Below are 46,386 nucleotides of genomic sequence, written 5' to 3'. Positions count from 1 at the left end.
TACATTCCGAACCCGGAAGCTAAGCCTCACAGCGCCGATGGTACTGCAGGGGGGACCCTGTGGGAGAGTAGGACGCCGCCGAACAATCATTCACAAATAGGCCCCATCCGGGAACGGATGGGGCCTATTTGCATTTCTGCTGCGGCCCCACACGCACGCCGCCCGCCGACGCGCCCGGGGAACCGGGGAAGCGTCAACGGGCGGCGGGCAGGGGCGTTCTCAGCGTTCTCGGTGGTGCTATGCGGAGAGCCGCGTCAGCGCGTCCTCGACGGTCAGCTCCTCGCGTTCCCCGGTGCGCCGGTCCTTGACCTCGACGACGCCCTCGCCGGCCCGTCGGCCGACCACCAGCACCGTCGGCACGCCGAGCAGCTCGGAGTCGGTGAACTTGACCCCGGGGGAGACCCCGGCGCGGTCGTCGACGATGACCCGCACCCCGGCCGCCGCCAGCTTCTCGGCGAGTTCCAGCGCCAGCTCCGTCTGGACGGCCTTGCCGGCCGCCACGACGTGGACGTCCGCAGGCGCGACCTCGCGGGGCCAGCAGAGGCCCTGCTCGTCGGCGGTCTGCTCGGCCAGCGCGGCGACGGCGCGCGAGACGCCGATGCCGTACGAGCCCATGGTGACCCGGACCGGCTTACCCTCCGGGCCTAGGACGTCGAGCTCGAAGGCGTCGGCGTACTTGCGGCCCAGCTGGAAGATGTGGCCGATCTCGATCGCCCGGTCCAGCCGCAGGCCGGTGCCGCAGCGCGGGCAGGGGTCGCCCGGCTCGACGACGACCACGTCGAGATACTGCTCGACCTCGAAGTCGCGGCCGCAGACCACGTTGCGGGCGTGCGTGTCCTGCTTGTTGGCGCCGGTGATCCAGGCCGTTCCCGGGGCGATCCGCGGGTCCGCGAGGTAGCGCACCCCGGTCAGCCCCTGCGGCCCGACGTAGCCGCGGACCAGGTCGGGCCGGCCGGCGAAGTCCTCGGCGGTGACGAGCTCGACCTCGGCCGGGGCGAGGTGTTCGGCGAGCTTGCCGAGGTCCAGCTCGCGGTTGCCGGGGATGCCGACGGCCGTGATCTCGCCGTCGACCTTGACCAGCAGGTTCTTCAGCGTCGCGGACGCCGGGACGCCGAGGTGCGCGGCCAGCGACTCGATGGTCGGGGTGTCGGGGGTGGGGATCTCCTCCAGCGGGGGGTGCGCGGCCCCCTCGACCGCGGGTGCGACCGTGGTGACGGCCTCGGTGTTGGCCGCGAAGTCGCACGCGGGGCAGTCCGCGAAGGTGTCCTCGCCGGCCGCGGCGGGGGCGAGGAACTCCTCGGAGGCCGAGCCGCCCATCGCGCCGGAGACGGCGGAGACGACCCTGAAGTCGAAGCCCAGCCGCGTGAAGATCCTGATGTAGGCCTCGCGGTGCAGCCGGTAGGCCTCGCCCAGTCCCTCGTCGGTGACGTCGAAGGAGTACGAGTCCTTCATCTGGAACTCGCGGCCGCGCAGCACACCGGAGCGGGGCCGGGCCTCGTCGCGGTACTTGGTCTGGATCTGGTAGAGGATCACCGGCAGGTCCTTGTAGGACGTGCACTGGTCCTTGACGACCTGGGTGAAGATCTCCTCGTGCGTGGGCCCGAGTACGTAGGCCGCGCCCTTGCGGTCCTTGAGCTGGAAGAGCAGGTCGCCGTACTCGTCGGCGCGGCCGGTCGTCTCGTAGTTCTCGCGCGGGAGCAGCGCGGGCAGCAGGACCTCCTGGCCGCCGATCGCGTCCATCTCCTCGCGGACGATCCGGGAGACGTTCTCCAGGACCCGCTTGCCGAGCGGCAGCCAGATCCACACGCCGGCGGCGGAGCGGCGGACGTACCCGGCCCGGACCAGCAGCTTGTGGCTGGTCGTTTCGGCGTCGGCCGGGTCGTCCCGCAGTGTCTTGAGCATCAACTGGGACATACGCAGGACCATTTGGCTCTCCCCGGAGGTTCGTGAACGCTTCCGCGAGCCTATCCAGCCTTGTGACGCCTGCCGCAGGAGCACCGCCGGCCCCCGGGCCGCACGCGTTGCCGGCGCACCCGGCATGGCCGCCGCCGGTGGCTGGCTGTGGCCGCCCCGGACCCGCCCGACGGGCGGCCCGGGGCGGCGGCGGACGGCCGGAAACGGCGGTGTGGCGGGGGAAGCCCATGCTCAGCGGGGGTCCGCCCGCCGGGCCGGAGGGACCGGAAGGTAGCATGAGGGCACCCTCCTAGCTCGAAAGATGGACTTGTGACTGTCAACGACGACGTGTTCACGGACTGGAAGAACCGCGAGGAGATCGCGGAGTCGATGATTCCGATCATCGGCCGACTGCACCGGGAGAGGGACGTCACAGTCCTGGTTCACAGCCGCTCCCTGGTGAACAAGTCGGTGGTCAGCATCCTGAAGACCCACCGGTTCGCCCGCCAGATAGCCGGGGAGGAGCTCTCGGTCACCGAGACGCTGCCGTTCCTTCAGGCGCTCACCACGCTGGACCTCGGTCCCTCGCAGATCGACATCGGCATGCTCGCCGCCACCTACGGTGCCGACGACCACGGCCTGTCGGTGGAGGAGTTCACCGCCCGCGCGGTGGCCGGTGCGACGGGTGCCAACAAGATCGAGCGCTCCGGCTCGCGTGACGTCGTGCTCTACGGCTTCGGCCGCATCGGCCGTCTCGTCGCCCGCCTGCTGATCGAGAAGGCCTCCGACAACGGCCTGCGGCTGCGGGCCATCGTCGTCCGCCAGGGCGGCGACCAGGACATCGTGAAGCGCGCCTCGCTGCTGCGCCGCGACTCCATCCACGGGCAGTTCCAGGGCACCATCACCGTTGACGAGGCGAACAGCACGATCATCGCCAACGGCAACGCGATCAAGGTCATCTACGCCAACGACCCGTCCGAGGTCGACTACACGGCGTACGGGATCAACGACGCCATCCTGATCGACAACACCGGGAAGTGGCGCGACCGCGAGGGTCTGTCGAAGCACCTCCGCCCCGGCGTCGACAAGGTCGTCCTGACCGCCCCGGGCAAGGGCGACGTCCCGAACATCGTGCACGGCGTCAACCACGACACGATCAAGCCGGACGAGCAGATCCTGTCCTGCGCCTCGTGCACCACCAACGCGATCGTCCCGCCGCTGAAGGCGATGGACGACCAGTACGGTGTGCTGCGCGGCCACGTGGAGACCGTCCACTCGTTCACCAACGACCAGAACCTGCTGGACAACTACCACAAGGCCGACCGCCGCGGCCGCTCGGCACCGCTCAACATGGTGATCACCGAGACGGGGGCCGCCTCGGCCGTCGCCAAGGCGCTGCCGGACCTCAAAGCGAAGATCACCGGCAGCTCGATCCGCGTGCCGGTGCCGGACGTCTCGATCGCCATCCTCAACCTGCAGCTGGCCCGCGAGACCACGCGCGAGGACGTCCTCGAGTACCTCCGCGACATCTCGCTGACCTCGCCGCTGAAGCGCCAGATCGACTTCACCACCGCGCCCGACGCGGTGTCGAACGACTTCATCGGTTCGCGCCACGCCTCGATCGTCGACGCCGGCGCCACCAAGGTCGAGGGCGACAACGCGATCCTCTACCTGTGGTACGACAACGAGTTCGGCTACTCCTGCCAGGTCATCCGGGTCGTCCAGCACGTCTCCGGCGTCGAGTACCCGACCTTCCCCGCCCCGGCGGTCTGATCCCGGGGTTTCGATCCCGGTCCTGATCCCGCGCAGGCCCGAAGGCCGCTCCCGCTTCCGGCGGGGGCGGCCTTCCTGCATGGCGCGGGTGCCGGCCCGGCCGTTGCGCCGGGCCCGCCCCGGAGGCGAGGGCCACCCTTGCTATTGACGGTGGCATGCCAGTGTCGGGAGGATGCCGGGGTCGTCCGTCCGGGCCGAGGAGAGGGACACCGATGGCTGTTCGTCCGCTGATTCGCCGAGCCGGCCGCCTGCTGGGGGCGGCCGTGCTCGCCCTCACCGGGGCGCTGGCCGCCGCCGGACCCGCGCAGGCCGACTTCGGGAGCGACTATCACGACCCGGTCAGCGCGGCCAAGCCGCTCACCAGACCGGACACCCGCTCCTGCACGGTCGAGGTGATGCACGACCAGCCGTTCCGGGACGGGTACGGCAATCCGCCGGACACGCCGTACAGCGCCACCGTGGCGCCGCCCGCCGGGTGTGCGGGGCCGTGGTCGGCCGTGGTCATGGACCTGCACGGGCAGGTGGCGGGGCGGCAGTTCGACCGGCTGTTCAGCGTGCGGGTCGGCGGGGTGCAGGTGCTGCTCTCGTCCACGCCCGAACCGTCCAAGGACGGGATCGAGTGGGCGGTCGAGCGGGACGTCACCCGGTATGCGCCGCTGCTCGCGGGAGGGGCGCAGCCGTTCTCCTTCGACCTGGCCAATGTCACCGACGGCACGTACACCGGCGTGTTCCGGATCTCGGCGAGCTTCACCTTCTACACCACCTCCGCGCGGTGGCCCGCAGCCCGCACCGCCGACCGGATACTGACCACCGGGGCGTTCGGGCTCACCCAGGCCGCCCCGACGGCGGCTCGCGAGCTCACCTTCCCGCAGAACCTGGAGCGGCTGACCGCCGAGGTGTACGCGCGGGGCGGGGGAGCCTGCGAGGAGTTCGCGTACGCCTCCGCGCCGGACGAGTTCGCGCGTGCCAACCCGGGGAGCGGGGCCTGCGGCAAGGGACCGTTCCGTGAACTGCGGCTCAGCATCGACGGACGGACGGCCGGTGCGGTCTGGCCGTACCCGGTGATCTACACCGGCGGGTGGGACCCGCTGCTCTGGCGGCCCACACCCGGCATCTTCGCGTTCGACCTGCCGGCCTACCGCCTCGACCTCACCCCGTACGTCGGCCTGCTCCTGGACGGCCGCCCGCACAGCGTCGGCATCACCGTCAACGCGGCCGAGGCCCAGGCCAACGACCTCTGGAGCGGCCAGGTCAACCTCTTCGCCGAGACCGACCACGGCGCCGCCCGCACCTCCGGGCAGCTCACCGAGTACCGGGTGGCCCCCGAGGCGTCGGCCGGGACGGTCCTCGCGGACCACGGCGGCGGCAGCGGGGACTGGGCCGTGACGGCGGACCGGCACGACCTGGCGCGCGGCTGGGTGCAGACCTCGCACGGGCGCATCACCACCGAGGTCCGCGACGACCTCGCGTTCCGCTCGGCCCAGCAACTGCGCGACAGCGGCAACGACCTGACCTTGCACAACCGCACCGACCTCACCCGGACCACCGCCACCTGGGGCGCCGGCCCGCACCGCACCACCACCGTCCACGAGGGCGAGCCGCTGGACGTCACCTACAAGGTCACCCACGACGCGGCCGGCAACAGCGACCAGCGGACGGCCATGGAGCTCGGCTACCACCGCGAGGCCACCACCGCCGTCGGAGCCCGGACCACCGAGCGCTCCACCGTCGACCACACGCTGCGCCCGACCGCCCACCGGCACGACGGCGACACCACCGTCCGCACCGGCGGCTCGGCGGAGGACTACCGCAGCACCGGGCCGGACGGGCCGTACCACCGCAGCATCACCACGCTGGACGGGTGGCCGGTGGGGTAGCCCCGGGGAGGGGGACGGGGCGGTTCGGGTGAACGGGGGCGGTGTGTCCGGGACGACGGCGGGCGTGGCGGCGACAGCCGGTGTGTCGTGGCAGTCGGACCGAACGGCACCACCCAACGCCTCGGAAGGGGACACCATGACCCGGTCGAAGACCAGGGCCGCACAGAGCGTCGAAGAGGTCATCGAGCGGATGCGGGCGATCGAGGCCCGGCTGGACCCGCGGGACGGCGTCGCCTGCTTCAACCGGATGTACCTGCGGGTCACCGAACTGGTCGGTGAGCGACTGGTGGCCGGCTACTTCCAGGACCAGGCGTTCATCGAGCGGCTGGACGTGGTCTTCGCCAACCTCTACTTCGACGCGGTGGACGCGGCCGAGGCGGGCCGCCCGGTGAACGCCTCCTGGCAGCCGCTCTTCGAGGCGAGGGACAACCGGGTGGTCTGGCCGATCCAGTTCGGCTTCGCCGGGATGAACGCCCATATCAACCACGACCTCCCGCTCGCCGTGGTGGCCACCTGCATCGAACGCCGCACCACCCCGGACACCCCGCCCGTGCACGCCGACTACCTCAAGGTGAACGAGCTGCTCACCCAGGTCGAGGCGGAGGTCCGGGCCTCCTTCGAGGCGCAGATCGTCAAGGTCACCACCGGAGCCGTCGAACCGCTGAAGCACATCGTCGCCAGCTTCTCCGTCGCCCGCGCCCGCGACGCGGCCTGGGCCACCACCCAGACCCTCTGGCACCAGCGCAACCTGCGACCGCTCTACGACGCCACCCTCACCACCGTCACCGCGGGCGTCGCCCTGGCCGGCCGGATGCTCCTCACCCCCGTGCTGCCCCCGGTCGACCAGCCCGACGACGCCGCCTGACGGGCTCCCTCCTCTCTCCTGGCCCGCCCGCCGGGGTCAGGCGGTCGGCCCAGTCCGGCGGGCGGCGGCGGGGCGGGCCGGTTGGACTGGTGGGCGACCGCCCCGCCGCAAGGCCCCCGAGAGGGAAGGCCCCCTGCAAGGCCCCCGAAAGGCCCCGCCGATGTCCCAGCCGGTGTCCGCCCCGCCCCGCCGCTACGACGACCTGCGCGCGCTGGTCCTCAACTGCACGCTCAAGCGCTCACCCGAACGCAGCCACACCCAGGGCCTGATCGATGTCAGTACCGGCATCATGCAGCACCAGGGCGTCCAGGTCGACGTGCTCCGCGCGGTCGACCACGACATCGCCACCGGCGTCTGGCCCGACATGACCGAGCACGGCTGGGAGACCGACGACTGGCCGATCCTCTACAGCCAGGTGATGGCCGCCGACATCCTCGTCCTCGCCGGCCCGATCTGGCTCGGCGACAACTCCTCCGTGATGAAGACGGTGATCGAGCGTCTGTACGCCTGCTCGTCGGTCCTCAACGCCCAAGGCCAGTACGCCTACTACGGCAGGGTCGGCGGCTGCCTGATCACCGGCAACGAGGACGGCGCCAAGCACTGCGCGATGAACGTCCTCTACAGCCTCCAGCACCTGGGCTACACCATCCCGCCGCAGGCCGACGCCGGCTGGGTCGGCGAGGCCGGCCCCGGACCGTCCTACCTGGACGAGGGCTCCGGCGGGCCGGAGAACGACTTCACCAACCGCAACGCGACCTTCATGACCTGGAACCTGCTCCACCTCGCCGGCCTCCTCAAGGACGCCGGCGGCATCCCCGCCCACGGCAACCAGCGCTCCGAGTGGGACGCGGGCTGCCGCTTCGACTTCGAGAACCCCGAACACCGGTGAACCGCAACGGGAATCACCGTCGAAGCGGGGTCAGCGCCCCCGGAGAGGGCGTCGGCTTCCTCGGGGGGCGATGACCTGACCGCTGTCCCGCACGAGGTACTTCCCGGGGCCGGAAACGAGCCGAACCTCGACCTCCAGCCCCACACGTGATGAGGCGCCCCGCCCGGGAGTCGGGTACTGCCGGGGGGCGAGGTGGGTCAGCTGGTGGTGGCCGGGGCGGTGAACTGCTCGCGGGGCCCGAAGTCCGTGTAGGTCACGGTGATGACGGACGTGACGGTCGTGGAGCCGCGGGGGACCTTCATGGACTGGTTCTGTGCCAGGATGCGGCCGGCCCGGTCGATCCAGACGTCGTAGTCCTTCCCGCTGACGCCCTGATCGGACATCTTCTGGAACTCCTTGGGGTCGATGGCCTTGATCTGGTCGACCGTCAGGCGAGCGCCGAGGTGGTACGCCGCGACCCCGTTCTTCTGCTCCATGCCCTTGCGGGCGCCGGGGCCGGCCTCAACGAGCGCCTTGGCGTATAGGGTGCCGGTGTCCTGGGGCGAGGAAGCGTCGCTGCTGCTCAGGCTCCAGGCGCTGCCCGCCTTGGTCTTGTCACGCACGAAGGTGCCCTTGCCGGTGGCGAGCGACTCCATCCAGAGCGTCGGCTCGTCGCCGTCGCCGAGCATCATCTTCGTCTCGGTCCGGGCCTCATAGGTGGGAGTGTTCACGTTGACCCGGCCGGTCGCGGTGATCACGGACCCCTGGCCGTCGGCCGTCGCGGTCGTCTTCATGGCCAGCGTCGCGGAGTACGGTGTCCGGTCGGACTGGGCCAGTGCCACCGCGGGATCGAACGCTCCGGAGGCGTCGACCGGGGCGCCCGTGGCACCCGCGGTCGCAGTCGGCGTGGTGGTCGCGGCGGGGCTGGGCGTTGGCTCCGACGCGGTCGCGGTCGGCGGCGCACTCGCGCTCACGGTGGCACCGGTCGTCGCCGAGGTACCGCCGGCCGGCGGGGCGGACTGTGCGTCGCCGTCGTTGCAGGCAGCCACGGCGGACAGGGCGAGCAGCGCGGCAGCGGTGGTCAGGGTGGTGCGGCGGATCGTCACAGAGGTCTCCGGTCAGGTGGATGAACAGGAGAACACTTTCACGAAAAAGCCCCATCTTTCGACGACGCTTCTGATCGGCCCGCCGCGGTGGAGCCCGTTGCCCTGGCCGGCGCCGGGGACTACGGAGACTCCCTCTACGGCCGGGTGCTGGACGGGTCGGGCAGCGTCGGCGACGACGAGATCGACGCCCTGGACACCTGGGCGCAGGCGCTGAACGGGATCTCCATCCCGATGATGCTGGCCACCGCCGTGGTGTTCATCGTGTGGTTCTACCGCGTCCGAGAGAACGCGGATCTGCTGGTACCGAACGGACACCGCCTCGGGCGCGGCTGGGCCATCGGGTCCTGGTTCACCCCGGTCGGCCTCCTCTGGTTCCCCTGGCAGGTGATGGCGGACTGCTGGCAGGCGAGCGCCCCGCTCGGCGCCGACGGGCGGCGGCGCGCGCTGTCGCAGAAGGTGCTGGTCCCTGTGGTGGTCCACCTGGATCGGCTCGCTGGTAGTCGGCCGGATTGCCGGCTCCATGACGAGGTCCGTCGACATGTCGATGTACAACGGCTTGAACAACCTGCGCGGCGCCGCTCTGGCGGAGGCGGCCGGCTCGACGCTGCGGTTGGTGGCGGCCGTCGCGGCGATCGTGGTCGTCCACCGGCTGACGGCGATGCAGCAGCGCCGCTGGGCCGTTGAGGCAGCACCGCCCCGACGAAGGCCTCGGCCGTTCACGGGGCGGTCTCACCTCCAAGATCCACCTTGACGGCGGGGGGCCGACCGCTGTCCGTACTGATCAGGAACTCAGTCGGCGTGCCTCAAGGAGGTAGGTGAAGGAGTCGTGGCGCTTGGCCGGGGCCGTGAATCCGGCCACAGCTCCGGAGAAGGCGATGAGCGATCCCACAAGGTCGGTCTGGCGCAGAGTCCACAAGGCGCCCGCGCCGCCCAGGGCCAGCGAGGCCAACGGGCGGCCCCACGCCCACCGGTGTCGGCGGAGGGTGGCGGCAAGCTCGGTGATCTCCTCGGAGCGGTCGCGCAACAGCCGCTCGCGCTCAGCAGGGTGATCGAAGTCTTCGAGCATCCTGACGAACTTCCGCAGCTCACGGGCGTAGGCCCGGTATTCGCTGCCGTGCTCGCGGCGGAAGTCGAGGATCTCGTCGAGCGGTACCGGTGAGAGGTCGAGGCCGATGTCCGTCAGGTCGCGGTGCAGGGTGAACGCGGCGGTGGTATCGCCGGGCCTGGGTATGTCACCGACCAGGTGGAGGCGGTGGTCGGTGATGCGTCGCTGCGCGGCGAGGCCCAGGCCCATGAGGATGGCGGCGTGTGCCGCGGGCGGCATCTCGATCATGTCCGGACCCAGATCGGGGCGGCGACGGATCACCGCACCAGTCTCCAGCATCTCGTCCACGAGCGCGGCCCTCAAATCCCCGGGGCCGCAGTGGGGATCGGTGAGAAAGCTCGGTACCCCGAGTTCGTACAGAAGCTCTGCTCTCAACTCGGGTTCGTCCTCGGGGAGAACGAGGGAGGGTGGAAGACTCCGATTTGCGCTCTCCTGGATTCGGCGAGCGTTCTCCGCGTCCAGCCAGGTGTCGGGCTCCAGGTTGTGCAGCAGCCCGGCGGCGCGCAGCGGGCCGGCCAGCTGTTCCTCGCGGGCCACCACCGTCTCGAAGTGGTTGTCGGGCAGCAACAGGGCGAAGCCGTCGAAGTAGAGCAGCAGGCTCTTCATCCGCCCCACGGAGGCGGCGTCCCAAATCCAGCCAGGGTAGTAGTGCGCCAGCTCCAGCGGCGCGCCGTCAGTGCTCATCCGACCAGTCTGGCAGCGGACCGTGCCTGTGTGGGGGGCGATCGACGAGATCGCGCTGGGGCCCGGCTCTACCGGCTTGCTGGATCCTTCGTGATCCGACCACCGTGCATCGTTCGCCCCGGCGCAGGGCGGGAATTAGACCGGACCACGCTCCGCAGCCAGGACACCGCACCGAACGTCCACGAGAGCGAGCACGCAGCACGACCATGTCCACTCCCTGGGCGGTGGCGGAGGTGCCGTCCGTGGTGGGGAAGCTGCCGACCGCGACCCAGCCGCCGGGCAGGACGGTCAACCCAGCGGTGAGGCCGACCACGCCCGGACACGGACGCCCGGGGCCGGCTGCCGGGGCGCAACAGCGGCCACCGCCCCACGAACGGGACGACGGCCGCAACACCCCGGCGAGCGAGGCGGCTACGCGCAGAGCGCGAACATCTCGTTCACCGCCACCTTCTCAGGCGCGGTCATGCGTCCTCGGCTGCCTGGACGAGGTGTTCGCCGCTGCGGTCGGCCAACTCGCATTCCCCCAAGGGCATCGAGCGCACCAACGAACGCCTTGAGAGGTGTGCGGCGGGGCCACCGGAGCGGGTCCCGGCCAATCCATACCGTCCGCCGACCGGGACGTCGCGCGGCAGACGCATGTCCGTGTTCAGCACGATCCGGTAGGGGCCCGCCTGCTGCTACGGCTGCCACCCGTCCGGTCAGCGGCGGTCGTTCAGCGGTTCACCGCGCGCATTCCGTCCTCGTCGTAGCGCTCGCCCTCCACCTTGGGCAACTCGGCCTCGATGCGGGCCAGGTCCTCATCGGTCAACTCGACGTCGACCGCGCCCGCGTTCTGCTCCAGGTAGGTGCGGCGCTTGGTGCCCGGGATCGGCACGAGGTCCTCGCCACGGGCCAGTACCCAGGCGATCGCCAGTTGGGCCGGGGTGACGTGCTTCTCCGCGGCGATCTCCTTCACCTTGTCGGCGAGCCGGAGGTTGGCCGCCAGATTGGCCTCGGCGAAGCGCGGGTTGGTGCGGCGGAAGTCGTCCTTGTCGAGCTCGTCCGGGGAGCTGAAGCGGCCCGCGAGGAAGCCGCGGCCGAGCGGGGAGTACGGCACGAAGCCGATTCCGAGCTCCCGGCACGTGGGGAGCACCTCGGCCTCCACGTCCCGTGTCCAGAGCGAGTACTCGCTCTGGACGGCGGTGACCGGGTGGACGGCGTGGGCACGTCGGATGGTCTCGCCGCTCGCCTCGCTCAGCCCGATGTACCGCACCTTTCCCTCGGCGACCAGTTCGCCGAGCGCGCCGACGGTCTCCTCGATGGGCACGGTCGGGTCGACCCGGTGCTGGTAGTACAGATCGATGCGGTCGGTGCGGAGCCGCGCGAGTGAACCGTGGACGGAACTGCGGACGTGCTCGGCCGAGCCGTCCTGGCGGCCCACGGTCGACATGTCGCCCGGAACGGCGCTGTCCATGCGGTAGTTGAACTTCGTGGCGATCACGTACTCGTCACGGTGCCCCCGGATGGCCTCGCCGACCAGGGACTCGTTGGTGAGCGGTCCGTAGACCTGCGCCGTGTCGAGGAAGGTGATGCCGAGGGCCAGGGCGCGCCGGATGGTCGCGACGCCCTCGTCCTGGTCGGCCGTGCCGTAGAAGGCGGACATCCCCATGCAGCCGAGGCCGATGGCCGACACCTGGAGGTCCCGCAGACTGCGCTGTTGCATGTGTCGTGCCAGCCCTTCGTCTCGTTCTTCCCGTGGCCCGACGCCTTCCGACGCCCCGGTCCGGGCGACCGCTCGGCCTCGTCTCCTCGGAGTGGACCTTACGGCGCCGAGGTCTTCCGGAGGCGGACCGGCACGGCCGGGTACAGGACGCCCGTGCGAGGCATTGCCCTACCGGCGAGCCGGCTTACGGCCTGGACCGGACCGGACCGGACCGGCCGGGACCGGCCGCCGGGCCGCATGCCCGGCCGGTCTGCCGGGGGCGACCGGCGGCGCTGTGCGCCGCCCTTGAGTAAGTGAAGAAGGCTTTCGACATCACGGCGACACGATGCTGACCGTCAGAAGTGCGACGTGGCCGACGCCCGAGCCAGACGACGCGAGCCTGTCCGTCTACAGGCTCGGCCGGTGGTCAGCCCATTTCCGGAGGGGCGGCGAGGGTTCGGAGGAGGTACCCGGTGTCCCGGCCGCAGTTCACGGGGTTGCGCGCAGGGCGTGTTGAAGGCTTGCAATGAACCGGTGGAGCACGGCGGGGTGTCCGGCGGCGCGGGAAGGGTTGAGCTCGCAGATCGAGAGTGCTCGGAAGCGCGGGTCCCGGCAGGCGGTGTCCAGTGCCTCGGAGAGGGCGTCGAGTGTGGGGCCGCTGTTGCGGCCGTCCGTGCTTTCGGCGAGCGGCGCGTCGGTGAAGTCCAGGACGTCGACGTCGAGGTGCACGGCCAGGGGACCGGACGGGAGCGTACTGAGGGCCCGTGTCACCTCGGCTCCCGGCGTGGTGGCGAGATCGATGTGCGAGCCCCATCGCAGGCCCAAGCCTCTTGCCTGCTCGCGTTCCCAGGAGGTGGCGGCCTCGGGGTCGATGCCGAGGAGGTGGAGCCGGTCCGGGGCGAGCAGCGGGCGGTGGGCGAAGGCGGCCGCCAGCGGCTCCGCGGCTCCGGGCAGGTCCAGTCCGTGGGCGAGCCCCATCCAGTCGAGGGCGCCCTCGTGGGTGCTCGCGGGTGTGTTGAGGTCGAAGTGCCGGTCGATGTAGAGCAGGCCGGCGTCCGGGTCGCGTTCCGTGAGAGCTGCCATCACGCCCAGTGCGACGGTGCAGTTGCCGCCGATAACCAGAACGTCCGAGTCCTCCTCCAACGCTCCGGCGACTTGGTCGGCGACCGCTCTGACGGCTTGGACCACTGCCGCGAGGTTCTGGGCCCGCGGGTGCTGCGGGTCGGGGGCCCACACGTGCAGCGGCCCGTCTCCTGCATCCCGTACCCGGCGGCCCGCCGCCCTCAGGCGATCGATCAGGCCCAGCTCGCGCAACACGCTTGGTGCGGCCTCCTGGCCGGGTGCGTAGCTGCCCGCACTGGTCGGCGCGCCCACCACAACGAGATCTCGTCGCATCCACCCATCATCGCCGTCCGCCCGGACGGGCGCGAGCGGGCTGCGCCTGCGAGTCACCGGGGGAGTGACGATGCCGCACGGAGAAGACGCGGGCCGGCCCCCCGGTGGTGAGCTGCGGCTCGACGCGAGCAGGTCAAGCGACGTCTCGCGCCCATCGGCTTTGGCCCCGGTCAGCGTGGACGCGACCGGTAGGCCGTGCAGAGTGCAGACCAGTCGCCGGGCGATCGCCCACCCCGCCAACGGCGCTGGCTGGACGCGGAACCGTGGGTCGTGCCGTTCCCCGGTGCCGGGACGTGGGTGGGCGTCGGAGTGGCAGGCACGAAACGGCTGGGAGAAGAGTTCGGTACCCCCGCCGCATCCGTGACCGGATCGCAGTTCTCGGCTACAGGATGACAAGCAGCTTGGTGCCCGTAACCAACTTCCGGTTGACGGACGTCGATTGGACGAACACGGTGTACGACGGGTTGTCGCCCGGCTTCACCGTGGCCTCCGACTGCGGCAGGCCGAGGAGCTGGCGGGCCGCCGGGCCCGAGAACACCCTGCCGGTCATCCGGCCGGTGGCCGGGTCCTTCTCCGCCACGGCGAGCTGCTTGTTGCCCTGGATCTTCTCCCGCTTGGACAACTCGTAGAAGGCGCAGCCGGTCTTGTACTGGTGCCCGGCGCTGGTGACGAAGTCGCGGATCGGCGTCTGCTGGTCGACCGGGATCAGGATGTACTTGCCGGTGTCCAGGGCATCGAGGTTGGCCTTCACCTCGGCGGTGTTCAAGTCCTGGCCCATGGTGAAGAGGTTCTTGGTACCGCGCACGCCCTGCTCGCGGCCCCGCAGGAAGCTCGTGGCAGCCGACTTGACGGTGCCGATGGCCTCCTCGACGCCCTTGCTGGAGTCCGCGTCCCAGATCGCGATGTTGCCTGCCGGGAAGCCGTATTCCTGAGCGGTGCGCTTGGCGAGGGAGTTCGGGACCAGGATCGCCGAAGTCCAGTGGTCAGGAAGGTTGTCCATGGCAGTCTGGATGCGGCCCAGCCACTTGCCCAGGACGGCGCTGCCCCGGCTGCCGCCCATGCGGGTGTGCATCTGGCCGGTCTCCGAGAAACCCGAGGCGTTCTCCTCGCCGTCGGTGACGACGACCTGAAGGAAGGAGTGCTCCCCGTACCCCTCCCAGATGTTCTTCAGGTCGTCGATGGACTTCACGGCCGCCTCGATCAGCGCCGTCGCACCGTTGTTGACCTGGTAAAGGCCCCGCAGGGACGGCAGGTGCTTGACGTCCATGTCCCAGACGAGGTTCTGCACCTCGTGATCGAAAGCGTAGAGGCTGATGCGGGTCTCGTGGCCGAGCCGGTCGGACTCCTCCTGGAGGCCCTTCACGAACTCGTCCACCACACGGACGAGCTGCGCCTCGTGCTTGCGCATCGAGCCGGAGTTGTCGACCACGAGCGAGACGTGGTTGACCTTGTGCTTGATCCTGTTCGCAGCCATGGTTCTACCCCTTTTCCAACGCTCTTTCGACGCTCTTCCGGCGTCCCCTCCAACGTTGCTTCCACAGTAGGAGGGGGCACTGACAATGCGGAACGTCCGGAGCGTGGTGCTTGCGGGGGCCGGGTACTAACGTTCTGCCGAGTTGTCGCTGTGATGGGGGGACGTCGCACATGCGCCTGCTGTTTTGGTCAACGGCCTTTACTTGTACTGGTGTTGCGGTCGCGCTGGCTCTGTGGGCGGTCCTCGGGGACGCCGCCGGGGCCGAGCGTGCGAGTGCCGTCGTAGGGGCGATCGTCGGCCTCGCCGGGCTCATCGCCTCGGTGTACGCCCTGCGGGGGAGCGGGCAGGACGGGGGTGGCGCCGTCCGAGCCGGTGGACGCGGTGCGGTCGCTGCCGGGGGGAGTGTGACCGGCAACGCGATCGGCGCCGACAGCAGGGTCACGGGGACGGTCCGGGCCCCGCGCGGCCTGTCCGGGCCGGGGCGGGCCGTGTCCGCCGAGGGCGAGGGGGCGGTGGCCGCCGGGGGTGATGTCGCAGGGAACGCGCTGGGCGAGGGCGGCGAGGTGGCCGGCTGATGCCCGGGTCGCGCTTCCGGCGGCGCGGGCCGCACGACCCGGCCGAACCCGAGCGGTCGGCCGAGCACGTGGCGGTGCAGGGCGGCGGGGTCGGCGCCGGCTCCGACGTCGCCGGCAACGCCATCGGCCCGCGCAGCTCGGTGACGAACAACTTCAACTACTACGGGACGGGGGATCCCGACCCCCGCGCCGGAGCCCCGGTGCCGGCGGGCACGGCCCCGCCGGTGGCTGCGGCCCCTGACGAGCGCCGCTACCAGGTGTTCGTGAGCTCGACCAGCCTTGACCTGAAACTGCACCGCGAGGCCGTCATCGACGAGCTCGTCAAGGAGGGGTACATCCCCTCTGGCATGGAACTGTTCGACGCGCGGTCGGAGGGCGCCTGGGAGGTCGTCGAGCGGGTGATCAACGACTGCGACTACCTCGTCCTCATCCTCGGAGCGCGGTACGGGGACGTCAACGGGGACACCGTCAGCTTCACGGAGCGGGAGTACGACTACGCCCGCTCGCTGGGCAAGCCCATCCTGGTGTTCGTCCACGCCGATCCCGTCGAGCTGCACACGGACAGCTGGCAGCCGACGCCGGGCGAGGCGGAGCGGCTCGCCGTCTTCCGGGAGAAGGTGCGGAGCGAGCGGCTCTGGAGGTCCTGGCGCACCACCGCCGACCTGCGCAACGACGTCACCAGGTCGCTGCGGCTGGCGGTCAGGCACAATCCCCAGCCCGGCTGGGTCAAGGGCAACTCGACCGCCCACACCTTCTCCGCCGAGTGGCAGAACCTGGTGGCCCCGGGAACGCAGATCGGTGTGGCCCGGATCAGCGTGGACGGGCAGGCCGGCAACGCCCTGAGTGAGAACCTGGGGAAGGCCTCGTCGATCGGGATCATGTCCACCAGCGGAAAGCGGCTGATCGAGATCCAGACGCCCTACCTGACGAAGGCACTCGCGGCCGGGGCCCGGATCCGCGTCCTGGTGCCGACGCCCGACGGGCAGTTCCTTGCCGACGTCGACGAGTCCGAGTCGCTGTGGGACCAGCGCTCGCCGATCGCGGCCGAGGTGCGCGAGGTGGAATCGCGGCTGCGGGCGATCGTCCGTGAGGCCCGGGCACGCAGCACGATCGCCGGATCGGTCGAGATCGGGTTCTTCACCACGCACCTGCGGTCCACGATGATTCTGTGCGACCGGACCTGGGGATGGGTCACGCTGACCCTGCCGCCGGCGAGGGCCCCGGAGACCCCGTCCCTGGAACTCCGCGGGACTCGGGAGTTCAGTCTGATCGACGCCTGCTGGAAGCACTTCGACCGGACCTGGGCCATCGTCGAGGAGCGCGGCGAACTGAAGACGATCTCGTGAGGCGATCTGCGATGGACTTGCGCGACACGGCGGCCCTCTCCTCTGCCGCGACGGAACGCTGGCGCGACCGGTACTCTGCGGCCCAGGACTTCATGCGGGCGCGGCGCCACCTGCCACGTGTGCTGATCGAGGTGGCGGCCCAGCACCCGCTGGTCGACGGTGCCACGCCCGGCGAGGAGTTCGCGGCCCGGCTGCGGCGCGGCCACGAGCTCTTCCAGGGGTACCTGGAGGCCGGACGCCCGGTGGAGATCTACGTGCCCGGCAGTCGCCACCGGCACCTCGGGGTGGAGGACGAGAACAGCCTCAGCCGGGCCGGCGGGGACTTCCTGGAGAAGCTCGGCGTGCCGCCCTCGGCGGTCCACGGCGACGACCTCAACGAGCGGTACAAGGGCGACGCCGGCGTCTACGGCTCGGCGGACGAGTGCTTCGTCGCCGCCTCGTACTTCAGGGACGGTGGCTTCGGCACGCTCGTCTCGGTCTGCTCGCCGGCCCAGATGATGCGCAAGACCCTGCACTACCTGCAGTTCGGGGTCTACCCGCTGAACCACACGGCGCCGACGCCGGAGGGCTTCCACGACTTCCTCTACGAGCTCCTGGTCGCGGTGCCCGAGGTCATGGGCACCGACGACACGCTCCAGGACCCGGGCTCGGGCGGGGCCGAGCGCCTGCGGGCCGACCGCCGCCCCTCAGCGGGCTGACGTCCGTCGATGCGGGCCGACGTGCGTCGATGCGGGCCGACGTGCGTCGATGCGGAGTGGGCGGACCTCACCGGGGTGGGGTCCGCCCGCTTCGGGGTGAGGGGGCGGGAGGGCCAGGGCGCCGCTGCGGCTCAGCGCAGTCCGGCGAAGAGGTCGTTCTCGGGCAGGGCCGCCCCGGTGGTGTCGTCGACCCGTACGAAGGTCTCGACACCCATCAGCTGCGTGAACCTCTCCTTGCCCATCTTCAGGAAGAAGATGTTCTCGCTCTGACTGGCGTGTGCGGCCAGCGCATCGAACTTCTGGCCGCCGAACTCGGTGGTGTCCACCCAGGTGGTGATCTCCTCGTCGGGAAGTCCGATCTCGGGCATGGCGTCGGCCTCCGCCGGATCCGGCTCCTCCCAGTCCGCGCCGAACTCGCGCATGACCTCGCCGAATCGCTTCATCGTCGAATGCGGTGCCGTCGTCCAGTACACCTTCGGCGTCATCCCGGTCAGCGCCAGCGCCGCCGTCGTGATCCGGTTCGCCTGGATGTGGTCGGGGTGGCCGTAGAACCCGTTCTCGTCGTAGGTCACGACCACGTCGGGCCGGTACCGCAGCAGCAGTTCGGCGAGGCGGGCGGCCGCCTCGTCCACCGGCGTCCGCCAGAACGACCCGGGCGCGTCGTTGGCCGGCCAGCCCATCATCCCGGAGTCGGCGTACGCGAGCAGTTCGAGATGACCGACCTTCAGGACCTCACAGCTCGCTTCGAGTTCCCGGCGACGCATCGCGGCGACGGCCGCCGGGTCGTGCCCGGGCTCGCCCGGCTTGACGCCTCCCGGACCGTCACCGCAAGCACCGTCGGTACACGTGACGAGGACCGTGCGAACGCCCTCCGCCGCGTACCGCGCGAGCACACCCCCCGTTCCGGTGGCTTCGTCGTCGGGGTGGGCGTGCACCGCCATCAGCGTCAAGGGTCGGTCAGCCATCAGAACCAGCCTCCGGTGTGTCGAGTGTTCGGCCCAGTCTGCCTCGGCCGGCAGGACCCGTTCGAGGCGGGTGCCGTCGTCGACCGCTGACCGGCGGGTGACGGTTCCCGGGCCGAGGCCGCACCGGGCCCGCGGCCGGCCCTCGGCCGGAAGGCGGCGGGCCTCACCGGGCGATCCCCTCGCGCGGTGCCGCATGACGGGTGCGGGCGATCCCGGGGTAGCGGACCGTGCAGAGGACCGGGAGGGCGAACACGGCGACGGTGAGCAGGGTGCGGGCGTCGCCCGCGTCCGGCCGGTAGCGGCGGAGCAGGGCGCCGCCGGTGCACGGGTGCCCGTTCGGGCGGGAGGCTCCGGGGCCGGTGCTCAACGGCCCGGGTCCGGCGGCTGTTCGTCCAGGAGCCGGTGGAGCAGCCCGTCCAGGTCGAGGTGGTGCCGTTCCGTGCCGAACGGCACCATGCGCCCGGTGGCGGCGAGGAAGGTTCTGACCGGTGCGGCCTTCGCCCGGAGGACGACCGTGCCGTTCACGCCGCCGAGCGCGATGAAGAGGGTCTCCGAACCGGCGCCCGTGCCCGGGTAGACGGACACGTCGCCGATGCCGGCCCAGGCGTCCACGCCGTCGGCCAGGAGGTCGCGGGCGAACATCCAGGTGATCGGTTCGTCGAGGTCGGTGTGGTTGTCCAGGTACACCGCGTACGGCTCGGCGGCGTCGTAGCGCAGGCAGGCGGCGACCGGGACGGTGAGGCCGGGGCAGACGACGGCCTGGAGCTCCAGCGGCATGGCGCAGAGCCCGGCGGGTGTGCGCTGGGAGGGGACGCGCGGGGTCTCCGGGCAGGTCACGCCTCCTCCCCGGGGTGCGGGGTGGTGGTGCCGCGCCCGGGGCGGAAGAGCTGCGGGGGTTCGGTCAGGTGGCACCACTCCTGGTCGGGGCGGCCGGGCACCATCCGTCCGGCGTTGCGCCAGAGCAGGGCGAGGTGGGCGAAGATCGGGGATTCGCGCAGGACCGTTTCATGCAGAAACGTTTCGTCGAGGGCGCTGCCGCTCGCCCGGAAGTCTGAGCTCATACCGGGAACAACGAGCGGAGCCAGCTGCGGCAACACCCCTGCGGCCGGAGGCGGGCCCGACGCGCGGACGGCGGGCCCGCCCTCGGTCAGCAGGGACCGTCGAAGTCCCAGTCGTTCTGCGCCACGCTGGAGCACGACCCGGAGAGCCCCGGATCGACCGGGCCCGGGCACTGGCGGTCCCGGTTGACCGACCAGTACGTGTACCGGGCCAGCTTGTGCGCGAGCGCGAAGTCGAGCACGGTCTGGAAGTCCGCGGTCCCGCCGGACCCCCACGCCCGGAGCGGTCGTCAGCCCCCGCCGCCCGCCGCGCGGACGGCCGCCAGCAGGCCGCTCACCGCCGGGGACCACGGCCGCCCGCCCGGCCCGGTGAGCGTCAGGGTCCGGTGGACGGCCGGGCGGATCGGGACGAGGACGCAGTCGGCCGGCAACATCGGCTGTGCCAGGGCGGGCATCACCGAGACCCCGACGCCCGCGTGCACCATGCCGATCAGGGTGTTGAGGTCGCGGATCCGGTGCCGGGGCGCGAACCGGACGCCGGCCCGCCGGTAGGCCTCGCGGATGTGGCGCTCGCAGCCGCCCTCGGAGAGCAGGAAGTCGTCGTCCTCCAGCTCGGCCACGTCGACGGCCGCCTCCCCGGCCAGCGGGTGGTCACGGCGGAGCAGCGCGTGCATCGAGTCCGCGCCGAGTGCCACCGCCCCGGGCGGCACCGGATCGGCGTCCACCAGTACGGCGGCGTCCACGGTGCCCGCCTCCAGCCAGACGGCCAGCTCGTCGTCCTCGCCCTCGAAGACCCGGACGGTCAGCCGGGGGTGCGCCGCCCGCCAGTCCTGGAGGAGTGCCGGCAGCAGCCCTTGGCAGACGGTGGTCGGCGCGGCCAGCCGGACGGTGCCGGTGAGGCCGCCCGAGTGGCGGGTGGCGATGGTGCGGACGGCCGCCGCGGAGGCCACCGCCGTCCGGGCGTGCGGGAGGATCTGCTCGCCCAGCGGGGTCGGCCGGGCCGGGGCGGTGCGGTGCAGGACGGGCGCGCCGAGGGTGCGCTCCAGCGCGGCCACCGCGTGCGAGACGGCGGACTGGCTGATGCCCAGTTCGACCGCGGCCGCGCCGAACCCGCCCGCGTCGGCGACCGCGATCAGCGCCCTGAGCTGGGCGAGATTGACCTCCGATGCCATGAGACTTCCTCATCCGTCCGGCATGACCACTTGTTGGACTCATGATCCGACCCCGCGCCACCCTCTGTCCACGAGTACAAGTGCGAGCACGAGTGCAAGCACGAGCACGAGCACGAGCACGAAGGTGCGTGACGGTACGAGAGGGCGGGTGGTCGGGGTGCGGCGCTGGTGGCCGGGGTTCGTGGCACTGTCGGCGATCTGGGGCGCGAGCTTCGCGCTGATCAAGGTGGCCGTCGACGCGGGGGTGCCGCCGCTGTGGGTGGCGTGCTGGCGCTGCGTCCTCGGGGCGGCGGCGCTCTGGGCGATCCTCGTGCTGCGCCGCGAACCCGCCCCGCGCGACCTCGCCGCCTGGGGCCACTCGGCGGTGGCCGCGCTGCTGCTCAACGCCGTGCCGTTCACCCTCTTCTGCTACGGCGAGACCCGCGTCAGCTCGGTGCTGGCCGGGGTGCTGAACGCGACCACCCCGCTGTTCACGCTGCTCTTCTCGCTCGCCACCGTGCCCGAGGAGCGCCACCCGGGCCCGCGCCGGCTCGCCGGGCTCGGCCTCGGCTTCGCCGGGGTGCTGACCGTCCTCGGCGGGTGGCACGGTCTCGGACCGGGCGCGGCGGCCGGCGGCCTCGCCTGCCTGGCCGCCGCCTGCTGCTACGGCGCCGGCTTCGCCTACCTGCGCCGCCACCTCTCCGCCCGCCCGCATTCCGCCACCGCCCTCTCCGCCGTCCAGATCTCCTGTGGGGCCGTCGAGTTGGCCGTGGCCGCCCCGCTCGCCGCCGGCGCCCCGCACTGGCCCGGCGCGGGCCCGGCCGCCGCCCTGCTCGTCCTCGGCGCGCTCGGCACCGGCGTCGCCTACATCCTCAGCCTCACCCTGGTCCGCACCGCCGGGACGGCCGTCGCCGCCGCCGTCACCTACGTCACGCCGCTCTGGTCGACCGCCCTCGGCGCCCTCCTGCTCGCCGAACCCGTCGGCTGGAACGCCCTCCTCGGCGGCGTCGCCGTGGTCGCCGCCGTCGCGCTGACCCGTCGGCCGGCCGCGCCCGCGGCGGCGCCGAAGGCCCGTCAGCCGGTCGGTTAGGCTGGCCGGATGGGTGAGGACGGGGTGGACGAGGGGCAGCAGCCTGTCGCCGTCCGGGCGGCCCTGCGTGCGCGGCCGCTGCGGTTCCTCCGGTCGCCCGCCCCGCTGCGCTGCTGGGCGCACGTGCTCAGCGGCGCGGTGCTCGGCCTGCTGCTGCTCGTCGTCCTGGCCGTGCTGTTGCTGGCCGGCCTCGCGCTGTCCGTGGTCGGCGTCGGCCTGCTGGTCCTGCCGGCCGTCGCCCTCGCCGGCCTGCCGGTCGGGGCCCTGGAGCGCCGTCGGCTGCGGCTGGTCGAGCCGGTGCCCGTGCCCGACCCGCACCGCCCGCTGCCCGGGGCCGGCCGCCGGGCCCGGCTCCGTACCCGGCTGCGCGAGCGGGCCACCTGGCGCGAGCTCGGCTACACCGCCCTGTTCGCGCTGCCGCTGGCCGCCGCCGACCTCGGCCTCACCGTTCTCCTGGTCTTCTCCGGGATGCTGGTCTCCACCCCGGTCGTGGTCTGGGCGCTGGCCCCGGAGACGGTGATGCTGATCCCCGGACAGGCGATCCGTGGCCCGGTGGAGGCCCTGCCCGCGACCGCCGTCGGTCTGGCCGGTCTGGTGTTCTGCGCCTACGCGGGGACGCTGCTGACCATCGGCCGGGTCCGGCTGGTCCGGTTCCTGCTCGGCCCGCGGGACGAGGACCCCGGCCGGCAGGTCCTCGAACTGACCCGCTCCCGGGCCCGCCTCGTCGACGCCTTCGAGGCCGAGCGCCGCCGCATCGAACGCGACCTGCACGACGGCGCCCAGCAGCAGCTCGTCGCGCTCAGCATGACCCTCGGCCTGGCCGCGTACGAGCTGGGCGGGCGCGCTGACGGTGGCGGCGACGACCCGGCCGCCGCGCTGGTCGAGCGGGCGCGCGGCGAGGCCCGGCAGGCGCTGGAGCAGCTGCGCGGCCTGGTCCGGGGCATCCACCCCCAGGTGCTCACCGACCACGGGCTGGCCGCCGCCGTCACCGAGATCGCGCTGCGCCACCCGATCCCGGTCGCGGTCGACATCGACCTGCAGGCGAGGCTGCCCGGCCCGGTCGAGACGACGGCCTACTTCACCGTCACCGAGGCGCTCACCAACGCCGCCAAGCACAGCGGGGCCGGCGCGATCACCGTCCACGGCCGGGTCGAGGACGGCCGGCTGGTGGTCCAGGTGACGGACGACGGCCGCGGCGGGGCCGACCCGGCCGCCGGGGCCGGGCTGCAGGGGCTGGCCGACCGGGTGGCGATCCTGAGGGGAAGGCTGATGGTGACCAGTCCGATCGGCGGGCCGACCAGGCTCCGGGTGGAGGTGCCGTGCTCCGGATAGTCATCGCCGAGGACGCCGTGCTGCTCCGGGCCGGGCTGGTCGAACTGCTCACCCGCGGCGGGCACCAGGTGGTCGCCGCCGTCGGCGACGCGACCGCGCTGGCCGACGCGGTGGACGCGGACCGGCCGGACGTCGTCATCACCGACGTCCGGATGCCGCCCGCCTTCCACGACGAGGGACTGCGCGCCGCCCTCGAACTGCGCGACCGGCACCCGGGGCTGCCCGTCCTGGTGCTCTCCCAGTACGTGGCCACCCCGTACGCCACCCGGCTGCTCGGCGCGGCCGGTGAGCAGCCGGCCGGTCTCGGCTACCTGCTCAAGGACCGGGTCGGCGAGGTCGCCGACTTCCTGGACGCGCTCCGGCGGGTGGCCGCCGGGCAGACCGTGATCGACCCGGAGGTGGTCCGGGTGCTGCTCCGGCAGCAGTCCGCGGAGCGGCCGCCGGACCGGCTGACCCCGCGCGAGCGGGAGGTGCTCGGGCTGCTGGCGGAGGGGCTGAACAACCAGGCCATCGGCGCGCGGCTGAGCATCACGGAGGCCTCGGTGGTCAAGCACTGCGGCAACATCTTCATGAAGCTGGACCTCGACCCGGCCGAGGGCAACCGGCGGGTACTGGCCGTCCTGGCTCACCTGCGCGGGGAGTAGGCCCCCGGCCCGCGTCCGCGTGTTCCGGGTCGAGCAGTTCGGCCAGCCGGCGCGCGGACGCCTCCCAGGACCACTCCTCCTGCACCCAGCGCCGTCCGGCCGCCCCCGTCCGGGCCCGCTCGGCGGCCGGCGCCAGCAGCAGACTGCCGACCGCCGAGGCGACCGCGGCGGGGCTGCGGCCGTCGACGACCGTGCCGGTGACGCCGTCGAGCACCGCGTCGGGCGCGCCACCCGAGCGGCCCGCGACCACGGGCAGCCCGGCGGCCGCGGCCTCCAGGAAGACGATCCCCAGCCCCTCGGCCTCCAGCCCGGCTCGCCGGGTGCGGCACGGCATCGCGAAGACGTCCGCCGCCGCGTAGTGGGCGGGCGTCGTGGCGTGCTCGTGGCCGCCGGCGAAGACCACCGACCCCGGCTCGGTGTGCCGCCGGGCCAGCGCGCGCAGCCGCCGCTCGTCCGGGCCCTGTCCGACCAGCACCAGGACGGCGCCGGGCGCGGCCCGCCGGATCAGCGGGAGCGCGCGGATCAGGGTGTCCTGGCCCTTGCGCCGCACCAGCCGGGCGACGCAGAGGACCACCGGCCCGTCGGTGCGCGCACTGTCGTCACCCGGGCGGAACAGGTCGGTGTCGACGCCGGGCACCAGCCGCTCCAGCCGGGCCCGCGGCCCGAGCGCCGGGGTGATCCGGGCCCGGGTGTACTCGCCCAGGTAGGTGACCACGTCCACGCTGTCGCCGATCTGCCGTAGCAGCCGGCGGGCGCCGGGGGTGCGCGCCCACCAGATCTCGTGGCCGTGCGTGGTGGCGACCGTCCGCCGGACCCCGGGGGCCTGACGCCGCAGCCCGGGTGCCATCGCGGCGAGCGGGGCGGCGGCACCGAACCAGACCCGGTCGCAGCCGTTCGCCCGGGCGATCTCGGCGGCCCTCCGGGTGACCCGCGGGGTGGGCAGCAGCGTCCGGACCCGGTCGCGGACCACCGGGAAGGGAAGGGCGGCGTCGTACGCGGCCGCGCCGGGTTCGGCCGAGGTGTAGACGACGACCTCGCCGGCGGGCAGGCGGCCGGCCAGGGCGTGGACGAAGGTCTCTATGCCGCCCTGCCGGGGCGGGAAATCATTGGTGACGACGAGTGTGGTGGCCATGGGGTCGGTGCAACCTCGGTTCGGGGAACGGTGGAGTACAGGGGAGAGAGCCGGGGGCCGGCGGGCAGCCGGGCCCAGACGACGAGCACGAGCGGCAGCGCCAGGTAGCCGAACCGCCCGGCGGGTGCCAGGAGGAAGGCCAGGCAGAGCCCGAGCGCCAGCCGGTCGGCGGCGCCGGCGGCATCCCGCGGCGGGCGCAGCGCCAGTGAGCCGGCGACTGCCAGGCCGGCGAGCAGCAGCAGTCCGGCGGCGGCGTACCAGCCGGCCGGGCCGAGGTCCGCGAGCAGCCGCCCGGGCAGCGGGCTGCCGGCCGGTGTGGGCAGCTCGCCGCGCCCGGTGGGGAAGGCGAACACCTGCCGGAGCAGCGGACCGGGCGAGCGCAGTGCCACCGGCAGCACCAGAGCGGCCGTGCCCGCCACGGCGACGGCCGTCCCACGCAGCGCCGCCCGCCGGCCGGCGGTGGCGGCCAGCAGCGCGGCGGCGACCGCGACCGCCGGCCAGGCCGTCCACTTGAGCGAGCAGGCCAGGGCGAGCGCGAGCCCGGCGCCGCCCGGACGGGCCCTGGCGGCGAGGGCGAGGGCCAGGCAGCAGAGACCGGTCATCGGCAGGTCCACCCCGCTGACGCAGAGCGGCAGCGCGATCGGCGGCGAGACGGTCAGCAGGGCTAGCCCGCGCCGGTGCCGGCGGCCCGCGGCCCAGAGGCAGCCGAGGAACACCACGGCACACCAGAGCCGGGCGTCGCCGATCAGCCGGGCCGGCCACCCGTCCGCCCCGATCAGGGCACGCGGCAGGCCCAGCAGCGCCATGGCCGGCAGGTAGGGCGTGTAGTCGGCCACGCTCTGCGGCTCGGCCAGGTACGGCGAGCCGTGTTCCAGGAGCAGCGCGGCCGACCGTTCGATCACGGCGACCTCGCTCTGCCCCTGGCCGGTGAGCGCCAGCCCGAGCAGCGGTACGACGACGGCGCCGGCCGTCGCGACCGCCACCGAGACCGGCCGGGCCCGCCGCCACGGCAGCACGAGCGTGGCAGCGGCCGCCGCCAGATAGCCGGCCGCCGCGACGGCGCCCCAACTGCGGTGCGGCGCGAGCCCGGAGACGAGTGGGAACGCGCCCGCCCAGACGGCTGCCGCGAGCCAGCCGGCGCACCACCCGGCTCGTCGGCCGAACAGGCCTGCGGGATAAGTGAGGTGTCGGGCGGTGGGCCCGCTGTGGGCTCGGTGGATCAGCACCCTTCCATTGCAGCGGCGCAGCCCGGCGAGGTCATGACGGCCAGGTCGAGACCTGGGGTCGGGTTTCCCCTACCATCATCGCCTTCGTGCTGACGTTCGGTGGTGATCGAGTCACGTTCGGTATCCGCAGCCCGATATCGTGGACTCCGTGGTGAGGTCCTGGGATGCGGCGGTCGAGCGGGCGCAGGAGCGGCTGGGGGCGGCACCCCGGCTACGGGCGGTGGAGGAGGGGGACGGGCGGCAGTTCGCACTCTGGGACCTCGCGTCCCGGGCCGAAGGGGAGCTGGCGGAACGGGTCGACCCAGGGGCGCTGGGGGAGGACGACGAGCGGAAGCTGCGCGAACGGCTCGGCGAGAGCGGCCGGGAGTGGCCGGACGGCGAGCTGTACCGGCGCCGCTACTGGGTGCTGGACGAGAGCGGCGGCGCGCCCGTCGGCACCGTGGCGGTCGACAACTGGACGAAGGGGCCAGGCCAGTTGGCCGTCTCCTCCGTCTACCTGCGCCCCTCGGCGCGCGGCCGCGGGCTCGCCGCCGGCGCGCTCGACGAGGTCTACCGGGCGGCCACCGCCGAAGGCCTGCCCGGCTACCGGCTGGAGGCGCACTGGACCTGGCGGCAGGCCGTCCGCTACTACCTGCGGCGCGGCCTCTGGGTGGTCTCCTGGAAGCACGCCCTCGGCCTCGCCCGGATGCCCCAACTCCCGCCCTACCGGGTGACGGAGGAGGACGGCCGGCTGGTCCTGCTGGTCGCCGACGGCCCGCACGGCTGGGTGCCGCTGCTCGCCGCCGGGCGCGAGGGCCGCTGGCTCCGGCTGGACGAGACGGCCGCGTACCGGCAGGCCGACGGCTGGGTCCACGACTTCGCCCGCTCGACCCTCGCCCTCCATCTGGCCCTCGCCGGCCGGCCCCTGGTCCGCGGCCCGCAGTGGTGGGCCGAGGCCTGGCGCTGGGCGGACATCGGCGAACCGGAGGGGCTGGCGTACAGGATCGAGCATTTCGAGCAGCTCGCCCGCACCGCCGGCCGGCCCGTCGCCGTCCGGGGCACCGCGGCCGAGGACCCCGGCGCGGGGCTGGGAGACTCGGGGGATGGCTGAGATCGAGATCGACGGCGTGCCGGCCGGTGCCGGGCAGGTCGCGGCGCTGGGACTGCTGAACTACGGGCACTTCACCACCCTGCGCGTCGAGGCCGGCCGGGTGCGCGGCCTGGCGCTGCACCTGGACCGGCTGGTGCGGGACTGCCGGGCGGTGTTCGGCGCCGGGCTGGACCGGGAGGTGCTGCGGCAGCGGATCCGCGGTGTGCTGCCGCCGGACGGGCGGGCGGTGATCGTCCGGGTCACGGTGTTCGACCCGGCGCTGGGCCTGGAGCGTCCCGGCGCCCCTGCCGCGCCCCGTCTGCTGGTGACCACCCGTCCGGCCCCGGCGGTGGCCCCCGCGCCGCTGAAGGTCCGCACCGCCGTGTACCGGCGCGAGCTGCCCGAGGTGAAGCACGTCGGGCTGTTCGGCCTGGTCCGGCAGCGCCGGCTGGCCCAACTCGACGGCTACGACGACGCGTTGCTCGTCGACCAGGAGGGCCGGATCACCGAGGGCGCCACCTGGAACCTCGGCTTCCACGACGGCCGGCAACTGGTCTGGCCGGAGGGCGAGGCGCTGCCCGGCGTCACCGCCGCCCTGCTCGCCCACGCCCACCCGGGCGCGCAGCGGCGCGAGCCCGTCACCACCGCCGGCCTGGGCCGCTTCGAGGCCGCGTTCGCGCTCAACGCGGGCGTCGGCGTCCGCCCGATCGCGGCGGTCGACGGCACCGCCTTCGACCCGGCCCACCCCGCCGTCGCCGCCCTGCGCGCCGCGTACGAGCGAATCGAGGGCGACGAGGTCTGAGTCGAAGGAGAGGGCCGAGGTGGGGATAACCCCACCCCTCGTCCGCCAGCGGCCTCCATGGTCGGGGCCGTCCGGCCTTCCTAGTCTGGAACACGTCGATGACCAGCGATGATTCCCGAAGGAAGGCCCACCATGGCACCCCGCCGCGACCGCCGCCCGACCGAGCAGCACGGGCAGACCGAGCAGTACGGGCGCCCCGCCCACGCCGCGATCGAGCTGCGGGCGGTCCGGCGCAGCTACGGGCGCGGCGCCGAGACCGTGCACGCCCTGCGCGGCATCGACCTGGTGCTGGAGCGCGGCACGTTCACCGCGGTCATGGGGCCTTCCGGCTCCGGCAAGAGCACCTTCCTGCAGTGCGCGGCGGGCCTGGACCGCCCGGACGGCGGCGAGGTCTACCTGGGCGGCGAGGAGATCACCCGGCTGAGCGAGAACCGGCTCACCATGCTGCGCCGCAGCCGGATCGGCTTCGTCTTCCAGTCCTTCAACCTGCTGCCGTCGCTGACGGTGATGCAGAACGTGCTGCTGCCGCAGCGGCTGGCCGGCGAGCGCCAGGACCGGGCCCGGGCCAAGGAGTTGCTGGCCCAGGTCGGCCTCGGCGAGCACACCGGGCGGCGGCCCGGGCAGCTCTCCGGCGGCCAGCAGCAGCGGGTGGCGATCGCCCGCGCGCTGATCACCGGCCCGGACGTGGTCTTCGCCGACGAGCCGACCGGCGCGCTGGACACCCGGACCGCGCACGAGGTGCTCGGCCTGCTGCGGCGCGCCGTGGACACCATGGGCGCGACCGTCGTCATGGTGACCCACGACCCGGTGGCCGCCTCCTTCACCGACCGCGCGCTCTTCCTGGCCGACGGCGCGCTCGCGGGCGAGCTGCACCACCCGGACCCGCAGGCCGTCGCCGACCGGATGGTCCGGCTGGCCGCGCGCCCGGTGGGGGCGGCGGCATGAGCAACGGGCTCGCGCGCGCCTCGGTGCGCTTCCGACCCGCCTCGTTCGCGGGCACCTTCATCGCCCTGCTGTTCGGCGCGGCCGTCATCATGGCCTGCGGCACCCTGCTGCAGACCGGCCTCACCGCGAGCGTGCCGCCGGTGCGGTACGCGCAGACGCCGGTGGTGGTCGCGGCCGACCCGGCCGTCTCGATCACCCGCAAGGTCGCCGACGACACCGAGACCCAGAAGCAGGCCGTCCCCGAGCGGGCCCGGGTGGACGCGGCACTGGCCGGGCGGATCGCCGCGCAGCCGGGTGTCGCCGCGGCCCGCCCCGACACCGCCTTCCCGGTCCCCGCGGGCGCCGCCGGCCTGCCCGGCCTGACCGGCCGCGGCTTCGCCTCCCTCGGCATCGCCGGCCCGGGCGAGAAGCTGGCCGAGGGCCGTGCCCCCGGCACCGGCGAGGTCGTCCTCGACACGGACACCGCCCGCGCCGCCCGCCTCGCCCCGGGCGCCACCGTGACGCTCACCGCGCCCGGCGGCAGCGGCACGTACCGGATCTCCGGCCTCGCGGCGTCGCCGGGCGGCAGCGCACAGCAGGCCTGGTTCGCCGACCCCGTCGCCGACCGCCTCTCCGGCCACCCCGGCACGGTGGACGCGATCGCCGTCCAGCCGCGCGACGGCGTGGACGGCAGGGCGCTCGCCGCGCAGGTCCGCCAGGCCGTCGGTGGCGAGGCGAAGGTGCTCACCGGCGACGCCCGCGGCGCCGTCGAGCTGCCCTCGCTCGCCGAGAGCCGGACCATGCTGACCGCCCTCGGCAGCTCCTTCGGCGGTATCGCCACCATGACCGCGGTCTTCGTCGTGATGAGCACCGTCGCCCTGGCCACCGGCCAGCGCGCCCGCGAGTTCGCCCTGCTCCGCGCGATCGGCGCGACCCCGCGCCAGATCCGCCGCACCATCGCCACCGAGGCGATGCTCGTCGCACCGGTCGCCGGCGCGCTCGGCATCCTGCCCGGACTGGCCCTGGCCCGCTGGTGGTTCGACGAGATGGCGTCCCGCGGCGCCGTGCCCCGGGCCGTCTCGCTGGACGTCGGCCCGGTGCCGATGCTCGCCGCCGTCGCCACCTGCACGCTCGCCGCACTGACCGCCGGTTTCTTCGCCGCCCGCCGTCCGGCCCGGCTGCGGCCCAGCCAGGCCCTGGGCGCGGCCGCCGTCGAGCCCGGCCGGCCGGGCAAGGTGCGGACCGTCATCGGAGTGGTCTTCACCGCCGGGGCCGTGGCGCTGGCCGGTGTCGCCGCCGGCCTGGACGGGACCAACGCCGCCAACACCGCGCTCGGCGTGGTGATGTGCTTCCTGGTGGCCGTCGGACTGCTCGGCCCCTGGGTGGCCCGGGCCGCCGCCGGGGTGCTCGGCGCCCCGCTGCGGGCCGCCGCCGGCGCGCCCGGCTCGCTGGCCGCCGACAACACCCGGGCCAACGCCCGCCGGCTGGCCTCCGCGATCACGCCGATCGTCATGGTCACCGCCTTCTGCGGCACCCTGCTCTTCATGCAGGGCACCATCCGCCACGTCACCGGCGAACAGGTGCGCAGCGGCGTCACCGCCGACCACGTGGTCGGCCCCACCGGCCCGGGCCTGCCCGCGGCCACCGCCGACCAGGCGGCCAAGGTGCCCGGCGTGGACGCCGCCGTCGGCGTGCTCCGCACCGGCGCCGTCTACCGCGACGGCGACATGCTCGCCACCGCCACCGCACTCGGCATCAACGGCGACCCGGCGAAGCTGCCCCGCGTCCTCGACCTCGGGGTGAAGAGCGGTTCGCTCGCGGACCTCGGCCGCTCGGCCGACACCGTCGCCCTGGACGCGGCGCTCGCCGACGCCCTCGGCGTCAAGGCCGGCGACCGCGCCCCGCTCTGGCTCGGCGACGGCACCCCGGTCAGGCCCACGGTGGTCGCCACCTACGAGCGCGGCCTCGGCTTCGGCCAGGTGCTGCTGCCGCGGGCGGCCGTCGCGGCGCACGTCACCGCCGGGTACGACAGTCAGGTGCTGGTCGCGGACGCGCCCGGTGCCGACCACGCCGCCGTCGCCGCCGGGCTGGCCGGGCTCGCCGGTACCGGCCCGGCCGCGGTCACGGACCGGGCCGGTTACGCGGCGCAGGCCGACCAGGCCCAGGAGATCGGCGCCTGGGCGAACACCGTGATGGCCGGCGTGCTGGGCGGCTTCGCGGCCGTCACCGCCGCCAACACCCTGGTGATGACGGTGCTGGACCGGCGCCGCGAGGTGGCGCTGCTGCGCCTGGCCGGGACCACCCGGCGGCAGGTGCGCGGCATGATGCGCTGGGAGGCGCTGCTGGTCGCCGCGACCGGCCTGGCGGTGGGCGGGGTGATCGCCTGGATCACGCTGGTCCCGATCACCCGGGGCATCGCCGGCGCCGCCCCGCACATCCCGGCCGGCACCGCCCTGCCGCTGGCCGCCGGGGCCGTGCTGCTCTGCCTCGGCGCGACCGGTCTGCCGGCGCGGGCACTGCTCCGGTCCCGCCCGGTGGCGGCGAGCGGCGGCAAGCAGTAGCGGGTACCCGGGGCGGTGGCAGGCCGCCGAGGGTTCACGGACGAACGGGCGGTGCGCGATCACGGCGTACCGCCCGTTCGGGTGAGAAACCGGCTCCGGGCCGGCGCAATGGGGTGGACGCCGAGGACAACACCCCTGGGGTGCACTGATCGTGATGTCCGATCAGCTACGCTCGCCGCCGCGCCGTCCGGGGCCCGAGCCGCCTCCGGGGGCGTTTCCCGTTCCCTGCGCCCGTTCCCGTGCCCGCTCCGCGTGCCCGTCCCCGTGCCCGTCCCGCCGCTACCCCGGCCGAGCAGAGAGAAGCCTCCCATGAGCAGTCCTCCCGTGGCCCCCGCGCCCCGTTGGCCGCTGATCCTGCTGCGGGCGAGCGCCACCGCGCCGGCCGTCCTGGCCCTCCTGCAGACCGTGCTGGCCGGCAGCTTCCTCAACGGCCACTACGAGGCGCTGTCGATGCACGCGGCGGGTGCGACGGCGCTGGCCGTCGCGGTGGTCTGCCAACTGGTGTCCGGGGCGCTGATCGTGTGGCCCGGCCGCGGCCCGCGCTGGCCGCTCGGCGTCGCGGCGCTGCTGACGGCCGCGGTGATGCTGCAGATCGGCCTCGGCTACGACCGGGCGCTGGGCCTGCACGTGGTGCTCGGGGTACTGCTGGTCAGCGGCACCCTGTTCGCCCTGGCCGGCGCCTGGCGGCAGCCGCTGCCGGCCCGCCCGGCCGCCCCCGCCGGACCGGACGGCCCCGAGGGCCCGGACGGCGCCGGCCTGCTGCCCCGGCCGGGCGGCCATGTGGAGCTGGCCCAGTGAACCGCCGCCGGTTCCTGGGCATCGGCGCGGCCGCGGTCGGCGCGGGCACGCTGGGGGCGTTCGCCGTCCCGGCGGCCGCCCGTCTGCTGACCGAGGGCCGCCCGGGCCTGCTGATGAGCAGCACGGTGAAGCTGCCGGAGGCGTTCCAGGTGCCGCTGCCGCTGCCGCCGGTCCTGCGGCCGGTGAAGAGCGACGGCAGCACCGACCACTACGAGATCACTCAGCAGGTGGCCCGGCTGGAGATCCTGCCCGGCCTGCGCACCGAGGCGTGGACGTACGGCGGCAGCTACCCCGGCCCGACGCTGGCCGTCCGGTCCGGCCGACAGACGGTGGTGCGTCACCGCAACGAGCTGCCGGTGCCGTCGGTGGTCCACCTGCACGGCGGGCACACCCCGGCGGACAGCGACGGCTACCCGATCGACCTCCTCCTGCCCGTCGGGTCCAACGGGTCCCATCCCGCGCAGGGCATGGCCGGCATGCCCGGGATGGAGGGGATGGCCGGGATGGCGGGCATGCCGGGGACGGACCACCAGGCCGACGCCCCGCTCGGCCGGATCGCCGACGGCGACCGCACCTACACCTATCCCGGCAACCAGCGCGCGGCCACGCTCTGGTACCACGACCACCGGATGGGCTTCACCGCCCCCGGCATCTGGCGCGGCCTGTCCGGCTTCCACCTCGTCCACGACGACGAGGAGGACGCCCTGCCGCTGCCGCGCGGCGACCGCGACCTCCCGCTGATGCTCGCCGACCGCGCCTTCGCCGAGGACGGCTCCTTCCGCTACCCCGCCGTCGACCCCGCGCTCGCCGTCCCCGGCGTCACCGACGACTACATGAACGGCGTCCTCGGCGACGTCATCCTGGTCAACGGCGCCCCCTGGCCCCGGCTGGACGTGGACCGCGTCCGCTACCGGCTGCGCCTGCTCAACGCCTCCAACGCCCGCCTCTACCGGCTGGAGCTCGACCCGCAGCCCTCCGGCGGCGACGCGCTGGTCCAGATCGGCGGCGACGGCGGCCTGCTGGAGGCCCCGCTCGCGCACGACGCCATCGAGATCGCCCCGGCCGAGCGCTTCGACATCGTGGTCGACTTCTCCCGCTACCCGCCGGGGACGGCCGTCCGCCTGATGAACCGGTTCGGCAGCGAGCGGACCACCGAGGTGATGCGGTTCGACGTCTCCTCCCGTACCGTCTCGGACGACTCGGCCGTGCCCGAGCGGCTCTCCGACTTCGAACGGCTCGACCCGGCGGCCGCCGTCACCACCCGCACCTTCGGGTTCCGCCGCAGCCGCAACGACGGCTGGACGATCAACGGCCAGCCCTACCGGCCGGGCCGTGCCCTCGCCCGGCCCGCCCTCGGCACGACCGAGAGATGGCGCTTCTTCACCGACGTCCACCACCCCGTCCACCTCCACCTGGACCCGTTCCAGGTGCTCTCCCGCAACCGTGCGGACCCGGGCCCGTACGACACCGGGTGGAAGGACACCGTCGACCTCCGGCCGGCGGAGTCGGTGGAGGTGCTGGTCCGCTTCACGGACTACCCGGGGGCGTACATGCTGCACTGCCACAACCTGGAGCACGAGGACATGGCGATGATGGCGGACTTCGTGGTCGATTGAGCCCGGGGCTTCCCGAGGAGCCTCGTTCTCGACGGCTTCACCTGTTCGGCCGAGCGCTGGCGGGCGTGCCGTACGCCCCGCCCGCGCTTCGACATGCCGGGCCGCGGCGGGTGACCTAGCGTCGCGAAGGAGATGACACCTGCCGACTTGGACGCCACCTGCCGGCAGAGCCGACCGAGGAGCCGCGCATGACCACTCCCGCCGAACGCCGCCGGCGTGGCCGGGCCGCCCGCGACCAGGTCTCGCGCTCCGCCCACGGCCGCTGGATCCCCGCCGCCGACCGCCCCGACCCGATCGTCGTGCTGGAACAGCAGGGCGCCGACCGGCTCCCCGAGCTGCTGCCGATCCGCTACGGCCGGATGGCCGACTCCGCCTTCGCCTTCCTGCGCGGCTCCGCCGCCGTCATGGCGGCCGACCTCGCGGCCGCCCCCGACACCGGCATCACCGTCCAGCTCTGCGGCGACGCCCACCTGTTGAACTTCGGTGTCTTCGCCTCGCCGGAGCGCGCACTGCTCTTCGACCTCAACGACTTCGACGAGACCTACCCCGGCCCGTTCGAGTGGGACGTCAAACGGCTCGCCGCCAGCGTCGCCGTCGCCGCCCGCGACAACGGCCACGACGAGGACCGCGCCCGCCGGGCCGCGCTCACCGCCGCGCACGGCTACGCGACCGCGATGCGGCGGCTGGCGGCGATGGGCGAACTCGACGTCTGGTACGCCCGGATCGACGCCGAGGACCTGCTCCCGCTGGTCCGCAAGCCAAAGCGCCGCAAGCAGCTCGAGGCCGGGCTGGACCACGCCCGCCGCCGTACCAGCCTGCAGGCCTTCGGCAAGCTCACCGAGGCCACGGAGGACGGCCGGCGCCGGATCATCAGCGACCCGCCGCTGATCGAGCCGCTGCCCAGGAACGAACTCCGCCGCGTGGGCAAGATCTTCAGTGACTACCGTGCCACCCTGGCCGAGGACCGCGGCGTCCTGCTCGACCGCTTCCACTTCGTCGACGTGGCCCGCAAGGTGGTCGGCGTCGGCAGTGTCGGCACCCGCAGCTTCATCGTCCTGCTGGAGGGGCGCGACGCGCAGGACCCGCTCTTCCTCCAGATCAAGGAGGCCGGCCGGTCCGTCCTGGAGGAGCACCTGCCCTCCACCCGCCCGCACGCCGAGGCGCCGATCGCCCACGGCGGTCACCGTGTCGTCACCGGCCAGCGCCTGATGCAGGCCGCCAGCGACATCTTCCTCGGCTGGACCACCGGCCCGGCCGGGCGCCACTTCTACGGCCGCCAACTGCGCGACATGAAGGGCTCGGCGGACGTCGCCGACATGACGCCGTCCGCCCTGCGCTTCTACGCCGACCTCTGCGGCCGCGCCCTGGCCCGGGCCCACGCCCGCTCCGGCGACCGCCTCGCCATCGCCGGCTACCTCGGCACCGCCGACACCTTCCCGGAGGCGATCGCCGACTTCGCCGTCCAGTACGCCGACCGGACGGAGGCCGACCATGCCGAGCTGCTGGCTGCCATCGCGGACGGCAGGCTGGCGGCCCAGCGCGACATCTGACGCGACATCTGACGGGAAGTCACCGTCAGCCCGGGGAAAGCTCCGACGGGAGTTCAGGCAAGCTCCGGCAGGAGCTCGGCGAGCCGCCGGAGCTGCTCGCGCTGGGACGGCAGGTCGAGCGCGCCGAGCCGGGCGACGACATGGCGCGCGCCCGCGTCCCGGTAGCGGGCGAGTCCGGCCGCGACGTCCTCCGGGGTGCCGGTGACCACCGCCTGGATCTTCTCCAACTCCACGAGCGGCATCCCGTAGTTGGCGTGCGCATAGGCGTCCAGCGCCTCGCGGCCGCTCGCCACGCTCGTGTCCACGCGGACGGAGACGAACAGCGCCGGGGTGATGTCCGACGCCGGACGCCCGGCGTCGGCCGCCGCCTTGTGGACGTCCGCCAGCCCCGAGCGGTAGTCGGCCGGGTCCGGCGGGTACGGCAGCCAGCCGTCGTACAGCCGCCCGGTGCGGGCGAGCGCGGCCGGGGTCGCGCCGCCGAGCCAGACCGGCGGACCGCCGGGGCGGAAGGGGGCGGTCGCGGCCGGGATCGCGGCGAAGTCGTGGAACTCGCCGTGGAACGAGCCGGCCCCGCTCCACAGGGCCCGCCAGAGCGCCACCGTCTCGTCCAGTCGGGCGAACCTGCGCGCCCACGGCACCTCCGACAGCTCGTACAGCGGCTGCCCGAACCGCCCGGGGAAGCCCGCCCCGACCGCCACGGCCAGCCGGCCGCCGGAGAGCAGGTCGATCGAGGCGAGCGCCTGCGCGGCCTGGATCGGCCGGCGCAGGAACGGCAGCAGCGCGCCGGTGCCGAGGGTCACCCGCTCGGTCACCGGGGCGAGGGCGGCCAGCATCGTGAGCGTCTCGATACGCGGGCTGAGCAGCGAGTCGTTGGCGAAGAGCGAGGAGTAGCCCGACTCCTCGGCCTCTCGGGCGAAGGCGATCAGCTCGCGCGGGTCGCCGTCGGTGCCCCACTGGGCCTTGCCGGTCGGGAGAAGTACGCCGATGTCCATGCCTCCGATCGTCGCCGGTGGCCGGTGCCGCCACAATTCCCTTGAGGGAATGGCCAGTACTCCGTCGCTCCGGTTACAACTGGCAGGTGGACTTTTCCCAGACGCTCCGCGAGCGCCGCACCCGCAGCCGCATCAGCCAGCTCGACCTCGCCACTCGCGCGGGCACCACCCAGCGGCACCTCAGCTTCATCGAGTCCGGCCGCTCGGTCCCCGGCCGGGGCATGGTCGTCCGGCTCGCCGAGTCCCTCGATCTGCCGCTGCGCGAACGCAATGAGCTGCTGTTGTCGGCCGGTTACGCCCCTGCCTACCCCGAGAGCCCGCTCGACAGCCCCGACCTCGCCCCCGTCCGGACCGCCATCGAGCACATCCTCACCGGCCATCTGCCCTATCCCGCCCTGGTGGTGGACCGGCAGGGCGATGTCGTCGCCGCCAACGCCGCCGTCGACCTGATCACCGAGGGCGCGGCCCCCGAACTGGTCGGCCCCGGCACCAACGCCTACCGCCTCGCCCTCCACCCCGAAGGCCTGGCCCCGCGCATCCTCAACTTCGCCGCCTGGGCCCGCCACATCGTCGAGCGGACGGCTCACCTCGGTGAACTCCATGCCGAACTGGCGTCTTATGTACCGGATTTGGAGGCTGTCGGCGCCGACCACCTGGGCTTCGCCGTGCCGCTCCACCTGCGCACCTCGCGCGGTGACCTCCATCTGATGACGACGGTCACCACCTTCGCGACCGCCGTCGACATCACGCTCGCCGAGCTGAAGCTGGAGGCCTTCCTCCCGGCGGACGAGGCGACGGCGGCCGCGCTGCGGGCCGAGAGCGGCACTCAGGCGCCGGGAAACATGTAGTCGGTGGTGACCCGGTCCTCGTCGTCGAGCAGCAGGACTTCGAGCCCGCTCCCGACCGCCTCGCCGCCGCCGACGGGGACCATCTCCCAGGTGAACCTGAGGCAGTCGCGGAGCCGGACGGCGGTGTCCCGGGCCCGGAAGGTGAACTCCCCGGGGGCGACGAACTCCCGGTAGCTGCGGGAGACCCGGGTCTCGATCGCGTCGTACCCCGACGCCTCCAGCGCGGTGTCCTCGAATCCCAGCTCGGCGGCCCGATCGCGGATCTCCGCCGGCGGCTGGAGGACGTGGACGCCGCCCTCCGCCCAGACCAGCTCGATCGCCTTGCGGCGCAGGGCCGGGTCGGGCTCGGTCCAGAGGGCGATGTAGCGGTCGGCGATCTCCTGCGCGGTGGCGGTGGTCATGGCGTGCTCCTCGCGTTGTGTCGGCGGTGTGTCCGGGCGACACCCATCCTGCGAGGGGTACGTGAGGGCGACAATTCCCGGCGGGGAATGGCCCGGTCGACCGGCGGGGTGGCCACCCCGCCGGTCGGCGGAATGACGCGGTGCGGACACCCGCCGAAGGTCGGGTGCGGTGGGCCCGGATCTCCCAACTCAAGTGAAACTGACGAGAGTTGATGGGGCCTTGACTGTTCGTTCACAGTTTGCATGTCTTCGACAATCTTATTCCTCGTCAGTAACATGGCGCGTGCGCGGCTGTTCGAGCCGCTGCTGAAGCCACTGGTCCCGGGCGCCCGTGTGCGCGTCCGCCACTTCGAAAGAGCTTCGTTGAAGAGTCCCCTCGGCACGGCGGTCCGCCCTGCCCTCGTTTCGCTGTTGCTGCTCGGTGTCGCTGCGTGCGGCCCGACGTCGGGCGCGCAGCAGGCCTCCCCTGCCAACCTTGAGGCCGTCGGCGCCGCCGCCCCGGCCACCACGTCCTCCCCGGCGAGCCCGGCGGCGGTGCGGCCGTCCGGTGCGCCGCACGCCCGCGCGTCCAGCCCGGCCGCCGCCGCGCCGAGCTCCAGCCGCCCGGCGGCCGGCAGCCTGCCGGTGACGGCCGCCCAGCCGGGCGTCCGGCAGGCGGCCATCGGCGCACCCGGGAAGGACGGCGCGGCCGTCGCCCCGGAGGCGAAGAGCCTCCAGCTCACCGCGTACGACCCGGCCGCCGGCACGGCAGTCCTGTCGGCTGCGGGCGGACCCTCGGTCGGCCCGTCCGCGAGCACGTCGGGGAGCCCGGCCGCCAGCCCGTCGTCGGGGAGCCCGGCCGCGAGCCCGTCGTCGGCCCCGTCCGCGGCGCCGACGCCGGTCGAGGCCGTCAAGCCGGGCCAGCTCCTCGCCAGCCCGCCGACCGACGCCGCGCCGCAGGGGGCGCTGGTCGCGGTCACCGCGGTGAAGTCCGCCGGTGGCGGCTCCGTCACGGTGTCCACCCGGCCGGCCACCCTCTCCGAGCTGCTCGGCAACGCCGAGGCGGACGGCAAGGTCCCCGTCGACCCGAACGCGATCAAGGTGACGCCGCTGGTCAAGGACCTCAAGGCGACCGTGGCCCGGGAGAACGGCACCACCAAGGCCGACGCCTCCGGCACCCTGGAGGTCGACGTCAAGGCGCCGATCCCGCTGCCCGACGGCCTGAGCGCCGACGCCTCCGCCTCGCTCCAGCTCCACCCGGCCCTGCACTTCGCCTACCACGGCGCCGGCATCGGCAGCCCGCGGACCGCCTCGATCGGCTTCGACCTGGGCGCCCACGCCCAGTGGAAGGTCAGCGGCGACCTCGCCCGCAGCACCGGCTCCGCGCCGATCCGCCTGCCGTTCGCCAAGCTCCAGGCCAGCCCGGTCGTCACGGTGGCCGGCCTGCCGGTCGTGGTCAACCTCGGGCTGACCTGCTACCTGGAGATCGGCGCCGACGGCAAGATCCACGTCGAGGCCGAACAGGAGATCACCGGCACCTGGGCCGTCCACGCCGACTACACCGGCGGGCGCGGCTGGACGTCCAGCACCGACGCGGCTGACACCAAGGTCTCCCCGGTGCACGTCCGCCTCTCCGGCACGGCCGCCGTTCGCGCCGCCCTCGCCGCCGAGGTCAGCGTCGGCCTCTACGACACGGTCGGCGTCGAGGCCACCGTCGCCCCCTACCTGCGGGCCCAGGCGGACGGCTCGCTGTCCGTCGACGTCCCGGGCGGAACGCCGCAGCTCCAGGGCAGTTGGGCCCTGCTCGGCGGCGTCGACCTGAACGGCGCGCTCACCGCCCACCTGAAGGTCTTCGGCACCCCGATCGTGGAGGGCAAGCTCCCCCTGCCGCCCTTCCACCGCGAGTGGCCCCTGCTGTCCGGCGCCCTGCCCTCGGCCTCGCCGAAGAGCTGACCCGCTGGTGAAACCGTGAACCCCGGGCCGATCGAGTCGGCCCGGGGTTCGCTGTTGCCGTGGCCTCGGCGGACGGTGACGCGGGTGTTCCGGCGGGGGAGTGTTGTTGTTGCCGGGAAGGTGCGCGTGGGCGTCCCGTCCGCGGGCCGTCCGTCCGCGGGCCCATGGACATCCGGCCCGGGGGACGGGAGGATCGCCGCATGACTGCTGACGCTCCGTTGACCGAGTCCGAACTCACCGCGATCGAGCGGCGTGCGGCGGCGGCCGCCCCGGGGCCGTGGTGCGCGTGGCTGGAGGGGCGTGACGGCAGGGGAGGCGACAGCTACATCCAGGTGCGGCCCGCGTCCGAACAGGACGACGAGATCTACGTCAGCCGCTTCGTGGAGGGCGCCGCGCTGCCGCCGAGGGACCCGCGGCTCGATGCGGACATCGACTTCATCGCCGCTGCTCGTCAGGACGTCCCACGCCTGATCGCCGAGGTGCGGCGCCTGCAGTCCGCGATGGGGCGGCAGCGGGGCTGGTGAGCGGGGACGGCGTGCCGTCCGTGCCCCCTGGTTCGAGCGCCGGGGCGCGACCGGCCGGAGCAGACGTCGGCCGACCAGTGCCGCCGGCAGCGGCGGAGGTGGGCTATAGCCTGACCCGGTGATCATTCCGCTGCCTCATGGCCACTTCAGCGCCTACCTGTTCGACTGTGACGGTACCGTCGCGGACTCCATGCCCCTCCACTACCGGGCCTGGAAGCAGGCGCTCGACGAGTGGCACTGCGTGTTCCCCGAGGAACTCTTCTACGCCTGGGGCGGCCGGACCGTCGCCGACATCATCGCCTCGCTCAACGAGGAGCAGGGGCTGGCCATGCCGGTCGAGGCTGTCGCGCGCCGGAAGGAGGATCTCTACGGCGAGCTGCTGCCGCAACTCACCGCCGTTCCCGGCATCCTGGCGCACGTCGAGTACGCGCACGGCCGGCTGCCGAGCGCCGTGGTCTCCGGCAGCACCCGCGAGTCCGTCACGGCGTCGTTGAGCACCCTCGGGCTGCTCGACAGCTTCGACCTGCTGGTCTGCGCCGGCGACTACACGAAGGCGAAGCCCGACCCCGAGGCCTTCCTCCTCGCGGCCGAGCGACTCGGGGTCCCGCCGCAGGACTGCCTCGTCTTCGAGGACACCGACCTGGGGATCGAGGCCGCGACCGCCGCCGGCATGGCGTCCGTGCGCGTCCCCCAGGCCCAGGAGCGCTGAGCGGCGCGGCGGCGTGCACAGGAGGCCGGCGGGGCCGACCTCCTGTGCCGGGGCGTCGGCGTCGTCCGGTCAGGCCGGGGCGAGCAGGTGCAGGGCGCCCGGGGCGATGGTGACGTCGATCGGCAGCGCGGCCATGAACTCGCCGTCCGCGTAGGCCGTGATGCCCGGCGACTCGATGCGCAGGGAGGCCGTGCGGTGGGTGGTCACCTCCGGGCGGTCGACGTGGGTGCCCTTGAAGAGGGTGGGGAAGAAGCGGGCGATGCGGTGACGGGGCATGGCGGCGACGAGGGTGAGGTCGAGCAGGCCGTCGGTGGGGTCGGCGGTGGGGCAGATGAGCATGCCGCCGCCGTAGCTGGTGGTGTTGCCGACGGCGGCGAGGGTGAGGTCCCGTTCGATGACGGTGCCGTCGGCGAGGGTGATGCGGAAGGGCAGCGGGCGCAGGTTGGCGAACTCGACCAGGATGGCGAGGTTGTAGCGCATCCGGCCGCGCGGCCAGCGGAGCCGGTTGGTGCGGTCGCTGACGAGGGAGTCGAAGCCGCTGGCGAGGACGGAGCCGAACCAGCGTGACGTACCGTCAGAAGCCGTGACCCGTCCGAGGTCCACGGCGCGGGTGTGGCCGGCGGCGATGACGTCGGCCGCGGCCTCGGGTGCGCCGCGCGGCAGTCCGTACGCGCGGGCGTGGTCGTTGCCGGTGCCCGCCGGGACGACGCCGAGCGGGATGCCGGTGCCGGCCACCGCCTGGAGGCCGAGGTTGATCATGCCGTCCCCGCCGACCACCACCAGTGCGTCGCAGATGCCGGCGGAGACGGCGGCTCGGGCCAGCCGGAGGGAGTCCTCCGCCGAGGAGCCCGCCTGTTCGTCCACCTCGACGCTGAGGGCGCGCAGGCGGGCGGTGGCGCGGCGGGCCGCCGGCTCGGCGTGGCCGGCGGCTGCCGCGGGGTTGGTGAGGAGGACGACGCGGCGGACGGCGCCTCTCGGGCCGCTCATGCGCCCACCTCGCTTCGGTCGGCGCGGGCATGGCGGTCGGTGCGGGCTTGACGCTCGGCGCGGGTATGACGCTCGGCGCGGGCATGGGCCCACGCGGGCCCCTCGGCGGTCGGCCCGCTCACGGGATCAGCTTGCCGGGGTTGAGGATGCCTGCCGGGTCGAGTTCGGCCTTGACCGCGCGCAGGATGCGGACACCCAACTCGCCGATCTCGTCGGCCATCCAGGGCCGGTGGTCGGCGCCGACGGCGTGGTGGTGGCTGATGGTGCCGCCGCCCGCGACGATGGCGTCCCCGGCGGCGCGCTTGGCGGCGGCCCACTGGGTGAGCGGGTCCTCGCCGAGGGCGGCGACGACGGTGAAGTAGAGCGAGGCGCCGGTCGGGTAGACGTGCGAGATGTGGCAGAGGACGAGTGCGCCGGGGAGGGCCTCGGTCAGGGCGGAGGTGACGGCGAAGCGCAGGTCGGCGAGACGGCGCCAGTCCGTCGCCGTCTCCAGCGTCTCGCAGAGCGCGCCCGCGGCGAGCAGCGAGTCCCGCAGGTACGGGGCGTTGAACCGGCCGTGCTCCCAGGCCCGGGCGGGCGCCTCGCCGAGGGAGGTGCCGCCGGCGGCCAGCAGGGCGGTCCGGGTGAGCTGGTGGCGGGTGGCGACCTGTTCGGCGGTGCCCTCGAAGACGGTGACCGCCAGGCAGCCGCTGACGGCCGGCTCGCCGCCGATCTTCTCCGTCATGGCCAGGTTGACCATGGTCTCGGCCTCGTCGGAGAGCCGGATGACGGTCGGGCCGGTGTCCTGCTGCTCGACCGCGCGCAGGGCGGCCGCGCCGGCCGCGAAGTCCGGGAAGGACCACGCCTCGTAGGCCTTCACGGCGGGCACCGCGTGCACCCGCACCCGGACGGCGGTGATCACGCCCAGCGTGCCCTCCGAGCCGAGGAACAGCTCGCGCAGATCGGGGCCGGCGGCGGAGGCGGGGGCGCGACCGAGGTCGAGGACGCCCGCCGGGGTGACGACGCGCAGGCCGCGCACCATCTCGTCGAAGCGCCCGTACCCGGCGGAGTCCTGGCCGGAGGAGCGGGTGGCGGCGAACCCGCCGATGGTGGCGAAGCGGAAGCTCTGCGGGTAGTGGCCGAGTTCGAAGCCCCGCTCGGCGAGCAGGGCCTCCGCCGCCGGGCCGGTCAGGCCCGCGCCGAGGACGGCCTCGCCGGAGGTCTCGTCCAGGTCGAGGAGCCGGTCGAAGCGGCGCAGGTCGAGTGAGACGACGGCGGTGAGCCCACCGCGCTCCGGGTCGAGCCCGCCGACCACGCTGGTGCCGCCGCCGAACGGGACGACGGCGATCCGGCGCTCCGCACAGAGCGCGAGCAGCGCGGTGATCTCGTCCTCGCTGCCGGGCAGCACGACGGCGTCGGGCGCGTCCTGCGGCTCGCGGCTGCGGCGGCGCAGCAGGTCGGGGGTGGACTTGCCGCCGGCCCGGGGGAGGCGGTCGGCGTCGGCGGCGCTCACGTGGGCCTCGCCGACCACGGCGGCGAGCGCCTTCAGGTCGTCCTCGGCCAGCCGCGAGGGGTGCAGCACGACCTCGTCGGCGGCCGGGCCGGGGGCGGCGTCGCCGGTGACGCCGAGGGCGGCGGCCAGCAGGGCCTTGATGTCGGCGGACAGCTCCTTGGCGAGGGCCGGGTCGCCCCAGGCGTCCCACTTCATCGGGGGGAGCGGCAACGCGGCGCCGGCCGGTCCCGCTTGCGTCTCAGGTGCCATGCGTTACAGTTTCACACATCATGTCAAGTAGTAATGCGAGCTCAGGCGGTTCCAACGGCACAGGCGCCTCCGGCGGCCCTGGCACTCCAGGCACCCCCGGCGGACCGGGCGGTGCCCCGGAGCCCCGCTCCACCGACGACGCGATCCTCGACGCAGCCGCCGAGCTGATCGTCCATCTCGGCGTGCGACGGACCCAGTTGGCCGAGATCGCCCGCCGTGCCGGGGTCAGTCGGCCGACCGTCTACCGGCGCTGGCCGGACGTCCGGGCGGTCATCGGGGCGCTGCTCACCCGCGAGATCCGGGCCACCCAGGAGACGGTGGCGCTCGCCGGCGAGAACCGCGAGGCCCTGGTCGACGGGGTGGTCGAGGTCGCCGTCCGGCTGCGCGACCATCCGGTACTCGGCGCCCTGCTGCGCTCGGCCGACTCCGACACGCTCTTCGAGTACGTCGTGGAACGGCTCGGCACCAGCCAGCGCGGCCTGATCGAGGCGCTGCGCGCCGGCATCGAACAGGGGCAGGCGCACGGCTCGATCCGGGCCGGCGAGCCGGTCGAACTGGCCGCCATGGTGCTGCTGATCGCCCAGTCCACCGTGCAGTCGCACCGCATGGTGGCCGCGCTGCTGCCCGAGGAGGCCTGGCGGCGCGAGCTGGCCCGGGCCCTGAACGGATACCTCGCGCCGTGAGCCGTCACGAGCGCGCCACGACCGGCCGGGGCGCCATGACCGGGCGGAATGCCACGACCGACCGGAATGCCACACGACCGGCCGGAACGCCATGACCGACCGGAATACCGCGACCCGCCGGAGCACCGGGGCCGGCCGGAACGCCGCGACGAACGGAGGCACCAGATGACCACCACCGCCGGGCCCTACACCGGAACCGCCCGACTCGATGCCAGGCGAAGGGAGTTGGAGCTCGACGCGCTCGCCGGCGGCCCGGCCGTCGACCTGCTGGTGATCGGCGGCGGCGTCACCGGCGCCGGGGTCGCCCTGGACGCCGCCGCCCGCGGTCTGCGCACCGTCCTGGTCGAGGCCCGCGACCTCGCCTTCGGGACGAGCCGGTGGAGCTCCAAGCTGGTCCACGGCGGCCTGCGCTACCTCGCCTCCGGGCGGATCGGGGTGGCCCGGGAGAGCGCCGTCGAACGCGGTGTGCTGATGACCCGCACCGCCCCGCACCTGGTCCGACCGATGCCCCAACTGGTGCCACTGCTACCGGGGTTGATGAGCCGGGGGCAGACCTCGCTGGTTCGCGTCGGGTTCGTCGCGGGTGACGCGCTGCGGCTGAGCGCCGGGACGCCGGGCGGGTTGCTGCCCCGGGTGCGCCGCGTCGGCGCCGACCGCGCCCGCCAACTGGTGCCCGGCGTAAGGGTGGAGGGCCTCGCGGGCGCGATCGTCGCGCACGACGGCCAACTGGTGGACGACGCACGACTGGTGGTGGCGCTGGCCCGGACGGCCGCGCAGTACGGCGCCACCGTGCTGACCCGGGTGCGGGCGGAGGACGTCACCGGCACCTCGGCCCGGCTGACCGATGCCCTCACCGGCCGCTCCCTCACCCTCGCCGCCCGCGCCGTGGTCAACGCCACCGGCGTCTGGGCCGGCGACGTCGACCCGTCGATCCGGCTGCGGCCCAGTCGCGGCACCCATCTGATCGTCGACGCGGCCGCCCTCGGCCGTCCGGCCGCCGCGCTCACCGTGCCGGTGCCGGGCTCCACCAGCCGGTTCGTCTTCGCACTGCCGCAGCAACTCGGCCGCGTCGCGATCGGCCTCACCGACGAGGACGCGCCCGGCCCGATCCCGGACGAGCCGCAGCCGACCGAGGGCGAGCTCGCCTTCCTCCTCGACACCGTCAACACCGCCCTGCAGACCGCGCTGACCAGGGCGGACGTACGCGGGGCCTACGCCGGACTGCGGCCGCTGATCGACACCGGCGGCGGCGCCACCGCCGACCTCTCCCGCCGGCACGCCGTGCTGGAGTCCCCGTCCGGCGTGATCACCGTGGTCGGCGGCAAGCTCACCACCTACCGGCGGATGGCCGAGGACGCGGTGGACACCGCCGCCCGGCTGCGCGGCCTGGCCGCCCGTGCCTGCTGGACGGCCCGCCTGCCCCTGGTCGGCGCACCCGGCCACCGTGACAGCCGCCCGGCACCCGAGGGCGAGGTGCCCGCCTCACTGCTCGCCCGGTACGGCGGCGCGGCCCGCGAGGTCCTGGCCGAGGGGACGGCCCTCGGTGCCGGCTACGCGGCGCCCGTCGCGCCCGGGATCGACGTCACCCGCGCCGAGATCGCCTATGCCGTCACGCACGAGGGCGCGCTGGACGCCGACGACGTGCTCCACCGCCGGACCAGGATCGGCCTGGTGGCGGAGGACGCCGACCGCGCCCGGGCGGCCGTCGAGGAGATCGTGGCGGAGGTCGCTGCGGAGGCCGGGCAGGCGTGAGCGCCTCGTCCGGCGGCGGTCGGTTCCGGCGCCCTCACTGCTCTGTCGGCGCCCTCACTGCTCCGTGCGTTCCGGCATCGGGTGGGGGGGGCCGCCCAGCTCCAGTACGCAGACGAGCGGCCGCTCGGGCGCCCCGGTCCGCTCCAGCCGGACGGCGAGCAGCACCGGTGGCTCCTCGGCCAACCGGGCGGCGAGGGTGAGCGGGTAGACGCCGTGCCCGTGCACGCGGTGGAAGGCGAGCTCCTTGCCGTCCACCAGCAACTCGGTCTCGGTGATCCAGCCGGACCGGACGTTCACCGTCACGGAGTGGTCGCCCCGGTCGAGGTGGAAGCTGTGCCGCCGGCGCATGGGACCTCCCGGGAACACCCGTGGAATCACGGCCAGTCTACGTCCGGCCCCGCGACGGCGCCGGTCGTGGTCTCCGGCCGGTGGGCCTCGACGTTCTGACGGGGTGGGGGGGGGGGGCCGGACCAACCCCCCCAAAACGAGGACCAAACGCCCCCCCAGAAACACCGCCCCCCAGGGGGCCCCCTCCCCCCCCCCACGAACCCCACACTCC

General features: G+C 73.7%; 41 protein-coding genes, 1 rRNA gene and 3 pseudogenes. 25 read left to right on the top strand and 20 right to left on the bottom strand.

Translation table 11 applies throughout. The features are described from left to right. Positions 1–84 (top strand): 5S ribosomal RNA (gene rrf / locus ACZ6NC_RS32535); the annotation flags it as partial. A gap of 153 nt (positions 85–237) precedes the next feature. On the opposite strand, the gene ACZ6NC_RS32530 is transcribed toward rrf, so the two are convergent. Beyond that, a complete protein-coding gene (locus ACZ6NC_RS32530) occupies positions 238–1,926 on the bottom strand; it encodes a proline--tRNA ligase (protein ID WP_465737446.1) in 1,689 nt (562 codons plus the stop codon). A 297-nt stretch (positions 1,927–2,223) separates the two neighbouring features. Between ACZ6NC_RS32530 and ACZ6NC_RS32525 the strand changes: the two genes are divergently transcribed. The 4 genes from ACZ6NC_RS32525 (at position 2,224) to ACZ6NC_RS32510 (ending at position 7,297) form a co-directional block, all read left to right on the top strand. Further along, positions 2,224–3,666, top strand: coding sequence for a glyceraldehyde-3-phosphate dehydrogenase (locus tag ACZ6NC_RS32525; protein ID WP_465737445.1), 1,443 nt, complete (start codon positions 2,224–2,226; stop codon positions 3,664–3,666). Between the two features lie 212 nt (positions 3,667–3,878). Further along, positions 3,879–5,543, top strand: a complete 1,665-nt coding sequence (locus tag ACZ6NC_RS32520; protein ID WP_465737444.1) for a peptide-N4-asparagine amidase — start codon at positions 3,879–3,881, stop codon at positions 5,541–5,543. A gap of 136 nt (positions 5,544–5,679) precedes the next feature. Further along, positions 5,680–6,408, top strand: coding sequence for a DUF5995 family protein (locus ACZ6NC_RS32515; RefSeq protein ID WP_465737443.1), 729 nt, complete (start codon positions 5,680–5,682; stop codon positions 6,406–6,408). A 160-nt stretch (positions 6,409–6,568) separates the two neighbouring features. Next, complete coding sequence (locus tag ACZ6NC_RS32510; protein ID WP_465737442.1) at positions 6,569–7,297, top strand: flavodoxin family protein; 729 nt, start codon at positions 6,569–6,571, stop codon at positions 7,295–7,297. Between the two features lie 197 nt (positions 7,298–7,494). On the opposite strand, the gene ACZ6NC_RS32505 is transcribed toward ACZ6NC_RS32510, so the two are convergent. Then, positions 7,495–8,382: a hypothetical protein gene (locus ACZ6NC_RS32505; RefSeq protein WP_465737441.1), complete on the bottom strand. Its 888-nt coding sequence runs from the start codon at positions 8,380–8,382 to the stop codon at positions 7,495–7,497. A gap of 87 nt (positions 8,383–8,469) precedes the next feature. On the opposite strand from ACZ6NC_RS32505, the pseudogene ACZ6NC_RS32500 reads away from it, so the two are divergent. After that, positions 8,470–8,980 (top strand): annotated as a pseudogene (locus ACZ6NC_RS32500) (DUF4328 domain-containing protein); the annotation flags it as partial. 183 nt (positions 8,981–9,163) lie between these two features. Here ACZ6NC_RS32500 and ACZ6NC_RS32495 read toward each other — a convergent pair. The 5 genes and pseudogenes from ACZ6NC_RS32495 to ACZ6NC_RS32475 form a co-directional block, all read right to left on the bottom strand. Then, positions 9,164–10,171 (bottom strand): hypothetical protein, encoded by a 1,008-nt coding sequence (locus ACZ6NC_RS32495; RefSeq protein WP_465737440.1) that lies wholly within the window; start codon positions 10,169–10,171, stop codon positions 9,164–9,166. Between the two features lie 712 nt (positions 10,172–10,883). Beyond that, a complete protein-coding gene (locus tag ACZ6NC_RS32490; protein ID WP_465737439.1) occupies positions 10,884–11,873 on the bottom strand; it encodes an aldo/keto reductase in 990 nt (329 codons plus the stop codon). A 468-nt stretch (positions 11,874–12,341) separates the two neighbouring features. Continuing rightward, entirely contained in the window at positions 12,342–13,247 is a 906-nt protein-coding gene (locus ACZ6NC_RS32485; RefSeq protein WP_465737452.1) for an arginase family protein, read from the bottom strand. Between the two features lie 120 nt (positions 13,248–13,367). Continuing rightward, positions 13,368–13,463 (bottom strand): annotated as a pseudogene (locus ACZ6NC_RS32480) (IS982 family transposase); the annotation flags it as partial. A 166-nt stretch (positions 13,464–13,629) separates the two neighbouring features. After that, a complete protein-coding gene (locus ACZ6NC_RS32475) occupies positions 13,630–14,721 on the bottom strand; it encodes a vWA domain-containing protein (protein WP_465737438.1) in 1,092 nt (363 codons plus the stop codon). A 170-nt stretch (positions 14,722–14,891) separates the two neighbouring features. Between ACZ6NC_RS32475 and ACZ6NC_RS32470 the strand changes: the two genes are divergently transcribed. The 3 genes from ACZ6NC_RS32470 to ACZ6NC_RS32460 are packed head-to-tail and all read left to right on the top strand — an operon-like array spanning position 14,892 to position 17,340. Continuing rightward, on the top strand, positions 14,892–15,296 hold the full coding sequence (locus tag ACZ6NC_RS32470) for a hypothetical protein (RefSeq protein WP_465737437.1): 405 nt from the start codon (positions 14,892–14,894) through the stop codon (positions 15,294–15,296). Continuing rightward, positions 15,296–16,642 carry a DUF4062 domain-containing protein gene (locus tag ACZ6NC_RS32465; RefSeq protein ID WP_465737436.1) on the top strand — a complete coding sequence of 449 codons (1,347 nt, stop codon included), beginning with the start codon at positions 15,296–15,298 and terminating at the stop codon, positions 16,640–16,642. The genes ACZ6NC_RS32470 and ACZ6NC_RS32465 overlap by 1 nt, the downstream gene beginning before the upstream one ends. A gap of 11 nt (positions 16,643–16,653) precedes the next feature. Further along, complete coding sequence (locus tag ACZ6NC_RS32460; protein ID WP_465737435.1) at positions 16,654–17,340, top strand: hypothetical protein; 687 nt, start codon at positions 16,654–16,656, stop codon at positions 17,338–17,340. 131 nt (positions 17,341–17,471) lie between these two features. Here ACZ6NC_RS32460 and ACZ6NC_RS32455 read toward each other — a convergent pair whose 3' ends face one another. From ACZ6NC_RS32455 to ACZ6NC_RS32430, 6 genes and pseudogenes are all read right to left on the bottom strand, one after another. After that, complete coding sequence (locus ACZ6NC_RS32455; protein WP_465737434.1) at positions 17,472–18,305, bottom strand: PIG-L family deacetylase; 834 nt, start codon at positions 18,303–18,305, stop codon at positions 17,472–17,474. Positions 18,306–18,468: 163 nt separating this feature from the next. Further along, on the bottom strand, positions 18,469–18,672 hold the full coding sequence (locus tag ACZ6NC_RS32450) for a hypothetical protein (protein WP_465737433.1): 204 nt from the start codon (positions 18,670–18,672) through the stop codon (positions 18,469–18,471). Beyond that, on the bottom strand, positions 18,669–19,142 hold the full coding sequence (locus tag ACZ6NC_RS32445; RefSeq protein ID WP_465737432.1) for an SsgA family sporulation/cell division regulator: 474 nt from the start codon (positions 19,140–19,142) through the stop codon (positions 18,669–18,671). Before ACZ6NC_RS32445 ends, ACZ6NC_RS32450 begins: the two co-directional genes overlap by 4 nt. Continuing rightward, complete coding sequence (locus ACZ6NC_RS32440; RefSeq protein ID WP_465737431.1) at positions 19,139–19,366, bottom strand: hypothetical protein; 228 nt, start codon at positions 19,364–19,366, stop codon at positions 19,139–19,141. The genes ACZ6NC_RS32445 and ACZ6NC_RS32440 overlap by 4 nt, the downstream gene beginning before the upstream one ends. Before the next feature lie 101 nt (positions 19,367–19,467). Next, positions 19,468–19,620, bottom strand: a pseudogene (locus ACZ6NC_RS32435) (chitinase); the annotation flags it as partial. Positions 19,621–19,653: 33 nt separating this feature from the next. Then, positions 19,654–20,535, bottom strand: a complete 882-nt coding sequence (locus ACZ6NC_RS32430) for a LysR family transcriptional regulator substrate-binding protein (protein WP_465737430.1) — start codon at positions 20,533–20,535, stop codon at positions 19,654–19,656. A gap of 124 nt (positions 20,536–20,659) precedes the next feature. Here ACZ6NC_RS32430 and ACZ6NC_RS32425 point away from each other — a divergent pair, with 124 nt between their 5' ends. The 3 genes from ACZ6NC_RS32425 to ACZ6NC_RS32415 are packed head-to-tail and all read left to right on the top strand — an operon-like array spanning position 20,660 to position 23,580. Continuing rightward, entirely contained in the window at positions 20,660–21,604 is a 945-nt protein-coding gene (locus ACZ6NC_RS32425) for a DMT family transporter (protein ID WP_465737429.1), read from the top strand. Between the two features lie 9 nt (positions 21,605–21,613). Further along, on the top strand, positions 21,614–22,936 hold the full coding sequence (locus ACZ6NC_RS32420) for a sensor histidine kinase (RefSeq protein WP_465737428.1): 1,323 nt from the start codon (positions 21,614–21,616) through the stop codon (positions 22,934–22,936). Beyond that, entirely contained in the window at positions 22,924–23,580 is a 657-nt protein-coding gene (locus ACZ6NC_RS32415; RefSeq protein WP_465737427.1) for a response regulator, read from the top strand. The genes ACZ6NC_RS32420 and ACZ6NC_RS32415 overlap by 13 nt, the downstream gene beginning before the upstream one ends. Here ACZ6NC_RS32415 and ACZ6NC_RS32410 read toward each other — a convergent pair. Beyond that, complete coding sequence (locus ACZ6NC_RS32410; RefSeq protein ID WP_465737426.1) at positions 23,504–24,712, bottom strand: glycosyltransferase family 4 protein; 1,209 nt, start codon at positions 24,710–24,712, stop codon at positions 23,504–23,506. The two genes, ACZ6NC_RS32415 and ACZ6NC_RS32410, sit on opposite strands and share 77 nt — an antisense overlap. Then, a complete protein-coding gene (locus ACZ6NC_RS32405) occupies positions 24,658–25,938 on the bottom strand; it encodes a glycosyltransferase 87 family protein (protein ID WP_465737425.1) in 1,281 nt (426 codons plus the stop codon). Before ACZ6NC_RS32405 ends, ACZ6NC_RS32410 begins: the two co-directional genes overlap by 55 nt. Before the next feature lie 148 nt (positions 25,939–26,086). Here ACZ6NC_RS32405 and ACZ6NC_RS32400 point away from each other — a divergent pair, with 148 nt between their 5' ends. The 7 genes from ACZ6NC_RS32400 (at position 26,087) to ACZ6NC_RS32370 (ending at position 35,258) form a co-directional block, all read left to right on the top strand. Beyond that, a complete protein-coding gene (locus ACZ6NC_RS32400) occupies positions 26,087–27,028 on the top strand; it encodes a GNAT family N-acetyltransferase (protein WP_465737424.1) in 942 nt (313 codons plus the stop codon). After that, positions 27,021–27,809 (top strand): aminotransferase class IV, encoded by a 789-nt coding sequence (locus tag ACZ6NC_RS32395; protein ID WP_465737423.1) that lies wholly within the window; start codon positions 27,021–27,023, stop codon positions 27,807–27,809. Before ACZ6NC_RS32400 ends, ACZ6NC_RS32395 begins: the two co-directional genes overlap by 8 nt. Positions 27,810–27,941: 132 nt before the next feature. After that, positions 27,942–28,754: an ABC transporter ATP-binding protein gene (locus ACZ6NC_RS32390; protein ID WP_465737422.1), complete on the top strand. Its 813-nt coding sequence runs from the start codon at positions 27,942–27,944 to the stop codon at positions 28,752–28,754. Then, entirely contained in the window at positions 28,751–31,294 is a 2,544-nt protein-coding gene (locus ACZ6NC_RS32385; RefSeq protein WP_465737421.1) for an ABC transporter permease, read from the top strand. Before ACZ6NC_RS32390 ends, ACZ6NC_RS32385 begins: the two co-directional genes overlap by 4 nt. Before the next feature lie 309 nt (positions 31,295–31,603). Further along, a complete protein-coding gene (locus ACZ6NC_RS32380) occupies positions 31,604–32,092 on the top strand; it encodes a hypothetical protein (protein WP_465737420.1) in 489 nt (162 codons plus the stop codon). Next, a complete protein-coding gene (locus ACZ6NC_RS32375; protein WP_465737419.1) occupies positions 32,089–33,708 on the top strand; it encodes a multicopper oxidase family protein in 1,620 nt (539 codons plus the stop codon). Before ACZ6NC_RS32380 ends, ACZ6NC_RS32375 begins: the two co-directional genes overlap by 4 nt. Before the next feature lie 188 nt (positions 33,709–33,896). Next, on the top strand, positions 33,897–35,258 hold the full coding sequence (locus ACZ6NC_RS32370; RefSeq protein WP_465737418.1) for a DUF2252 domain-containing protein: 1,362 nt from the start codon (positions 33,897–33,899) through the stop codon (positions 35,256–35,258). Positions 35,259–35,311: 53 nt separating this feature from the next. On the opposite strand, the gene ACZ6NC_RS32365 is transcribed toward ACZ6NC_RS32370, so the two are convergent. Next, positions 35,312–36,250 carry an LLM class flavin-dependent oxidoreductase gene (locus ACZ6NC_RS32365; protein ID WP_465737417.1) on the bottom strand — a complete coding sequence of 313 codons (939 nt, stop codon included), beginning with the start codon at positions 36,248–36,250 and terminating at the stop codon, positions 35,312–35,314. A gap of 86 nt (positions 36,251–36,336) precedes the next feature. Here ACZ6NC_RS32365 and ACZ6NC_RS32360 point away from each other — a divergent pair, with 86 nt between their 5' ends. Further along, positions 36,337–37,098, top strand: coding sequence for a helix-turn-helix domain-containing protein (locus ACZ6NC_RS32360; RefSeq protein WP_465737416.1), 762 nt, complete (start codon positions 36,337–36,339; stop codon positions 37,096–37,098). On the opposite strand, the gene ACZ6NC_RS32355 is transcribed toward ACZ6NC_RS32360, so the two are convergent. Beyond that, positions 37,077–37,499: a hypothetical protein gene (locus tag ACZ6NC_RS32355; RefSeq protein ID WP_465737415.1), complete on the bottom strand. Its 423-nt coding sequence runs from the start codon at positions 37,497–37,499 to the stop codon at positions 37,077–37,079. The genes ACZ6NC_RS32360 and ACZ6NC_RS32355 overlap by 22 nt on opposite strands. A 363-nt stretch (positions 37,500–37,862) precedes the next feature. Here ACZ6NC_RS32355 and ACZ6NC_RS32350 point away from each other — a divergent pair, with 363 nt between their 5' ends. The 3 genes from ACZ6NC_RS32350 (at position 37,863) to ACZ6NC_RS32340 (ending at position 40,664) form a co-directional block, all read left to right on the top strand. Continuing rightward, complete coding sequence (locus tag ACZ6NC_RS32350; RefSeq protein ID WP_465737414.1) at positions 37,863–39,431, top strand: hypothetical protein; 1,569 nt, start codon at positions 37,863–37,865, stop codon at positions 39,429–39,431. A 200-nt stretch (positions 39,432–39,631) separates the two neighbouring features. Continuing rightward, complete coding sequence (locus ACZ6NC_RS32345) at positions 39,632–39,955, top strand: hypothetical protein (protein ID WP_465737413.1); 324 nt, start codon at positions 39,632–39,634, stop codon at positions 39,953–39,955. Between the two features lie 118 nt (positions 39,956–40,073). Next, entirely contained in the window at positions 40,074–40,664 is a 591-nt protein-coding gene (locus tag ACZ6NC_RS32340) for an HAD family hydrolase (protein ID WP_465737412.1), read from the top strand. A 69-nt stretch (positions 40,665–40,733) separates the two neighbouring features. Here the strand turns inward: ACZ6NC_RS32340 and ACZ6NC_RS32335 are convergent, their stop codons facing one another. Next, entirely contained in the window at positions 40,734–41,651 is a 918-nt protein-coding gene (locus ACZ6NC_RS32335; protein ID WP_465737411.1) for a diacylglycerol kinase, read from the bottom strand. Positions 41,652–41,769: 118 nt separating this feature from the next. After that, positions 41,770–43,392, bottom strand: coding sequence for an FAD-binding oxidoreductase (locus tag ACZ6NC_RS32330; RefSeq protein WP_465737410.1), 1,623 nt, complete (start codon positions 43,390–43,392; stop codon positions 41,770–41,772). 20 nt (positions 43,393–43,412) lie between these two features. Here ACZ6NC_RS32330 and ACZ6NC_RS32325 point away from each other — a divergent pair, with 20 nt between their 5' ends. Together ACZ6NC_RS32325 and ACZ6NC_RS32320 are read left to right on the top strand one after the other, a co-directional pair. After that, entirely contained in the window at positions 43,413–44,075 is a 663-nt protein-coding gene (locus tag ACZ6NC_RS32325) for a TetR/AcrR family transcriptional regulator (RefSeq protein ID WP_465737409.1), read from the top strand. A gap of 165 nt (positions 44,076–44,240) precedes the next feature. Then, the gene (locus ACZ6NC_RS32320) at positions 44,241–45,827 is read left to right on the top strand and encodes a glycerol-3-phosphate dehydrogenase/oxidase (protein WP_465737408.1); all 1,587 of its coding nucleotides are present in this window, start codon (positions 44,241–44,243) and stop codon (positions 45,825–45,827) included. A gap of 54 nt (positions 45,828–45,881) precedes the next feature. On the opposite strand, the gene ACZ6NC_RS32315 is transcribed toward ACZ6NC_RS32320, so the two are convergent. Continuing rightward, positions 45,882–46,175, bottom strand: coding sequence for a hypothetical protein (locus ACZ6NC_RS32315; protein WP_465737407.1), 294 nt, complete (start codon positions 46,173–46,175; stop codon positions 45,882–45,884). Positions 46,176–46,386 lie beyond the last annotated feature (211 nt).

Source organism: Kitasatospora sp. NPDC041988 (assembly GCF_055588525.1).
Note: the sequence above shows the minus strand (reverse complement) of the source record. Positions and strands in the feature narration are given on the sequence as shown.

Bases quoted from the DNA above. Each gene is read 5' to 3' on its own strand.
- ACZ6NC_RS32530 (WP_465737446.1), bottom strand. From the start codon at position 1,926: ATGGTCCTGCGTATGTCCCAGTTGATGCTCAAGACACTGCGGGACGAC.
- ACZ6NC_RS32520 (WP_465737444.1), top strand. From the start codon at position 3,879: ATGGCTGTTCGTCCGCTGATTCGCCGAGCCGGCCGCCTGCTGGGGGCG.
- ACZ6NC_RS32515 (WP_465737443.1), top strand. From the start codon at position 5,680: ATGACCCGGTCGAAGACCAGGGCCGCACAGAGCGTCGAAGAGGTCATC.
- ACZ6NC_RS32510 (WP_465737442.1), top strand. From the start codon at position 6,569: ATGTCCCAGCCGGTGTCCGCCCCGCCCCGCCGCTACGACGACCTGCGC.
- ACZ6NC_RS32495 (WP_465737440.1), bottom strand. From the start codon at position 10,171: ATGAGCACTGACGGCGCGCCGCTGGAGCTGGCGCACTACTACCCTGGC.
- ACZ6NC_RS32490 (WP_465737439.1), bottom strand. From the start codon at position 11,873: ATGCAACAGCGCAGTCTGCGGGACCTCCAGGTGTCGGCCATCGGCCTC.
- ACZ6NC_RS32485 (WP_465737452.1), bottom strand. From the start codon at position 13,247: ATGCGACGAGATCTCGTTGTGGTGGGCGCGCCGACCAGTGCGGGCAGC.
- ACZ6NC_RS32475 (WP_465737438.1), bottom strand. From the start codon at position 14,721: ATGGCTGCGAACAGGATCAAGCACAAGGTCAACCACGTCTCGCTCGTG.
- ACZ6NC_RS32470 (WP_465737437.1), top strand. From the start codon at position 14,892: ATGCGCCTGCTGTTTTGGTCAACGGCCTTTACTTGTACTGGTGTTGCG.
- ACZ6NC_RS32465 (WP_465737436.1), top strand. From the start codon at position 15,296: ATGCCCGGGTCGCGCTTCCGGCGGCGCGGGCCGCACGACCCGGCCGAA.
- ACZ6NC_RS32460 (WP_465737435.1), top strand. From the start codon at position 16,654: ATGGACTTGCGCGACACGGCGGCCCTCTCCTCTGCCGCGACGGAACGC.
- ACZ6NC_RS32455 (WP_465737434.1), bottom strand. From the start codon at position 18,305: ATGGCTGACCGACCCTTGACGCTGATGGCGGTGCACGCCCACCCCGAC.
- ACZ6NC_RS32440 (WP_465737431.1), bottom strand. From the start codon at position 19,366: ATGAGCTCAGACTTCCGGGCGAGCGGCAGCGCCCTCGACGAAACGTTT.
- ACZ6NC_RS32430 (WP_465737430.1), bottom strand. From the start codon at position 20,535: ATGGCATCGGAGGTCAATCTCGCCCAGCTCAGGGCGCTGATCGCGGTC.
- ACZ6NC_RS32420 (WP_465737428.1), top strand. From the start codon at position 21,614: ATGGGTGAGGACGGGGTGGACGAGGGGCAGCAGCCTGTCGCCGTCCGG.
- ACZ6NC_RS32410 (WP_465737426.1), bottom strand. From the start codon at position 24,712: ATGGCCACCACACTCGTCGTCACCAATGATTTCCCGCCCCGGCAGGGC.
- ACZ6NC_RS32395 (WP_465737423.1), top strand. From the start codon at position 27,021: ATGGCTGAGATCGAGATCGACGGCGTGCCGGCCGGTGCCGGGCAGGTC.
- ACZ6NC_RS32390 (WP_465737422.1), top strand. From the start codon at position 27,942: ATGGCACCCCGCCGCGACCGCCGCCCGACCGAGCAGCACGGGCAGACC.
- ACZ6NC_RS32385 (WP_465737421.1), top strand. From the start codon at position 28,751: ATGAGCAACGGGCTCGCGCGCGCCTCGGTGCGCTTCCGACCCGCCTCG.
- ACZ6NC_RS32380 (WP_465737420.1), top strand. From the start codon at position 31,604: ATGAGCAGTCCTCCCGTGGCCCCCGCGCCCCGTTGGCCGCTGATCCTG.
- ACZ6NC_RS32370 (WP_465737418.1), top strand. From the start codon at position 33,897: ATGACCACTCCCGCCGAACGCCGCCGGCGTGGCCGGGCCGCCCGCGAC.
- ACZ6NC_RS32365 (WP_465737417.1), bottom strand. From the start codon at position 36,250: ATGGACATCGGCGTACTTCTCCCGACCGGCAAGGCCCAGTGGGGCACC.
- ACZ6NC_RS32355 (WP_465737415.1), bottom strand. From the start codon at position 37,499: ATGACCACCGCCACCGCGCAGGAGATCGCCGACCGCTACATCGCCCTC.
- ACZ6NC_RS32345 (WP_465737413.1), top strand. From the start codon at position 39,632: ATGACTGCTGACGCTCCGTTGACCGAGTCCGAACTCACCGCGATCGAG.
- ACZ6NC_RS32335 (WP_465737411.1), bottom strand. From the start codon at position 41,651: ATGAGCGGCCCGAGAGGCGCCGTCCGCCGCGTCGTCCTCCTCACCAAC.
- ACZ6NC_RS32330 (WP_465737410.1), bottom strand. From the start codon at position 43,392: ATGGCACCTGAGACGCAAGCGGGACCGGCCGGCGCCGCGTTGCCGCTC.
- ACZ6NC_RS32325 (WP_465737409.1), top strand. From the start codon at position 43,413: ATGTCAAGTAGTAATGCGAGCTCAGGCGGTTCCAACGGCACAGGCGCC.
- ACZ6NC_RS32320 (WP_465737408.1), top strand. From the start codon at position 44,241: ATGACCACCACCGCCGGGCCCTACACCGGAACCGCCCGACTCGATGCC.
- ACZ6NC_RS32315 (WP_465737407.1), bottom strand. From the start codon at position 46,175: ATGCGCCGGCGGCACAGCTTCCACCTCGACCGGGGCGACCACTCCGTG.